Here is a 54,827-nt window from a genome sequence, read left to right as displayed (position 1 = left end):
GGCACGGCCCAGCAATGGCAGGGGCGCGGCGGTGGTGGCGGCTTTGGCGGCCGTGCCGGTGGTTTCCGCGGCGGCGGCTTCCATGGCGGCTTCCGCCGCTGAGCCAGGGCCCTGGCAGCCCGCGCGGGCAACTGCGCGGGTGCGGGCGAAAGCAAGTCGAAAGCAGTAAAGACGCCTACAAAAGAATTGAATTGGCGCCCGCAGGGCCGAGCCTTACCCTGCCGGTAAAGAGGCGAGTGCGGCCACCGGTCCGGCACGACGGAAGGTCGCCGGCGTGCGCGCGCGGCAATCGCGTGCATAACCATGGCGGGAGAGGGATCCGTGAACACTGCTTTCCATTGGCGCGGCGCGCTCTGGCTGGTCTGCGCGATGACGCTGGCCGCCTGCGGCAAGGACAAACCGGCGCCCAGTGCACCGCCCGCGGCCGAGGTTGGCACGATGACGGTGGCGCTGCGCGATGTGCCGATCGTCTATGACTTCGTCGGCCAGACCCAGAGCTCGCAGCAGGTAGAGATCCGCGCGCGCGTCAATGGCTTCCTGGACCGGCGCGTCTATACCGAGGGCGCGGTGGTCAAGGCCGGCGAGACCATGTTCCTGATGGATCCCAAGCCGTTCGCCGCGGCGCTGGATGCGGCCAACGCCGAAATGGCGCAGCAGGTGGCGCGGCTCAAGACCGCCAATGCCGACCTGGCGCGGGTGCGCCCGCTGGCCGAGCGCAATGCGCTGAGCCAGCGCGACCTGGACGACGCCGTTGGCAAGCAGCAGGCCGCCGCGGCCGCGGTGGAGGGGGCCCGGGCCAATGTCACTAATGCCAGGCTGAACCTGGGCTATACCACGATCAAGTCACCGGTCACCGGCGTGTCGAGCTTTGCCAAGAAGCAGGCCGGCAGCTATATCGATCCGTCGAACAGCCTGCTGACCTACGTGGCCAAGCTCGACCCGATGTGGGTCAACTTCAGCCTGTCCGAGAACGAGGTGCTGTTGTCACGCTCGGAGCAGGAATCCGGCGCGCTCAAGTTCCCGCCCAAGGGCGCCTTTGACGTGGTGATCGTGATGGCCGATGGCAGCCAGTTCCCGCATCACGGCAAGATCACCTTTGCCGATGCCTCGTTCAGTGCCGAGACCGGCACCTATATGATCCGCGCCGAGGTTGCCAACCCGGATGGCACGCTGCGCCCCGGCCAGTTCGTGCGCGTGAAGCTGCATGGCGCCGAGCGCACCAAGGCCGTGGCGGTGCCGCAGGAAGCCGTCATCCAGGGCCCGCGCGGGCAGATGGTGTGGGTGGTCGGCGCGGACAACAAGGCCCAGCAGCGCGTGGTCGACGTGGGCCAGTGGACCGGTGACAACTGGGTTATCCGCTCCGGCCTGAAGGCCGGCGAGCGCGTGGTCGTCAGCGGCGGGCTGCGGCTGACGCCCGACGCGCCGGTCAAGGCCGTCGAGGCTGTTCCCGGACAGAAGCCCGCGGCAGGTGCGGCCGCCGCCAGCGCGCCAGGTGCGCCAGGCGCGTCATCGCCCGCCCAGGCCAGGGGCACGGAGAGCGCAGGGAGCAAGCCATGAAGCTTGCCCACTTCTTTATCGACCGGCCCATCTTTGCGTCGGTTCTGTCGATCATCATCGTGGTGGGTGGCCTGGTCGCGCTGACCAAACTGCCGATTGCCCAGTTCCCGGACGTCACGCCGCCGTCGATCACGGTGACGACTCGATACCCCGGAGCCAGCGCGGAAGTGGTCGCGCAGAACGTCGCGGCGCCGATCGAGCAGCAGGTCAACGGCGCGGACCGGATGATGTACATGAACTCGACGAGTTCCTCGACGGGTGACCTGACCTTGACGGTGTATTTCGAGATCGGAACCGATCCGCAACTGGCGCAGGTAGACGTGCAGAACCGCGTCAACCTGGCGCTGCCGACCCTGCCTGAAGCGGTCACGGCCCAGGGCGTTTCCGTGCAGAAGCGCTCGTCCGCGTTCATGATGGTGATCGCCATCTTCTCGCCGGACAACAGCTACGACCAGACCTTTGTCGGCAACTACGCCAACATCTATGTGCTGGATGCGCTCAAGCGCATTCCCGGCGCCAACCAGTCGGCGATCTTCGGCAATCCGGACTACGCCATGCGGATCTGGCTGCGGCCGGACCGGATGGCGTCGCTGGGCATTACCACGGAAGACGTCAAGAACGCTGTCAGCGCGCAGAACCAACAGTTCTCCGCCGGCCGTATCGGGCAGTCGCCGACCACGGGCACAGTCCTGCAGACGTTCCCGATTGCGACCAAGGGCCAGATGACCGAGCCCGCCGAGTTCGAGAACATGATCCTGCGCGCGCAGTCGGGCGACGCCGCGCTGGTGCGGCTCAAGGACATCGGCAGGGCCGAGCTAGGCATCAAGGACTATTCGCTGCGCAGCCGCTACAAGGGCAAGACCGCCACGCTGCTGGCGGTCTACCAGCAGCCGGGCGCCAATGCGCTGGACGTGGCCAAGCAGGTGCGCAGCACGCTGGCGGAACTGAAGAAGTCGTTCCCGCCGGGGCTGGAATATGAGGTCGCGCTCGACACCACCGAGTTTGTGAACGAATCGATCAACGAGGTGGTGCACACGCTGCGCGATGCGGTGATCCTCGTGATTCTGGTCGTCTACCTGTTCCTGCAGAGCCTGCGCGCAACCATCGTGCCGATCCTTGCCGTGCCGGTGTCGATCATCGGCGCCTTCGTCGGCATGAGCATGTTCGGCTTCTCGGTCAACATGCTGACCTTGTTCGGGATGGTGCTGGCCATCGGCATTGTGGTTGACGACGCGATCGTGGTGATCGAGAACGTCGAGCGCAACATGGTGGAGTTCAAGCTGCCGCCAAAGGAGGCGGCCAAGCGTGCCATGGACGAGGTGAGCGGCCCCGTGGTTGCGATCGTGCTGGTGCTGCTGGCGGTATTCATCCCGGTGGCGTTCCTGTCCGGCATTACCGGCCAGCTCTACAAGCAGTTTGCCGTCACCATCGCGGTGTCGGTGGTGCTGTCCGGAGTGGTGGCACTGACACTGTCCCCGGCGCTTGCGGCAATCCTGCTCAAGCCCGGCGAGCACAAGAAGAACCGCTTCTTCCAGTGGTTCAACAATTCGTTCGATCGCATGATCCAGGGGTACGACAAGTCGCTGCAGCTCGTGATCAGGCGGACGGTGATCTCCATCGTCATCATCCTTGTCATGATCGGGGTGAGCGTGCTGATGTTCGTGCGGATACCGTCGTCGTTCCTGCCGGTGGAGGACCAGGGCTATCTGTTCGGTGCCGTGGTGATGCCGGATGCGGCCAGCCTGGACCGCACCGGCAATCTCTCCTCCCGTGCCGAGGCCTGGTACGCCAAGCAGCCCGGCGTCAGCTCGGTGGCGTCCGTGGACGGGTACAGCCTGATCGATTCGCAGAACAAGGCCAATGCTTCCACCTTGTTCATCACGCTGAAGGGCTTCCATGACCGCAAGGAGGGCGAGAGCGCGGCGGATCTGATCGTCAAGGCGAAGAAGGAGTTTGCGAGCTACCAGGACGGTGTGACCATTCCGATCAACCCGCCCTCGATCCCGGGCCTGGGAACGACCGGTGGTTTTGAGTTCTGGCTCCAGAGCACGGCGGACGGCACCTACCAGCAACTGGAGGAGCGGGTGCATGCCTTTATCGCCAAGGCGCGGCAGCGGCCAGAGCTGACCGGGATCAATTCCACCATCAACACGCGCTCGCGCCAGTTGCTGGTGGAGGTGGATCGCGAACGCTCCGAAACCCAGGGCGTGCCCGTCGAGCAGGTCTATTCCGCGCTGCAGACCATGTTCGGTTCGCTCTTCGTCAGCCAGTTCCCGAAGAACAGCCGGCTGTTCCAGGTGATCCTGCAGGCCGAGGCCGACTACCGCTCGCGTCCGGAGGATCTCGACAAGGTCTACGTGCGCAACCGCAACGGCGAAATGGTGCCGATCAAGGCGGTGACGACATCCCGGTATGTCCCGGGCGCCGATATCATGACCCGCTTCAACAATTTCCCGGCCGCCAAGATCATGGGCGATGCCGCGCCAGGCTACAGCTCTGGCCAGGCGCTTGCGGCCATGGAGGACGTGGCGCGGGAAGTGCTTGGCCAGGGCTACAGTTTTGCCTGGAGCGGACAGGCGTACGAGGAGAAGACCGCCGGATCGACGGCAGCGATGGTCTTTGCCTTTGCCTTGCTGATGGTGTTCCTGATCCTCGCGGCGCAGTACGAAAAATGGTCGCTGCCGTTCGGTGTCCTGCTGGCGGTACCGTTCGCGCTGTTCGGTGCACTGGTTGCCATCCTGTTGCGCGGCATGCAGAACGACGTCTACTTCCAGATCGGGCTGACGGTGCTGATTGCGCTGGCGGCGAAGAATGCCATCCTGATCTTCGAGTTCGCGGTGGAAATCCGGCACAAGGAAGGCCTCAGTGCCTACGATGCCGCCTTGCATGCGGCCAAGCTGCGCCTGCGCCCGATCATCATGACCTCGCTCGCCTTTATCCTCGGCTGCGTGCCGCTGGCGATCGCAAGCGGCGCGTCGGCGGCCAGCCGACAGTCGCTGGGCACCGGCGTGATCGGCGGGATGCTCGGCGCCACGGTGATTGCGCTGTTCTTCATCCCGATGTTCTTCTGGGGGCTGGAGGTGATGTCCGAGCGCAAGCCGAAGCCCAAGGCCGGGGCCGCGCCCACCACGCCACCGGCCGGAGAACCGTCATGAGCGCACGCCACCAGCTGGCCGGTGCCTGCCTGGCCGCGGCGCTGGGCGGCTGCGCCATCGGCCCCAACTACGAGCGCCCGGCCACGCCCGAGCCGGCCGAGTACCGCATCGACACCGGCGTGCTGTCCGTTGCCGCGGACAGCGCCTGGTGGGACAGCTTCGACGACCCGGTGCTGAACACGCTGGTCGAGACGGCGCTGCGCAACAGCTACGACGTGCGCATTGCCGCGGCCCGCATCGATGAGTTCCGCGGCCAGCTGATGGTGGTGCGCTCGGGATTCTTCCCCCAGGTGAACCTGTCGGCGGCGGCCACGCGCCAGCGCGCCGGCACCTTCAACGGCACGCCGTTCGCGTCGCTCGATGGCCCGCGCAATTCCTACCAGCTGCTCGCCAATGCCAGCTGGGAGATCGACCTGTGGGGCCGCATCCGGCGCCAGGCGGAGTCCGCCGAGGCCAGCCTGTGGAACGCCGAGTACGCGCGCCGTGGCGTGGTGCTGTCACTGGCGGCATCGGTGGTGCAGGGCTATGCCACGCTGCGCGGGCTGGACGCGCAGCTGGAGATCGCGCAGCAGACGCTGAAGGCGCGCGGGGCTGGGCTGGATATCTTCCGGCAGCGCTATGAGGGCGGGGTCATCTCACAGGTTGAGCTGTCGCAGGCAGAGAACGATTTCTATGTGACCGAGGCGACGATCCCGGTGCTGCGCAGCGGCATCGCGCAGACCGAGAACGCGCTGTCGGTGCTGCTGGGCCGCGAGCCGGGGCCGATCGAGCGCGGCAAGCCGGTCAATGAACTGCAGCCGCCGCCGGTGGGTGCGGACCTGCCAGCCGCGCTGCTGTCGCGCCGGCCGGACGTGCTGCAGGCCGAGCAGTCCGCCATTGCCGCCAACGCGCAGCTGGGCGCGGCACAGGCTCTCTACTTGCCGGCCGTCAACCTGAGTGGCCTGTTCGGCGCCATCGCCAGCTCGCCGGCGGGGCTGTGGCACAGCGCCTCTCAGGTATGGGGCTTCGGCGCGGGGCTGACCCAGCCGATCTTCCAGGGCGGCGCCATCCGCGGCCAGGTGCAGACTGCATCGGCACAGCGCGAGCAGGCCATGCTGGCCTACCAGGGCACCGTGCTGGCGGCGCTGGCCGACGTCAACAGTGCCCTTTCCAACGGCATCGAGACACGCAACCGCCTGGTGAGCCTGCGCCAGCAGGAGAAGAGCCTGGTGGTCTATGCCGACCAGTCGAGCGCGCGCTACGAAGGCGGCTATTCCAGCTACCTGGAGGTGACCACGGCGCAGGAGAAGCTGTTCGCCGCGCAGCTGTCGGCGGTGCAGGGGCAGGTGGACGTGCTGACCGGCACTGCGGCGTTGTACAAGTCGCTCGGCGGCGGCTGGCCGTCGGTGCCGCAGGATGTGCGCGATGCGGGGATGCAGGGGGATGCGAAGGTGTTGAGGCGGTAGCAGGGGCGGCTGGCGCCTGCCAGCCGCATGGCACTTACCGCGCCGACCATTCCCCTTGCCGCACCCCCAGTGCCGTGACCACGCCATAGGCCGTAATCCCCAGCGCCACCCCCAGGAAGTGTCCGTCCAGCCCCATCCCGAACACGTTGGCCAGCAGCCAGCCGCCGCCTACCGCCAGCGCGATCCGGCACAGCCCCGCGGCCACCGGCCAGCGCATGCGGCCTGCGCCCATCGAGGCAAAGTACAGCGCCATCCCCAGGCCGAAGCCGCCGAAGGCCGGCCCTACCCATGACAGGGCGCGCGCGGCGATGGCGATCACTTCGGCGTCATGGGTGAACAGGCTGGCAAAGCGCACCGGCGCCAGGCCCACGGCAATGCCGGCGGTGCCGGCGATGACCAGCGCCAGGAACGCGCCGACCCATGCCGTGCGGCGCGCGGTATGCCAGTCGCCTGCGCCCACGGCGCGGCCGACCAGCGCGGTCAGCGCCGAGCCCACGCCAAAGGCCAGCGGGATCATCAGGAATTCCAGCCGCGCCGAGATGCCATAGGCCGCCACTGCCGCGGTGCCGTGGTGGCGCAGTTGCGCGGTGACCAGGATGGTGGTCAGGTTGGCCACCGAGGCCAGCGCGCATGCCACCAGCCCCACCGACAGGATGCGCGCGAACAACTCCCACGACGGCCGTACCCGCAGCACCGGCACGAAGCCAGCGCCGCCGCGCGCCACCACGATCGCCATGGCCAGCGCCGCGGCCCACGACACCGCCGCCAGCGCGGCGCCGATGCCGGCCAGCCCCATGCCGGCGGGCTCGGCCAGCAGCCACGACAGCACCGGGAAGGCGATCCACATCAGCGCCAGCACGCGTGCGGCCAGCGCATGGCGGCCGCCGCCGCGCAGCACCGAGGCCAGCGTATTGGCCAGCCACGCCGGAATCGCGCCGGCACCGAACAGCCAGATCGCATAGTTGGCAGCGGCCTCCGCCGCCGTGGCGCCGGCCACCGCGCCCAGCACGCCGCGCGGGAAGCCCGCCAGCACCACCGCAAAGGCCAGTCCGGCGGTCACTGCGATCAGCAGCGCGTGCATCACCAGCGATGACGCTTCCTCGCGCTTGTTGGCGCCGAGCGCGCGGGCGATGGCCGCGACCACGCCGCCGCCCATGGCCCCGGTCGACATCTGCTGCAGCAGCAGCGCAAACGGCAGCACCACCGCCCAGCCGGCCAGCGCCGCCGTGCCCTGGCGCGCGGCCAGCCAGGTTTCGATCAGCTGGGCCGAGGCCTGCAGCACGGCGATCAGCGCGGTCGGCCCGGCCAGCTTGCCGATGCGGCGCGCAATTTCAGTGGCCGGCACCGCCTCGGCGGGCAGGGCGCCCGCAGGCAATGCGCGCGTGTCAGTCATGGCGGGCCTCCCCTTGCTCGCCAGCGGTCTCGGCCTCCCCAAAGCGCTGCCGCAGGAAGCGGCCGGCGCCCGGGCCGGGCAAGACGCGCACGTCGTCCAGCGTGATCGCGCTGCCGTCGGCGCGCGCCAGCGCCGGCTCGGCAATCTCGGCGCCGGTGCGGCGGTCCTGCAGCAGCGTCAGCGGACCTTTTTCATCGATCATCCAGCGGTCGGCCCAGGCCTTGAGCGCGACATAGGCCGGGAAGAAGTCGCGACCCTTGTCGGTCAGCTGGTAGACGTGGCGAGCGCCGCCCTCGGGCGTGACGCGGGCCAGCAGCCCGTGCGCCACCAGCGTCTTCAGGCGCGCGCTGAGGATGTTGGGGGCGATGCCAAGGTTGCGTTCGAACTCGTCGAAGCGCGTGCTGCCGTAGAAGGCCTCGCGCAGCACAAGGATGGCCCAACGTTCGCCCAGCACGGCCATGGAGCGGGCCACGGGGCAGGGCATCGAGGTGAAATCGGTAGGGGGCATGGTCTCCGCCGTTCTGGTCCTGTCGGCTTGCTTGCAAAGTGCAAGTTTTCTGGAGAATAGCTTGCAAAACGAAAGTTTGCAGGGCGGGCTGCGACCCTGGGTCCGGAAAGCGTTCGTTTACCGGCCAGTGGTGCCGGCTACGCCACCGCGTCGCGGAACACCTCAAGCTTGTCCAGTTCCTCGCGCAGGAACCCGATCAGCGCGCGGGTGGCCATCGACGGGTGCAGGTTGGGCGTGGTGATGATGAAGAGCTTGTTGCCCAGCCCCTCCGGGCGCCAGTCGGGCAGCACCGGCACCAGCCGGCCGGCGCGCACTTCCTCCCAGCCGATGTAGACCGGCAGCATGCCGATCCCGTGGCCCTCGCGCACGGCGCGCGCCAGGAACAGGAAGTTTTCGGACTGCAGCTTTGGCGTCAGCGCCACGTCCACGCGCTGCCCGTCGCGGTAGAGCGACAGCGGGAACTGCCGCGGCGGGTACGGCGGGCACAGGAAGTTGCAGCCGGTCAGGTCCGGCGGCACTTGTACCGGCGGGATGCCTGCGAGGTATTCCGGCGATGCATACAGTTGCCAGCGGATGTCGCAGATTTCACGCGCCACATGATCCAGCGGTGGCGCCGAGGTGACCTTCAGCGCGACATCGATCTCGGCCGCGATCAGGTCGTTGACGCGGTTGGCGAAGAACACGCGCAGCGTGATGCCGGGGTGCTTCTGCGCAAACTGCAGCAGCAGCGGCGCGATATAGGCATCGCCCAGCCCGGTAGGCACGCTCACGCGCACATGGCCACGCAGGGTCTGTCCCAGGCTGTCGATCTCGGCCTGCGCCGAGGCCACTTCCTGCAGGATGCGCACGCCGTGCTGGTACAGCGCATGGCCGGGCCCGGTCAGTTCCAGCCGGCGCGTGGTCCGGCGCAGCAGCTGGGCGCCGGCCTGGTGCTCCAGCTCACGCAGCTGGCGGCTGACCTGTGAGCGCGTCACGCCGCGGCGCCGGCCGGCTTCGGCCAGGTTGCCCGCATCGACGATGTCGACAAAGGCCTGGATCAGGTTGAGGTCCATCGGGGATTGCCTGCAGGATTGTCGCGTCTGGTGCAACATTGTGATTCCGATGCGCGTGATTGTCGATCCACGGCTACGCCGATACAGTGGTCGGCTGACAGAACGGATCGCATACAGGAGACAACGGATGGCCACGGACCTCTGGTTTGAAGACATGCACCGCAGCGGCGAAGAACTGCTGGCGCGCGGCGCCCGCCTGGCCGGCGGCCTGCGCGCGCTGGGCGTGCAGGAGGGCGACGTGGTCGCCGTGCTGCTGCGCAACGATCCGGCCTATGCCGACGTGGTCCATGCCTGCCGCACCGCCGGCTGCTACTACTGCCCGATCAACTGGCACTTCACCGCCGAGGAAGTGCGCTTCCTGCTGACCGACAGCGGCGCCAGGGTGCTGCTGGTGCAGGCCGACCTGCTGCCCGCCGTGCGCGACGCCGTGCCGGCCGGCATGACGGTGCTGGCGGTGGGCCGCCCCGCGCAAGGCGCCATCGACTATGAAAGCTGGCTGGCGCAGCAGCCGGCCTACGACGGCCCGCGCGTGGCACCGCGCGGTCATATGGCCTACACCTCCGGCACCACCGGCCGGCCCAAGGGCGTGGTGCGCCAGGCGCTGCCGCTGGACCGGCTGGAGGAACAGCTCGCGCGCATGCGCTCGGTGGTGCGGCAGACCTACGGTATCGAGCCGGGCTGCCGCACGCTGATGTCGGCGCCGCTGTACCACAGCGCGCCGGGCTCGTTTATCCAGAACGCGCTGCAGATGGCCGAACGCCTGGTGCTCACGCCGCGCTTTGATGCCGAGCAGGTGCTGGCGCTGGTGGAGAAGCACCGCATCGACGTGCTCTACCTGGTGCCGATCATGTACGTGCGCCTGCTCAAGCTGCCGCCCGAGGTGCGCGCCAAGTACGACCTGTCATCGATCCGCTTCGTTGCCTCCACCGGCTCGCCGTGCTCGCCCGACGTGAAGCGCGCGATGCTGGAATGGCTGGGCCCGGTCATCCATGAGACCTACGCCTCCAGCGAAGCCGGCATGATCACCGTGGCCACGCCGGCCGATGCCGCCGCGCGCCCGGGGACCGCCGGCAAGCCGGTCGATGACGCGCAGCTGCGCATCCTCGACGAGAACGGCCGCCAGTGCGCGCCGGGCGAAGTCGGCCTGGTCTACGTGCGCCAGCCCGCCTATCCCGACTTCAGCTACCGCAACAACGACGCCGCGCGCGCCGCCATCGACCGCGACGGGCTGGTGACGCTGGGCGACATGGGCTATGTCGATGCCGACGGCTACCTGTTTATCTGCGACCGCGCCTCGGACATGGTGATCTCCGGCGGCGTGAACATCTACCCGGCCGAGATCGAGCACGAGCTGGTGCGCTACCCCGGCGTGGCCGACTGCGTAGTGTTCGGCATCCCCGACGACGAATACGGCGAGCGCCTGCTGGGCATGGTGCAGCCGATGCCGGGCGTGGAGATCCGCGAGGCCGAGGTGATCGACTGGCTGCGCCAGCGGCTGTCGGGCTTCAAGGTGCCGCGCAGCATCGTGGTCGAGGCGCAGCTGCCGCGCGATGAAACCGGCAAGCTCGCCAAGCGCCGCCTGCGTGACCGATACTGGGAAGGCCGCCAGCGCCGCGTCTGAGCGCCCGCCCGGCCTGCATGGATCACGACCGATAACAACAGGAGGAGACGCGATGCAGAACCAACCGAGCGGACGGCGCGCCTGGCTCGCCGCGATGGCAGCCGGCGCGGGGTGCGCGCTGGCCATGTGGGGCGGGGCCGCGCAGGCTGCCTATCCCGATCGCCCGATCAAGCTGGTGGTGCCCTACACGCCCGGCGGCTCAACCGACCAGTTCGGCCGCGCGCTGGCCGACGGCATGTCGCGCCAGCTGGGCCAGACCGTGGTGGTGGAAAACCGCCCCGGCGCGGCCACCATGATCGGCACCACCAGCGTGGCGCGTGCGCCCGCAGACGGCTACACCATGGTGCTGGCCACCAACGGCAGCATGGTGCTCAACCCGATGCTGTACAAGAAGATCAACTACGATCCACCCAAGGACTTCAGGATCTTCAGCATTGGCGCCGAGGTGCCGCTGGTGGTGGTGACCAACCCCAAGGTCCCGGCCAGCAATATCCGCGAGTTCGCGGCCTACGCCAAGGCCGCGGGCGGCAAGCTCAACTATGGCTCGGTCGGCCTGGGCAACGCGCTCCAGCTGGCCACCGAAATGCTCAAGACCGAGCTGGGCATCAGCGTCACTCACGTGCCCTACAACGGCAGCGCCCCGGCGCTGTCGGCGCTGCTGGCCAACGACGTGCAGCTGATGGTGGATGTGGTCAGCACCTCGCTGCCGCATATCAAGGCAGGCAAGCTCAAGGCCCTGGCGGTCACCGGCCGCACCCGGCTGGATGTGCTGCCCAACGTGCCGACCGTGGCGGAAAGCGGCTATCCCAACTTCCAGGCCGCCACCTGGTTCGGCCTGGCCGTGCCCGCGCAGACGCCGCCCGATGCGGTGGCCAGGCTGCAGGCCGCTGCTGCCCACGTGCTCAAGGACGCGCAGTTCCGTTCCACCTTCAGCGCGCTGGGACTGGTCGTGCAGGCCCCGCGCACGCAGGCCGAGATCGACCGCTATATCGAAGCCGACCGCGAGCACTGGGGCAAGGTCATCAAGGCCAATAACATTTCGTTGGACTGACTGGAAGTGCCGGAGCCGCCAGGGCCATGGGGTAAGCTACTGCTCGCCCCTGGCCCGGCAGGCCGGCGGTGACTTTCCCGTCACCGCCCGCGCCAATCAGGAACAACCCGGCCGGGGCGGGCTCCAACCCGGAGCCGTTCATCAGGAGTCCGATTTGAAATTCCCCGTTGCCGGGCTGGCGCTTGCCGGCCTGCTGGGCGCCGCTGCCGGCGCCATTGCTGCCCCTGCTTCCGCCCCTGCCGCCAGGCCGGCGGCCCCCGCACCGGCCAAGGCCCAGGCCGAGAACAGCGCGCTGTCGCCGCTGCTGGCCATGCTGGAAATCGGCAACCCGCTGCCGGCCTTGCCGGATTGCGCCGACAAGCGCACGCCCGATGGCCGCGATGTCACCGGATTCTGTGTCGAACTGAAGGGGGATGGCCTGATGCGCCAGGTCGGCGTGCCGCGCGCGCAGCGCCCGTCCTTTATGGACGGCCCCTTTGTGCTGGCCTTTGTCGACCGCAACGCGCTGGTCGGCCTGGTGGTGCCGACCGCCGGCGCCAACTCGCAGCAGGCCGCGGCCGACAGCGTCAGCGCGCTGTACGGCAAGCCGTTCCGGCAGGAGCAGGTCGACATGCCCGACAAGGCTGGCAAGAGCGTCAAGACGCTGCACGCCGGCTGGATGCACAAGCCGCTGACGGTTGAGCTCTACGCCATGCCGGAAGACCCCAACACCGGCACCATCGAAATGCTGCTGCCGCAGGCGCGCGTGCTGATGGCGGACAAGGATGCCGAGGTGGACAAGCAGCTCAATCCGGCCTCGGCGCCCGCGGCCAAGGGCGGCAAGGCAGCCGCCGCCAAGCCCGCACCGAAGCCTGCGCCCAAGCCGGAGAAGCCTGGCAGCTGGTAACACCCGCAGCAGGCGGGCCTCAGAGCCCTTCCATCACCTTGTCCAGCCCCCGCACCACGCCACGCACGGTGTGGACCTTGCGGATCGCCAGCAGCGCGCCGGCGACATAGGGCGTGGAGCCGTCGCCGGCCTCGTGCTTCAGGTGCAGGCGCTGCCCGTCGGCGCCGAAGATCACTTCCACGCCAAGCTGGTAGCCCGGCAGCCGCACCGCGTGCACCTGCGTGCCCGACATGGTGGCGCCGCGGGTTTCCTTCGGGCCGTTGACCTGGTCGACCGGCACCGCCTGCGCGGCGGCCTTGACCTGGCCGAGCCGGTAGGCCAGCTCGCGCACGGTGCCAGAGGGCACATCGATCTTGCCGGCCTTGGCGTAGTCGATGATCTCCCAGTGTTCCAGGTGGCGCGCGGCCATCTCGGCAAACTTCTGCAGCAGCACCACCGTGATGGCGAAATTGCCGCAGGCGAGCACGCCGCGGTCGGCCTGGCGTGCGGCCGCATCGATCTCCGCATAGTCCTCGTCGGTCAGCCCCGAAGTGCCCACCACCACGTGCGCGCCGTGCGCCAGCGCCTGCAGGATGTTGTGCTTGGCGATGCCCGGCTTGGTGTATTCGACATAGACGTCGTAGGGCGTTGCCCCCAGGGTCTCGATGCTGGCGGCCGCCACGCCCGGCGTATCGGCATGGCCGGTCAGCTGCGCCAGAGGCTGCCCGGCGGCGCCGCGCGACAAGCCGGCCACCAGGGTCATGTCGGCCGCATGGGCCACGCCGCGCGCCAGTTCGCCGCCGGCCCAGCCGGTCACGCCGCCCACGGCGACACGGATCGGGTTGTTCATATTGTTGCTCCGCAAACGCTTGATCGGGTTGGCAGCATACCGCGTCAGCCGGCGGCGCGCCGGCGGTCGAGCTTGCGTGCCAGCACGATCGAGGTGGTGGTGTGGTTGACGCCGTCGAGCATGCCGATCTCGTCGAGCAGCCGGTCCAGCCGGTCGTGCGTGTCGCAGCGGATCGCCACCAGGTAGTCGACCGGGCCACTGACGGAATTGACCTCTTCGATCTCGGGCAGGCGCTGCAGCGCGCGCAGGATGGCGGGCGCGGCCTTGGGCTGCACTGACAGGCCGCAGTAGGCCAGGATGGCGTTGTCTTCCATGCGCTGCCCCAGCCGCACGCCGTAGCCGGCAATCACCCCGCTGCGCTCCAGCCGCGCGATGCGCGCGACCACGGTGGTGCGGGCGATACCCAGGTGCCGGGCGAGGTTGGCGGCGCTTTCGCGGGCATTGGCCTGCAGCAGCGACAGCAGGTGCCGGTCGGTGGTGTCGAGCTCGGTCATTGCGTCGAGATGGTTCGTCGTTTCGTTCGATTATGGCGGGTTTTCGTCGTTCTTGTGGCTTCATTGTGTCGCGCGGGCTATCCATACTCCAGTCAACAGGACAACCTTTTCTTGTGGACGGAGACACCATGCAAGCCTCGAACCTGGGCCGGCAGGCCCCGCGCGACCTGCCCAAGGCGACCCGCCCGCTGCACGTGGTGGTGCTGGGTGCGGGCAAGATCGGGCGCACCATTGCCAGCATGCTGCATGACACTGGCGACTACCGCGTCAGCGTGGTCGATCATGACGCACGCCGCCTCGACGGCCTGCCGCGCGGCGTGCTGGCGCGCGCCGGCGACCCCACCGAGCCCGGCACCTGCGCCGCGTTGCTGGCCGGCGCCGATGCCGTGCTCAACGCGCTGCCGTTCCACGCCGCGATCAGCGTGGCTTCGGTGGCGGCGCGCCTGGGCGTGCATTACTTCGACCTGACCGAGGACGTGGCCGCGACCCAGGCCATCCGCCAGCTGGCGCAAAGCGCGCGCTCGGTGCTGATGCCGCAGTGCGGGCTGGCGCCGGGCTTTATCGGCGTAGTCGGGCATGACCTGGCGCAGCGCTTCCTGCGCGGCGGGGGGGAACTGCTGGACCTGCAGATGCGGGTCGGCGCGCTGCCGCGCTACCCCAGCAATGCGCTCAAGTACAACCTGACCTGGAGCACCGAGGGACTGATCAACGAGTACTGCAACCCGTGCGAGGCCATCGTCGACGGCCGCCGCGTGGAACTGACGGCGCTGGAGGGGCTGGAAAGCTTCGCGCTGGACGGCATCGAGTACGAAGCCTTTAATACATCTGGCGGCCTGGGCACGCTGCCCGAGACGCTGGCCGGCCGCGCGCGCCATGTCGACTACAAGTCCATCCGCTATCCGGGCCATTGCGCGCTGATGAAACTGCTGCTCAACGACCTGCGCCTGCGCGAACGCCGCGAATGGCTGCGCGATATCTTCGACCGCGCCATCCCGGTGACCGACCAGGACGTGGTGATCGTGTTCGCCACCGCCACCGGCTACCCCGCGGGGGGCGAACGCGGGCGCGGGCCGCTGACGCAGGCTTCGTTCTCGGCGCGCATCGGCGGAGTGGATGGCAAGGGTGGCCATGTCAACGCGATCCAGCTGACCACCGCCGCGGGAATCTGCACCGCGCTGGACATGGTGGCCACCGGCGCGCTGCCGCAATCCGGCTTCGTGCGGCAGGAGTCGATGCCGCTGGACGCCTTCCTTGCCAATCGCTTCGGCCGCCACTATACGCAGCATCCGCTCCAGGAGACCGTCATATGAAAGCGCAAGAGTTCGCTGCCTGCTGGGATTCGCTGGGCCTGCCGCGGCCGTGGCGGGAGGGCGCGCCGGCCGGTACCGTGACGGTACGCTCGCCGGTCGATGGCGAGGCCATCGGCCATGTCCCGGCCTGCACGCCGGCGCAGGCCGACGCGCTGATCGCCCGCGCCCATGCGGCGCAGACCACCTGGGCGCTGCTGCCCGCGCCCGCGCGCGGCGAGATCGTGCGGCGCTTCGGCGAGGTGCTGCGCGAACACAAGCCGGCGCTGGGCCGGCTGGTCTCGCTGGAGTCCGGCAAGATCCTGCAGGAAGGCCTGGGCGAGGTGCAGGAGATGATCGACATCTGCGACTTCGCGGTCGGGCTGTCGCGCCAGCTGCACGGGCTGACCATCGCCTCCGAGCGCCCGCAGCATGCAATGCGCGAGACCTGGCATCCGTATGGGCTGTGCGGCGTGATCTCGGCCTTCAACTTCCCGGTGGCGGTGTGGGCGTGGAATGCGGCGCTGGCGCTGGTGTGCGGCAACGGCGTGATCTGGAAACCCTCGGAAAGAGTCACCCTGTGCGCGCTGGCCGCGCATGGCCTGCTGGAGCGCGTGCTGGCCGCCGCGGCGCCGCAGCACACCGGCATCTCGGCGGTGCTGCCGGGCGGGCGCATGCTGGGCACCCACCTGGTATCGCACCCGGCGGTGCGGCTGGTCAGCGCCACCGGCTCGACCCGCATGGGCCGCGAGGTCGGCATTGCCTGCGCCGGGCACTTCAAGCGCAGCATCCTGGAGCTGGGCGGCAACAATGCCGCCATCGTCGCGCCCTCGGCCGACATCGAGCTGGCGGTGCGGGCCATCACCTTTGCCGCGGCCGGCACGGCGGGCCAGCGTTGCACCACGCTGCGTCGCTGCTTTATCCACGCCGACCTGATGGACACCATGGCGAGCCGGCTGATCACGGTGTTCGACCGCCTGCCCGTCGGCGACCCGCTCGCCGACGGCACCCTGGTCGGCCCGCTGATCGATACTGCCGCGGGCGATGCCATGGCCAATGCGCTGGCCGCCTGCCGCGCGCAAGGCAATATCGTCACCGGCGGCGAACGGCTGCTCGCCGACCGCTACCCGCATGCCTGTTATGTGCGGCCCGCGCTGGTCATGACCGACGAACAGCACGACACCATGCTGACCGAAACCTTCGCGCCGATCCTGTACATGATGCCGTACACCACGCTGGACGAGGCCATCGCGCTGAACAATGCCGCGGCGCACGGGCTATCGTCGTGCATCTTCACGGAATCGATGCGCGAGGCCGAGCGCTTCCTGTCCTCGGCAGGCAGCGACTGCGGCATCGCCAACGTCAACATCGGCACCAGCGGCGCGGAGATCGGCGGCGCCTTCGGTGGGGAAAAGGCGACCGGCGGGGGCCGCGAGTCGGGATCGGATGCGTGGAAGGGCTATATGCGCCGCGCCACCAACACCATCAACTATGGCGATTCGCTGCCGCTGGCGCAGGGGATACGGTTCGAGATCTGACGGCATCTCTGGATGTGTTACAAGGCGCGTAGGGAACGGTAACAAGCCTTACACGCCTTTGACGCCGTATTACGGTTTCTGCCCGTATAACGTCAGCAGGGCAGGCACATGCCCGTTCCGACCCCAAGGACAAATCATGAGAATGCTGACGATTGGACTGGCTGCCGCAGCGGCATCCGTCACCCTGCTGGGCGGCTGCGCCGTCTATCCCACGCCCGCCGGCCCCGCGGTCGGCCCTGCGCCGGTGTACGTGGCCCCGGCGCCGGTCGTGGTGGCACCGCGGCCGTACTATTACGGTGGCTATGGCTACTACGGCCGGGGATACCGCCACTGGTAAAGGCAGCCGTTGGCAGGATGATGCAGGAGGATGCCGGCGCGTAGAGAGAGGCTGCGCGCCGGTGGCATTTCAGTTGCCGGCGGCGTCGCCAGCCCGGCTATTCAGCCCGCCCCAGCTGGGCGCGAGCGTCTGGCCGATCTCCGGCAAGTCCACCAGGTCGAGCACGCGCCCGACCGTATGGTCGACCAGTTCGGCAATGCTCTGTGGCTTCTGGTAGAAACCCGGCACCGGCGGGAACACGATCCCGCCCATTTCCGTCACCGCCGTCATATTGCGCAGGTGCGCAAGGTTCAGCGGCGTTTCCCGCACCATCAGCACCAGCTTGCGCCGCTCCTTGAGCGTGACGTCGGCGGCGCGCGTGATCAGGTTGTCGGACAGGCCGTGCGCTATCGCCGCCAGCGTGCGCATGGAGCAGGGGGCCACCACCATCGCCTGTGCGCGGAACGAGCCGCTGGCGATGGTCGCACCGATGTCGCGCACGTTGTGCACGACGCTGGCCAGTGCCTCCACCTCGGCACGGCTGATGTCCAGCTCGTGCTGCAGGTTCATCACGCCAGCCGGCGAAATCAGCAGATGGGTTTCCACGGAAGGCGCCGCGCGCAGCACCTGCAGCAGGCGCACGCCGTAGATGGCGCCGGTGGCGCCCGTGATGGCGACGATCAGCCGTTTGGGTGTGCCGCCAGTCACGGACATAAAGGAACTCAGCCCTTCAGCAGGGTTTGCAGTTCGCCGTTCTGGTACATCTCCATCATGATGTCCGAGCCGCCGATGAACTCACCGTTCACGTAGAGCTGCGGGATGGTCGGCCAGTTGGCGTATTCCTTGATGCCCTGGCGCACGCCTTCGTCATCCAGCACGTTGACCGTGGTGGGCGCGTCCACGCCGCAGGCCTTCAGGATCTGGATGGCGCGGCCCGAGAAGCCGCACATCGGGAATTGCGCGGTGCCCTTCATGAACAGGACTACCGGGTTGCCCTTGACGATCTGATCGATCTTTTGCTGCACGTCGCTCATGGTTTGCTTTTCAGTGGGGCGATGCCGTGTCGCGGGCGCCGCCTGGGGGGAATGGGACACCACGCGGCCTGGCCGGTGGCGGGGATCTGACAACTGATTTTACCGGAATCGCCGCCGGGCTTCAGTGAGCGGCAGTGATGCCGCCGGGCTGAGCGCCTGGCCAGCGCCCGCCGGTGCAGCGTTCCAGGCCGGCCAGGTCGCGGGCGGTGAAGACCCCGGTGAAACCGGCGTCCTCCAGCAGCTGGCGGGTGGCCTGCGCCTGGTCGTAGCCATGCTCCATCAGCAGCCAGCCGCCAGGCAGCAGCCGGGCGCCGGCACCGGCGACGATGACCCGCAGGTCGGACAGGCCGTCGTCGTGGTCGGTGAGCGCGTCGATCGGTTCGAAGCGCAGGTCGCCTTCGGCCAGGTGCGGGTCGCCCTCGGCGATATAGGGCGGATTACTGACGATCAGGTGGAAGCGCAGGCCCGCCGGCAGCGCCGCGTACCAGTCAGATACCAGGAAGTGGATGCGGTCGGCGCCGAGCGCGCTGGCGTTGTCCTGCGCCACCATCAGCGCGCCGGGCGAGATGTCGGTGGCCCAGACTTGCGCATCGCGGCGCTCGCGCGCCAGCGTCACGGCCAGGATGCCCGAGCCCGTGCCCAGGTCCAGCACGGTCGGCTGCGGCACCTCGGCCAGCCGCGCCAGCGAGGCTTCGGCGGCGACCTCGGTATCGGGCCGCGGGATCAGCACGTCAGGCGTGACCCGGAACTTGCGGCCGAAGAATTCGCGCTCGCCGATCAGGTAGGCCATCGGCTCGCCCGCCAGCCGCCGCGCCAGCAGCGTGGCAAAGGCGTCGCGCTGGGCGATGGTGAGGGTGTCGGTGTCACGCGTGATCAGCTGGGTGCGGCTCAGGCCGGTAACATGCGTCAGCAGCATGCGCACTTCCAGGGCAGGCAACCCGGCCATGGCGGCGAGGGTCTGGGCTTCGCGCAGCGTGGGGGTCGCCGGCAGCGCGGCAGAGTTTGGGGAAGACATCGAAAGGGAGGGGACGGTTCTTTTGCCGGCTACAAAAAACCCCACCGGCGCAAAGGCCTGGCGGGGCTTTGGGGCGGGACTTCCAGCTTGGCGCCAGTGTACCGCTCATCGACAGCGGGTGGCGCAATGCCCCCGCCCGGACGATTACTTATTGACGGCGTCCTTGGCCTTGTCGGCACCCGTGTTGACGGCATCCTTGGCGGCCTGCTTGGCATTTGCCATGGCGTGACCGGCGTCTTCCTTGGCCTTTTCGGCGGCGGCCGAGACGTCGGCTGCAGCACCGCTGGCGGCGGACTTGGCTGCGTCAGCGGCGTTGCTGGCGGCAGCGGCGGCATCGCTCGCGGCGGCCTTGGCGGATTCAGCGGCGCTTTGCATGGCGCTCTCGGCGTTCGAGGCGGCAGGCGGGGCTTCTTCCTTCTTGCTGCAAGCGGCCATGGCCGCGGTGATCATCAACAGCGCGAGCAGTTTTTTCATGATTTCGTCCTAGGTATGTTCTCGGGAGAGACTACGCCGGCACCATTCTCCGTTTGCCGGTCGAAATCGATTATAGACAGCCGCCTTACCCCTACCAGTGCTGTTTCAAGCATTTACAAGAAATACAAAGATATCGGCGACTTTACGCGGTGTTCGTGGCGGAAGTCTTTTGCGGATGGGTTTAGTGGCGCTTACGCACCTTCGCCAAGCGCTGCCAGCTGATCAGCCTGATGCTCGGAGGCCAGCGCCGACAGCAGTTCATCCATGTCGCCGTCCATGATCATGTCGATCTTGTACAGCGTCAGGTTGATGCGGTGGTCGGTCACCCGCCCCTGCGGGAAGTTGTAGGTGCGGATGCGGTCGCTGCGGTCGCCCGAGCCGATCAGGTTGCGCCGCGTGCTGGCCTCCTTGGCCTGCGCGGCGCGCGTCTGCATGTCCTTGATGCGGGCCGCCAGCACCTTCATCGCCTTGTCCTTGTTGCGGTGCTGGCTGCGGTCGTCCTGGCACTCGACCACGATGCCGGTCGGCAGGTGGGTCAGGCGCACCGCGGAATCGGTCTTGTTGACGTGCTGGCCGCCCGCGCCCGAGGCGCGGAAGGTGTCGATGCGCAGGTCGGCCGGGTTGATCTCGACTTCGCCCACTTCATCGGCTTCGGGCATGACCGCGACCGTGCAGGCCGAGGTATGGATGCGCCCCTGCGCCTCGGTCGCCGGCACGCGCTGCACGCGGTGGCCGCCTGATTCGAACTTCAGCCTGGAGAATGCCGCGTCGCCGGCGATGCGCACGATCACTTCCTTGTAGCCGCCCAGGTCTGATTCCGATTCGCTCATCACTTCGACCTGCCAGCGCTGGCGTTCGGCATAGCGCGTGTACATGCGCAGCAGGTCGCCGGCGAACAGTGCGCTTTCCTCGCCGCCGGTGCCGGCGCGGATTTCCAGCAGCAGGTTGCGGTCGTCGTTGGGGTCCTTGGGCAGCAGCAGGCGCTGCAGGCTCGCTTCCAGGGCTTCCAGCCGCGCGCGCGCGCTGGCGATCTCGTCGGCGGCAAAGTCCTTCATCTCCGGATCGTCCAGCAGCGCCTGCGCGGTGGCCAGGTCGTCCTGCGCCTGGCGGTACTGGCCGTATTGCTCGGCCACCGGCGACAACTCGGCATGTTCGCGGCTGAGCTTGCGGTACTGGTCGATCTTGGCGGTCGCGTCTTCGCGCGCGAGCAGGGCGTTGACTTCATCGAGTCGCTCGGCCAGTTGGTCGAGCTTGGCAAGCATGCTGGCTTTCATCGGATGCGGGGGAAAGAGGTGGGCCAGGGGCCGGGGCTACCCGTGGACGGGCGGCGGCGTGCCGGCGCGGCAGGGCGCGCGGCGCAAGGGCAGAGCGGCTAGCGCTCGGAGTGGCTGCTGTGGCGGAACAGGCCCGGCACCAGGCGCAGCAGCGCCTCGCGGTCTTCGCCCTGGGTATGGTTCAGCGCGTGGGTGGGGCCGTGCAGGAACTTGCGGGTCAGCGCGCCGGAGAGGGCCTCCAACACGGCTTCAGGGTCGTCGCCGCGTGCCAGCATGCGGCGCGCGCGTTCCAGTTCAGCCTGGCGGATGGCTTCGCCGCTGGTCTGCAGTTCGCGGATGACCGGCACCACGCTGCGGGTTTCCAGCCAGTGCATGAAGTTCTGCACCCGGCTTTCGATGATGGCTTCGGCCTGCGCGACCGCGGCCTGGCGCATCGCGTTGCCTTCACGCACGATCGCGCCGAGATCGTCGACGGTGTACAGGAAGACGTCGTCCAGGCGCGCGACTTCGGGCTCCACGTCGCGCGGCACGGCCAGGTCGACCATCATGATGGGGCGGTGCTTGCGGCGCTTGACCGCGCGCTCCACCGCGCCCAGACCGATGATCGGCAGCGAGCTGGCGGTGCAGGACACCACGATATCGAACTCATGCAGGCGCTCGCCCAGGTCCGTCAGGCGGATCGCGTTGGCGGTCAGGCCCTGGCCGGAGAGCTGCTCGGCGAGCTTTTCGCCGCGTTCCACGGTGCGGTTGGCCACCACGATCTGACGCGGCTGCTGCGCGGCGAAGTGCGTGGCGCACAGTTCGATCATCTCGCCCGCGCCGATAAACAGCACGCGCTGGGTCGAGACGCTTTCAAAAATCCGTTGCGCCAGCCGCACCGCGGCCGCTGCCATCGACACCGAGTGCGCGCCGATCTCGGTCTGGCCGCGCACTTCCTTGGCCACCGCGAAGGTGCGCTGGAACAGCTGGTTCAGGTACGTGCCCAGCGAGCCGGCTTCGCCGGCGGTGCGCACGGCGTCCTTGAGCTGGCCCAGGATCTGGGTCTCGCCCAGCACCATCGAATCCAGGCCGCTGGCCACGCGGAAGGCATGGCGCACGGCTTCGGACTGCGGCAGCGCGTACAGGTGCGGCGCCAGTTCGCCCGCGGGCACGTTGTGGTGCTGCGACAGCCAGCGCAGGGTGTGCTCGAAACCATCCGTGCCCGGTGTCAGGACGTCGGTCGCGCAGTAGATCTCGGTGCGGTTGCAGGTGGACAGGATGGCGGCTTCGGTGCCGCTGCGCCCCGACAGGTGGGAGCGCAGCGCACCCAGCGCGGGCTTGATCTGCTCGAGCGGAAACGCTACCCGCTCGCGCAGCGAGACGGGTGCCGTTGTGTGATTGATGCCGATCGCGAGCAGTTGCATTTGTAGGGGACGGGTACGGTCCGGCGCGTGGCCGGACCGGATGCCATTATACCGCCGGGATCGCTAATTGCAGGCGCGGGGCCGGATTGCAGTATCGTTACGCCGCAGCCCTTGCGGCTGTGATGCTGACAACACAGGAGAAGCGGATGCTGGGCACCTTGATCGTGGGTTTGCTGGTGGGGCTGGCGGCGCGCCGGCTGCATCCGGCAGGGCGCGTGGTGACCCTGCCGGCCGCGCTGGTGCTGGGCGCGGCGGGTGCGGCGGGCGCTTTCTATGGCGGCCGCGCCTTGCACCTGTTTATCGACGGGCAGCTCAGCAGCTGGCTGGCGGTGATCGCCGGTTCGGCGCTGCTGGTGGGGGCCTGGGGTGCAGTGCGGCCGCGCGGGCGGTAAGAACAGAACTGATCGCGGCGGCGGGAATCCGCTCGCCGCATGATCGCGATCAGAAGCGGACCGGCGATTGGGCAATGTCGGCCTTGGCTCTTCCCGCCAGCAGCCGGCGCAGCACGCCGCTGGAATAGTGACTGGCCACATCCTTCAGGAATGCCGCGAAGTCCACATGGGCGCTATCGTCGGCCCGGTCCGAAATGGTCCGCATTACGGCATACGGCACGCCGTATTCGTGGCAGACCTGCGCCACCGCGGCGCCTTCCATTTCCACCGCCAGCAATCCGGGCAGCCGCTCACGCAACTCCGTCACCGCCGCCGGTGAGCCGATGAACTGGTCGCCGCTGGCGATCATTCCGTGGTGCAGCGCCGGCGCGGCCACGCCGAATCGTTCCAGCACCTCGCGCGGCACCTCGGCAGGCAGGTCCAGCTGCAGAAATTCGCGCGCGGCGGCTTCCAGCTCGGCGGTCAGCGCCGGGTCGGCCGGGAACTCGGCACGGTCCAGCAGCGGCACTTCATGGCGGCCGAAGAACGGGCGTGCGTCGAGGTCATGCTGGATGGTGCGGTCGGCGATGACGATGTCGCCGACATTGGTGCCGGCGCCGATGCCCCCGGCCAGCCCGGTGAAGACAATCTGCGTCGCGCCGAACTCGCGGATCAGCGTGACGGTGGTCGCCGACGCCGCCACCTTGCCCATGCGCGCCAGCACCAGCACGCACGGCTGCCCGAACAGCTGGCCGGCATAGTAGTCGCGCATGCCGATCGTGCGCACCGTGGCGCGGCTGTCGTCATGGCGCATGGCGGCTACCAGGCCATCGACTTCATCATGGATGGCAGCAAGGATTCCGAGAGTCATGGAACGGGCGAAGGACGAGAAAACCACAGCATACCGGCCCGCGCGGGCCGGGCATAGATTAGAGCGCGACCGCACCACCCCCTCCCACGGAACAGGTGCGGCCCCCGCGCCGCTTTGCTAAAGTCCCCGTCATCTCAGCACGCAAGGGCGAGCATGCAAGGCACACCCACCGTAGCCAACGGCGAACGGCGCGCCATCCGCCGGGCACTGGCCGACTGGCGCGCACTGGGGCGCCTGGACGCGGCTGGCGTCCCTGAGCCGTGGGCGCGCACCGAGCCCGTCGCCAGCGACTGGCGCCGCTGGCTGGACACGGCGCTGATGGCGCTGGGCACCGCGCTGCTGTGCGCGGGCGTGATCGTGTTCTTCGCCTTCAACTGGCAGGACCTCCACAAGTTTTCCAAGTTCGGCCTGCTGGCCGGCGCGCTCACGCTGCTCGCCGCCTTTGCCTGGCTGCGCCCGGCTGGCGACACCGCGGGCCGCGCCGCGCTGGGCGGCGCGCAGGTCGTCGCCGGCGTGCTGCTCGCGGTGATCGGGCAGACCTACCAGACCGGCGCCGACGCCTGGCAGCTGTTTGCGCTATGGGCGTTGCTGGCGGTGCCCTGGGCGCTGGCGGCGCGCGCCGCACCACACTGGTGGCTGGTGATCGTGGTCGGCAACGTGGCGTTGCTGCGCTATTTCAGCATCCGCTTCGGTGTCGAAGGCGTGTTCGCGCTGCTGTTCGATACGCGTCATATGCGCACCGCCACGCTGGCGCTGCTGGGCGCGGTGGTGCTGCAACTGGTGCTGTGGCAGCTGCTGTGCGCCAGGGCGCCCGCGCTGGGCTTGCGCGGGCAGACCGGCAGCCGCATGCTGGCCGCGCTGGCCTGTGTGCACGCCGGCTCGCTGGGGCTGGCCAGCCTGCTGGACAGCCACTTCGACGGCGCCGCATTCGCGCTGGCCTTGGTGGTACTGGCCGCCCTGGTCTGGTGGTTCCGCCAGCGCGCCTTCGACATCGTGGTGCTGAGCCTGGCCTGCCTGACCGGCATCGTGCTGGCGGTGGCCGCGATCGCCAAGGTGCTGTTCGAGGGCAAGGACGATTTCGGCGCCTTCCTGCTGCTCGGGCTGGTGACCGTCGGCCTTGCCGCCGGCGCGGCCGCCTGGCTGATGCGTGCCTGGCGTGGCCAACTGGAGCAGGCATGACGACCGAACTGCAGACCGAGCAACGGCTCTGGCAGGATCTCGCTGCAGGCGGCGAGGTACAGGGCGAGCGGCCCGACCACACCCACACCCCCTGGGCCGTGCGCTGCCTGATGGGCGCGGCGGGCTGGCTCGGCGCCTTGTTCTTCCAGCTCTTCCTGGTCGGCACCGTCTTCGTCGCCGCGCGCGAGAACGGCATCGCCATGGCGGTGACCGGCCTGGCCATGATCGCGCTGGCCGCGCTGCTGTACTGGCGTGGCGGCGGCATTGCCGCGGGGCAGTTCGCGCTGGCCGTGAGCCTGAGCGGGCAGGGCATGGCCGTGTTCGGGCTGGCCGAGGCCCTGGGCTTCACGCGCGTCACCGAGAGCGCAGGCTTCTGGGCCGGACTGGCACTGTTCGAGGCAGCGCTCGCCTTGCTGGTCCCCAACCGGCTGCACCGGCTGCTGTGCGCGGTGGGCGCATGGATCGGGCTGGCAGGCGCCATGCATCTCGTCCTGGCCGGCAGCGAGCCGAAGGACTGGCTGTTGCTGACATGGTCCCTCGGCTGGCTGGTGCCGCTCGGCTGCGCGCTGGTGACGGGTTTCACGCTGGCCGAAGCACGCCTGTGCGCGGCCGGCCGCCACACGCTGCTGGAACCGCTGGCCGACGCGACGCTGCTGTTCACGCTGGCCGTTGCACTGGTCGTCACCGGCATGAGCCATCCGCTGGCCTGGCTGGGCGGCCCGGAAGCCGGACGTATCCCGCTGGCGCACTGGGTCGCTGGCGGGCTGGCCACGCTGGTGCTGGCCGGCTTCGCGCTCGCCGAATGCCGCCGGCTGGCACTCAGCCCCGCCGTACAGGGCGCCGTCCTTGCTGGCGTGGCGGCCTTCGGCGCGCTGATGGCCGCCGCGCCCGCAGTCGTGGCAGGGGTTCTCGCGCTCGGCCTGGCCCTGCGCCGCGCGTCGATGCCGTGGCTGGGCCTGGGCATCGCCAGCATCGCTATCGGCTTTATCTGGTACTACAGCGCGCTGCACTGGACGCTGCTGGCCAAGTCCGCCACGCTTGCCGCGGCTGGCGTACTGCTGCTGGCAGGCCGTTACTGGCTGCTGGGCCGCACCAAGATGGAGGCCGCATGAAACGCTGGATCCTGATCGCCTGGGCCCTGACGCTGGCACTTGCCGCCGCCGGCATCGCCGGCAAGGAGCGCCTGCTGGCGCGCGGTGAAACCGTCTACCTCAAGCTCGCCCCGGTCGACCCGCGCTCGCTGATGCAGGGCGACTATATGGCGCTGAACTTCGAGATCGGCAACATGATCCGCGCCGCTCAGATGCGGAAGCAGGACGACCGGCCTCCACGCGATGGCGTGGCGGTGATCCGCAGTGACGAACAGGGCGTAGCCAGCTTCGTACGCGTGCACGGTGGCGAGCCGCTGGCAGCAGGGGAGCAACTGCTGCGCTACCAGGTCGCCCGCTCGCGCTGGGGCGGCATGCAGGTGCAGGTGTCGACCGATGCGTATTTCTTCCAGGAGGGGCAGGGCGAGCGGTTCGCGCAGGCGCAGTATGGGGAGTTCCGCGTGGGGGCGGACGGGCAGGCGCTGCTGGTGGGGTTGCGGGGGAAGGGGATGGAGAGGTTGTGAGGCGAAAGTGATGTGCCCCGGCCCAAAGAAAATAGCCACCGCATGCGGTGGCTATTTCACGAGGTCTGCCGGTCAGACGTTGAACAGGAAGTTCATCACATCCCCATCCTTCACCACATACTCCTTCCCTTCCGCCCGCATCTTGCCGGCTTCCTTCGCGCCGGTCTCACCCTTGAAGCTGATGAAGTCTTCATAGGCGATGGTCTGCGCGCGGATAAAGCCGCGTTCGAAGTCGGTGTGGATCACGCCGGCTGCCTTGGGGGCGGTGTCGCCGACGTGGATGGTCCAGGCGCGCACTTCCTTGACCCCGGCGGTGAAATAGGTCTGCAGACCGAGCAGCTTGAAGCCGGCGCGGATCACACGGTCCAGGCCGGGTTCTTCCATGCCCAGGTCGGCCAGGAATTCGGCCTTGTCGGCGTCGTCCAGGTCGGCGATCTCGGCTTCGATGGCGGCGCAGACGGACACCACGGGGGAATTGGTCAGCTTGGCGTGCTCGCGCACGGCGTCCAGGTGCGGGTTGTTCTCGAAGCCGTCTTCACGCACGTTAGCGACGTACATGGTCGGCTTGGCGGTGATCAGGCAGAACGGGCGGATGGCTTCCCACTCTTCGGGCGCCAGGTCCAGGGTGCGCACGGCCTTGGCCTGGTCCAGCACGGCTTGCGCCTTTTCCAGCACGGCGACCAGGCGCAGGGCTTCCTTGTCGCCGGCGCGGGCCGGCTTGATGTAGCGGGCCAGGGCCTTCTCGACGGTGGCCAGGTCGGCCAGCGCGAGTTCGGTGTTGATCACTTCGATGTCCGACAGCGGGTCCACCTTGCCGGCCACGTGGATCACGTTGTCGTCCTCGAAGCAGCGCACCACGTGGGTGATGGCGTCACATTCGCGGATATTGGCCAGGAACTGGTTGCCCAGGCCTTCACCCTTGGAGGCGCCCGCCACCAGGCCGGCGATATCGACGAACTCGACCACGGCCGGCAGAACGCGCTCCGGCTTGACGATCTCCGCCAGCTTGGCGAGCCTCGGATCCGGCACTTCGACCACGCCCACATTGGGTTCGATGGTGCAGAACGGGTAATTTTCGGCGGCGATGCCGGCCTTGGTCAGGGCATTGAACAGCGTGGACTTGCCGACGTTGGGCAGGCCGACGATGCCGCATTGGAGGCTCATGGTAGAAGGCGGGAAATTGCAAAACCCGTATTCTAGCGGAAGGGGGCTTCGCCATCGGCCTGCATGGTCGGGGCATGCGGGCGTGGGGCAGGGCCAGGAGTGACGTGGCTATAATCCAGCCATGACCCGATCCCACGCGTCCGCGCGCCCGTCTGCGCGCAACTCTTCCGCTTTCCAGGTTGCTGTCGTCGGCGGCGGCATCGTCGGCAAGTCCTGCGCGCTGCTGCTGGGCCAGCAGGGCATGGACGTGGCGCTGGTCGCGCCCAGGCCGCCCCGCGCCAGCGGCCGCGCGCCGGCCGGGCCGGATGACTGGGACAGCCGTATCTATGCCTTCTCGGCCAGCTCGCACGCGCTGTTGGAGCGCATGCGCGTCTGGGAAGCGCTGGACCCGGCGCGGATCCAGCCGGTGCGTGACATGCGCGTGTTCGGCGATGTCAGCGCGGCCGAGACTTCGCCCAGCCTGGACGGGGACCTGCACTTCTCGGCCTACGCGGCCGCGGTGCCGCAGCTGGCGTGGATCATCGAATCCGGCCACGTCGAGCGCGCACTGGATACGGCGCTGGGCTTTCAGCATCAAGTGACCTGGCACGACGCCACGGCGAGCGCGTTCGAGCGCGATCCGGACGGTGTCACGCTGACCCTGGGCAATGGCGAAAAGCTGCGCACGGCCTGCGTGGTCGGCGCCGACGGCGCGCGCTCCTGGCTGCGCCAGCAATGCCATATCGGCGTCAGCACGCGCAAGTACCGCCAGCTGGGCGTGGTCGCCAATTTTGCCTGCGAGCGGTCGCACCACGAAACCGCGTGGCAGTGGTTCCTGGGCGCGCCCGAAAAGCTGATGGCCGACGAGGAACCCGCCAACGGCGAAGTGCTGGCGATACTGCCGCTGCCGGACAACCATGTGTCGATGGTCTGGTCCGCCGACGAGGCCCACGCGCACGAACTGCTGGCGCTGTCGCCCGAGGCCCTGGCCGCCACCGTGATGCAGGGCGCCAGCGGCGCGATCGGCGCGCAGTTCGGCGCGCTGCGCTGCGTGACCCCGGCGCAAGGCTTCCCGCTGGTGCTGCAGCGTGCCGACCACTTCGTGCAGCCGCACGTGGCGCTGGTGGGCGACGCCGCCCACGTGGTGCATCCGCTGGCCGGGCAGGGCATGAACCTGGGCCTGCGCGACGTGGCGGAACTTGGCCGCGTGATGGCCGACAAAGAACCTTTCCGCAGCGAGGGCGACCTGCGCCTGCTGCGCCGTTACGAGCGCGCCCGCGCCACCGACCTGTTGTCGCTGACCGCGGCCACCGACGGCCTGCACCGGCTGTTCTCGCTGCCGGGCGGCGTGGCGCGCGTGGTGCGCAACACCGGCATGCGCGCGGTCGGCGGACAGTCCTTGCTCAAGCGCTTCCTGATCGCGCGCGCGCTCGGCTGACCGCGGCCGCACCCACGATCCGATCCCTTTACCGAATACTCTGGAGCCCACATGTTCTCATTCCTGCGCCGCCGCCCCGCCATCAGCGCCGCGATCACCGCCATCGCCGGCGGGCTGGCCGCGGCGGGTTTCGCGCTGCATGCCATGGCTGCCAGCGAGCCCGGCACCGACCGCATCAAGGAGTCGCTGCAGAAGGTGCTGGGCGGCCGCGCCGAAGTGAAGAGCGTGAGCAAGACCCCGGTGCCGGGCCTGTTCGAGGCCAATATCGGCGGGCAGGTGGTCTATACCGACGCCTCAGGCCGCTACATCCTGAACGGCGAGATGATCGACACCCGCACCGGCGCCAACCTGACCGAAGAGCGGCTGGCCGAGATCAACCGCATCAAGTGGTCGGACCTGCCGCTGGCGCGCGCGATCAAGTGGACCAAGGGCGATGGCAGCCGCCAGGTGGCGGTGTTCTCCGACCCCAACTGCGGCTACTGCAAGCGCATCGAGCAGACCTTCCAGCAGATGGACAACATCACCGTGTACACCTTCCTGTACCCGGTGCTGTCGCCGGATTCCGAAGCCAAGGCCAAGCAGGTCTGGTGCGCTTCTGACCGCACCAAGGCCTGGCGCGACTGGATGCTCAAGCAGGTGGCGCTGAGCGGCAACGGCAGCTGCAAGACCCCGCTGGAAGAGAACCTGGCATTGGGCCACAGCCTGAACGTGACCGGCACGCCGGCGGTGTTCTTCACCGACGGCACCCGCATCCCCGGCGCGGCGGACGTCGCCACGCTGGAACGCAAGCTCGCCAGCATCAAGAAATAAGCGCGCGCCGGACCTGTCCCGGCCCGATCGACGGCCGGACTTGTCCGGCCGTTCTGCTTTCTGCCTTTTCCCTGATTCCATGCGATCGCCGGCAGGCGACAAAGGAGACACCATGACCTTCCAGGCATTGCTGCTGACCCAGGCCGACGGCGCCACCCAGGCCAGTATCGCCACGCTCGACGACGCGCAGCTGCCCGCCGACGGCGATGTGCTGGTTGCCGTCGATTACTCCACCATCAATTTCAAGGACGGGCTCGCGATCACGGGCCGCTCGCCGGTGGTGCGCAAGTGGCCGATGGTGGCGGGCATCGACGGCGCCGGCACGGTGCTGGAGTCCGCGCACCCGCGCTGGAAGTCTGGCGACAAGGTGGTGCTCAATGGCTATGGCGTGGGCGAGACGCACTGGGGCTGCCTGGCGCAGCGCGCGCGCCTGAAGGGCGACTGGCTGGTGCGCCTGCCCGACGCCTTCACCACGCGCCAGGCCATGGCGATCGGCACCGCGGGCTATACCGCGATGCTGTCGGTGCTGGCGCTGGAGCGCGGCGGCGTCAACGGCCCGGTGCGCCCGGGCGATGGCGAGGTGCTGGTGACCGGCGCCTCGGGCGGGGTGGGGACGGTGGCGATCTCGCTGTTGAGCAAGCTTGGCTACAAGGTGGTGGCCTCGACCGGCAAGACCAGGGAAACGGATTTCCTGAAGGCGCTGGGCGCCGATGACGTGATCGACCGCGCCGAACTGGGCGTGCCCGGCAAGCCGCTGCAGAAAGAGCGCTGGGCCGCGGTGGTCGACTCGGTCGGCTCGCACACGCTGGTCAATGCCTGCGCCCAGGTGTGCTACGGCGGCGTGGTGACGGCGTGCGGGCTGGCGCAGGGCCTGGACTTCCCGGGGTCGGTGGCGCCGTTCATCCTGCGCGGCATCACCTTGCACGGCATCGACAGCGTGATGGCGGCGATGCCGCTGCGCGAGCAGGCCTGGCAGCGCCTGGCCAGCGACCTGGAGCCGGACCGGCTCAATGCGCTGACGCGCGAGATCGGCCTGGGCGATGCGATCGAGGCGGGCCGCAAGATCATGGAAGGCGGCATGCGGGGGCGCGTGGTGGTGGATGTGAATCGCGGCTGATCGGGCACCGTCGCCCTGATGCACCACCGCGTCGGCGCCGCCCGCAGGCGCCGACGTTACAATCCAGCCCATGACGCCGATCCGCTACGCCATTGCCCCGCTTCAGCCTGAAGCGCACCTGTTTGCCGTCACCGTTACCGTGAGCGAGCCCGATCCCGCCGGCCAGTGTTTCTCGCTGCCGGCCTGGATCCCGGGCAGCTACATGATCCGGGACTTCGCGCGCAATATCGTGCGCATCCGCGCCGACGCGGGCGGGCGCGAGGTCAGCCTGACCAAGCTCGACAAGCAGCGCTGGCAGGCCGCGCCGGTCAGCCTGGCCGACGGCCCGCTGACGCTCAGCTACGAGGTCTATGCTTGGGACCTGTCGGTGCGCGCGGCGCACCTGGACACCACCCACGGCTTCTTCAACGGCAGCTCGGTGTTCCTGTGCGTGGACGGGCAGGCCGAGCGGCCATGCACCGTCGATATCCATGCGCCCGCCGGCGAGGCCTATCGCGGCTGGCGCGTGGCCACCGCCATGCGCGAGGCGCCGGGCCGCGCAGGCGCGAAGCGCTACGGCTTCGGCCGCTACCAGGTGGCCGACTACGATGAGCTGGTCGACCATCCGGTCGAGATGGGCACCTTCCAGCTGGCCAGCTTCCGCGCCTGCGGCGCGCAGCACGACGTGGTCTTCACCGGGCGCGTGCCGCAGCTCGACCTCGAGCGCGTGTGCCGCGACCTGAAGCGCATCTGCGAAACGCAGATCCGGCTGTTCGAACCCAAGACCGCGCAGGCGCCGTTCCTGGACAGCAACCGCCGCTACGTCTTCATGACGATGGTCACCACCGACGGCTACGGCGGCCTGGAACACCGCGCCAGCACAGCGCTGATATGCGCGCGCAATGACCTGCCGGTGCGCGGCGACAGCGACACCAGCGAGGGCTACCGCACCTTCCTCGGGCTGTGCAGCCACGAGTATTTCCACACCTGGAACGTCAAGCGCATCAAGCCGGCCGCGTTCGTGCCGTACCGGCTGGCCGAGGAAACCCATACCCCGCTGCTGTGGCTGTTCGAGGGCTTCACCAGCTACTACGACGACCTGGTGCTGGTGCGCTCCGGCTGCATTACCGACGAGCAATACGTCGAGATGCTGGCCAAGACCTGGAACGGCGTGCTGCGCGGCAGCGGCCGCACCAAGCAGAGCGTGGCGGAAAGCTCCTTCGATGCCTGGACCAAGTACTACCGCCAGGACGAGAACGCCGCCAACGCCATCGTCAGCTACTACACCAAGGGTTCGCTGGTGGCGCTGGCGCTGGACCTGACCATCCGCGACAAGACCCGCGGGCGACGCTCGCTGGACGATGTCATGCGAGCGCTGTGGCGCCGCTACGGCCGCGGCTTCTACGCGCCGGGCGCGGTGCAGCGCGGCGTGACCGAGGCCGAGGTCCATGCACTGTTCGATGAAGTCACCGGTCTGCGCATGGGGCCGCTGCTGCGCTCGCTGACCGAAGGCACGGGCGAGCTGCCGCTGCCGGCGCTGTTCAGGACCTTCGGCGTCAAGGCCGAGGCGCAGAAGCCGGCGCGCACCGCGGCGCTGGGCATCAAGGTCAAGAGCGATGAGGGCTGGGTGCGCGTGGCGCAGGTGTTCGACGGCGGCGCGGCGCAGGCCGCGGGCCTGTCCGCCGGCGACCTGCTGGTGGCGATCGACGGGCTGCGCGTGGCGCCGGGCCAGATCGACAAGCTGCTGGCGCGCTACCGTACCGGCGACCGCGTCGAGCTGCACGCCTTCCGCCGCGACGAGCTGCAGGTGCTGCCGGTGACGCTGGCGCGCGAGCCGGCGGCGCAGTTCAAGGTGAAGCTCGAGAGCGGACGGCACGCGGCACGCTCGCGCTGGCTGGGCCAGTGAACTAGTCTTCCGCTGCCACAGCCGCCACCGCACTCCATCGCCCCCGCTGCATGCAATACGCGCACGATCCCCGCACCTTCCTGTATTCGCACTACGTCTACCGGGGGCTGCGCTCGGCCACCGGGGTGATCGGCGCCACGCTGATCGCGCTGCACTTCAGCGACCTGCCCACCGCCATGGTGGTGTCGATGGGGGCGCTGTGCACTAGCCTGATGGACCTGCCCAGCCCCCTGAGCCACAAGTTCAACGAGATGCTGGCCAGCGTGCTGCTGTGCAGCGTGGTCACGCTGGTGGTGGCGCTGGCCACGCCGTTCCCGCGCGTGATGCCGTTCCTGCTGGTGCTGGTGACGTTCCTGGCCGGCATGATGACGGTGTACGGCAACAAGACGCTGCCGCTGCAGTTCGCGGCGCTGTTCGTGATGACGCTGACCATCAACGAAGACTTCCTGGTGCGGCGCGCGCTGGAGCACGCGGCGCTGTTCAGCATCGGCGCGGTCGCTTATCTCGGCTATGCGATGCTGGTGAGCTGGATCACCGAGCGCCGCACCAAGCAGCAGGTGCTGGCCGAATCGTTGTATGAGCTGGCCGGCTATCTTGAGATCAAGGCCGGCTTCTACGACGCCGGCAACGACTATGAGGCCCAGTTCAACCAGTTGGTGCGCCAGCAGATCGTGGTGGCCGAGCGCCAGCAGGCCGCGCGCGACCTGGTGCTGCGCGGCAACCGCACCCCGCATGACGGGCTGCTGGTGCAGGTGCACATGCGCATGCTCGACCTGTACGAGTACATCCTGTCGACCAACACCGACTATCCGCTGCTGCGCCAGACCTTTGCCGGCACGCCGGTGCTGGACCACCTGCGCGGGCTGGTGCTGCAGATGTGCAAGGACGTGGAAGAGATTGCCTACGAGGTCACGCGCGGCCGCGCCTCGTACGCCACGGTGGAATACCGCCCGGGCCTGCGCGCGGTCGAGGCCGAGATCGCGCAGTTGCGCCACCACCATATCAACCCGGCGGCGATGACGGCGCTGGTCGAAACGCTCGACATGATGCGCGGCGCGATCACGCTGGTCGGCCAGCTGCACGAAGCGTCGCGCACGCCGGTGGAGCCGGCCAGGGTGCTGCCCGGCTCGGACATGACGCCGTTCCTGACGCGCCAGAAGTATGAGTTCAGCGTGCTGCGCGACAACCTGAAGTGGAGTTCGCCGGCGTTCCGTTTCTCGCTGCGGATCTCGATGGCGGTGTCGCTGGGGCTGTGGATCGCCGAGCACGTGCCCTATGTGTCGCACAGCTACTGGATCCTGCTGACCATCATCGTCATCCTGAAGCCCAACTTCAGCATGACCAAGCAGCGCTACAACGACCGCGTGATCGGCACGCTGATCGGCTGCGTGGTCTCGGTCGCGATCCTGAAGGTGGTGCACCAGCCGCTGATCCTGCTGGGCGTGCTGTTCCTGTCATTGGTGGCCAGCGCCGCGTTCGTGACCATCAAGTACCGCTATACCGCGATTGCCGCCTGCATCCAGGTGCTGATCCAGATCCACCTGCTGATGCCGGGGAGTCCAACCGTGGCGGGCGAGCGGCTGGTGGATACGGTGATCGGCGGCATCATCGCCTCGCTGTTCAGCTTTGTGCTGCCGAGCTGGGAATACCGCGCCATCCCTAAGCTGGTGGAGGGGGTGCTGCAAGCCAACCGCCGCTATATCGGCGCCACGCGCGACCTGCTGCTGCGCCGGACCAAGGATGACTTTGCCTACCGCGTGCAGCGCAAGCAGTTCATGGACAACCTGTCGGCGCTGATCTCGTCGTTCCAGCGCATGCTGGACGAGCCCAAGAGCCGGCACCGCGCGGTGGACAACCTGAACCGCTTTATCGTGCAGAACTACCTGGTGGCGGCGCACGTGGCGTCGGCGCGCATCCAGGTGCGCCAGCACTATGATGAACTCGATATTCCGGCCGCGGAAGCCGCGATCGAGCAGGCCACCGAGGCCGCCAGCCACAGCCTGCAGGTGGCCAGCGAGCGGCTGCATGCCGATGAGCGCGGCGGCGGTCGTGGCGCGGGCTTTATCCGCAGCGGGAAAACGCCGGTGGAACGCAAGGCGGCAGCGCCTGCGGCCGTGGACAAGCCGGACGAAACCCCCGCTGAAGCTGTCGCCGATGCCGAACCGGTAGCGGCCACCGTCAGCACCGAAGTTGCCGAGGCCGCCGAAGACGCCGTCGCCGAACGCCGCGCCCGCCTGGCCGATTCGGCCGACAAGCGCCGCACCGACGTGCTGGTGCACGCGGCCGCCGCCGGCGAATCCAGCCATGAGGCCGGTCCCACCGCCAGTTCCACCGGCCGTCCGGCCAATGCGGTGCTGGACCGCCGCCTGCGCGCTTTGCGCGAGGATGCGGCCAAGATCGCGCTGCGCACCGGTGCGATCGGCCGCGCCATGCGGGCGCGCGCTTAGCAGCGCGATTGAAGACCGTGGGGTTGCTCCCCTCTCCCGCGTGCGGGAGAGGGGCCGGGGGAGCAAACCATGGTTGTGGCTTAAGCCCCTTGCCCCTGCGGCAGCTCCTCCTCGGGCAGTGTCAGCATGCCGCTGTTGTAGCTGTATTCAAAGATCTCGCCATAGCGTCCCCAGCCGATCGCCACGCTCAGCACGCGTTCGGCCTCGGCCGCCTTCAGGAACTGCTCGAGCTCGTTCAGCACCTGTTCCTCGCGGATCTCGCCGGTTTCGCTGGCCACCAGCTCGCGGCGGATGTGCGCGGCCAGCGCCACGTTGCCGAGCAGTTGCTGGCCAAAGATCGTCTTGCGCTGCTGCGGCTCGGCGGCATAGTAGGTGCGGCCGGCCTCGGTGGCGGTGATATCGCCGCGCTCGATCGCCACCAGCTTCACCAGCTGCAGTGCTTCGCAGGCGGGCAGCAGTTCGTCGTCGGTGAGGCCGGCTTCGTCGGCCAGGTGCGGCAGGTCGGCGCGGCCGTTGAAGGGCGCCTCGCACAGCAGGTCGAGGATGGCTTCCATCTGGCTGATGTCGGCATCCGGCAGGCGGTAGCCGATCTGGCGCGCGGGGGCTTGCGCGGGCAGGCGCGCTTCGGCGGCGGGGGCGGTCATCAGCGCGTAGATCTCGTCGACCAGCGCGCGCACCTGCGCGCTGTCGCGGTTGCGCGGACGCGGCAGCGCCACCGGCACTTCGGCGCGGATGCGGCCCGGGTCGCTCGACAGGATCACGATGCGGTCGGCCATCATCACCGCCTCTTCGATATTGTGCGAGACGATCAGGATGCTCCTGATATTGGCACGGCCGCTTTCCCACAGCGCCAGCATCTCGTCGCGCAGGGTCTCGCCGGTCAGCACGTCCAGGGCCGAGAAGGCTTCGTCCATCAGCAACAGGTCCGGCTCGGTCACCAGCGCGCGCGCAATGCCCACGCGCTGGCGCATGCCGCCCGACAGCTCGCGCGGCAGCGCGCTGTTGAAGCCGGCCAGCCCGATCATGTCGATCGCGGCCTCGGCGCGGCGCTCGCGCTCGGCCCTGGGCACGCCCTGGGCTTCGAGCCCCAGCTCGACGTTCTGCTGCACCGTCAGCCACGGGAACAGCGCGAACGACTGGAACACCATGGCGATGCCCTCGGCGGTGCCGGCCAGCCGTTCGCCGCGAAAGTGCACCTCGCCGCGGTCGGCGCCGACCAGCCCGGCCATGATGCGCAACAGCGTGGACTTGCCCGAGCCGGACTTGCCCAGCATGGCGACGATCTCGCCCTCGCGCAGCGTCAGGTCCACGCCTTCGAGCACGGCGCGGTCGCTCTGGCTGGCGGTGCGGAAGATCTTGCCGACGCCGCGCAGCTCGATCACGGCGGGGGCGGCGGTGGATGCAATGTTCTCGGCCATCGTTGCCTTACAAGCGGGTGCGCTCTTGCGCGAGTTGATACAGGCGGTTCCACAGCAGCCGGTTGAAGCCGACCACAAACAGCGCCATCACGCCGATGCCCAGCGCAATGCGCGGGAAGTCGCCGCGCGCGGTGGTCTCGGCGATATAGCTGCCGAGCCCGGTGGCGACGATGGTGCGGTCGCCCCAGGTCACGTACTCGGACACGATGCTCGCGTTCCATGAGCCGCCGGCGGCCGTCACCAGCCCGGTCAGCAGGCTGGGAAAGACTGCGGGGATCAGGAAGCGCTTCCACAGCAGCCAGCCACGCAGGCCAAAGTTGCGCGCGGCGAGCTTCAGTTCGGTGGGAATGCCGGAAGCCCCAGCGACCACATTGAACAGGATGTACCACTGCGTTCCGAAGATCAGCAGCGGGCTCAGCCAGATCTCCGGGTTCAGTCCGAAGCGCACGATCAGCATCACCGCCAGCGGGAACATCAGGTTGGCCGGGAAGGCGGCCAGGAACTGCGCAATCGGCTGGGCAATGCGCGCCAGCTCCGGGTTCAGGCCGATGCGGATGCCGATCGGCACCCACACCAGCGCCGCCAGCGCGATCAGCACCACCACGCGCACCATCGTAATCGTGCCGAGCCACAGCACATGCCCGACCTCGGCCCAGCCCACTTCGCTGTGCACGAAGTAGCCCACGCGCAGCAATGCGGCCAATGCCACCAGCACGATCACGGCGTCGCGCAGCCGGCCGAGCCACAGCGCGCGCCGCGGATTGTCCGGCTGCGCCGGGGCCTGCCCGCGGCGCGCGCCCCACGCCAGCGTGCGTCCGGCCAGCGCCGCCGTCTGCGCCAGCAGTGCACCCACCCACGCCGAGCGGCGCAGCAGGTCCAGCAGCCACGACTGCGGCAGCTTGTCCTGCGCCAGCGTCTCGAAGCGGAAGCGGTCGGCCCATGCCACCAGCGGGCGGAACAGCAGCTGGTCGTACAGCAGGATGCCCACCAGCATCGCCAGGATCGCCCAGCCGATCGCGGCCAGGTCCTGCTGCTGGATCGCCAGCGCGATATAGGAGCCGATGCCGGGCAGGCGGATATCGTGGCCGGATACCGAGATAGCCTCGGACGCCACCACGAAGAACCAGCCACCGGACATCGACATCATCATGTTCCACAGCAGCCCCGGCATGGCGAACGGCACTTCCAGCCGCCAGAAGCGCTGCCACGGCGACAGCCGGAACATGGCCGCCGCTTCCAGCAAATCGCCCGGGATGGTGCGGAACGACTGGTACAGGCTGAACGCCATGTTCCACGCCTGCGAGGTGAAGATGGCGAAGATCGCCGCACACTCCACCCCTGCGATATTGCCGGGAAAGAGGGCGATAAAGCCGGTCACGGTGATCGACAGGAAGCCCAGCACCGGGATCGACTGCAGGATGTCCAGCGCCGGCACCAGCACCTTCTCGGCCGTGCGGCTCTTGGACGCCAGCGCGGCGAAGGCCAGCGAGAACAGCAGCGACGCCGCCAGCGCCGCCAGCATGCGGATGCTGGTGCGCATCAGGTAGTAGGGCAGGTAGGCCACGTCCAGGTGCACCGCCAGCTGCTGGTCGGGCTGGAACGGGGCGTTCATCTGCTGCGCGGCGAACGCGACCATCACGATCACGGCCAGGATGATCGGCAGCAGCGCGAGGTCGAAGCGGTTGGGCGGCGCGCGCAGCAGCTGGCTGTCAAAGCCAGGGGCGGGTTGGGCCGCGCGGCGGTCGGCGGGTGGCATCATGGGCGCTTCTCGGGCTTGTATCGAGCTTGGATGGCAGGGCTTGTAACCCGGCCCTGGATCGCGGCCCCGGCGGACAATGGCAAAGCCCGCATGCCGCCGGCTTCACGCCGGGCGGCGCGCATCCCTTTGTAACGCCCGGCATGGCGGTCTAGTTTACTTGGTGTGGATGACAGATCGCGCACGCTGCCGACGTGCGCTCAAAGGGAAAAGCCATGAAGAAGGAAACCTGGCGCCTGGTCGCGCATGGGCGCGTGCAGGGCGTGGGCTACCGCGCCGCCTGCGCCGACGCGGCGGACGACCTGGGGCTTGGCGGCTGGGTGCGCAACCGGATCGACGGCACCGTCGAGGTGATGGCGCACGGCACGGTCAAGCAGCTCGAAGCCCTGCAGGCGTGGATGGAACAGGGCCCGCCGGCGGCGCAGGTGACGCTGGTCGAGGTCGGGCCTGGGGAAGGGGAGTTTGGCGGCTTCGAGTTCCGGCCGACGATCTGATGGACTAGGCGGCGGTCCAGTCGACCGGCGTGCGGCCGTTCGCTTCCAGCCAGCGGTTGGCCTCGCGGAAATGCCCGCAGCCCAGGAAGCCCCGGTGCGCCGACAGCGGCGACGGATGCGGCGCTTCCAGCACGCAGTGGCCGGCGCCCAGCAGCGGCTTCTTGGCCTGCGCGTGGCTGCCCCACAGCATGAACACAAGATTCGGGCGGCTGGCGGCGAGGTTCTGGATCAGGCAATCGGTGACGGCTTCCCAGCCGCGCCGCGCGTGGCTGGCGGCCTGGCCCTGTTCCACCGTCAGCACGGTGTTGAGCAGCAGCACGCCCTGGCGCGCCCAGCCTTCCAAGTTGCCGGAGGTGCGCGGCGCGCCGTTGCCGTTGGCGCCGAACTCGGCTGCGATTTCCTTGAAGATGTTGCGCAGGCTGGGGGGCACCTTGATGCCCTCCGGCACCGAGAACGCCAGCCCGTGCGCCTGCGGCAGCTCCACGCCGCCGACCGTACCGGTGCCGTGGTAGGGATCCTGGCCCAGGATCACCACCTTGACCGCGTCGGGCGGGGTCAGGTGCAGCGCGTGGAAGACATGGTGCGGGAACACCGCCTTGCCAGCGGCACGTTCGCCGTCGACAAAGGCGGCCAGTTCCTGCCACGCCGGCACGCGGATGCACGGGTCCATCAATGTGCGCCAGGCGGCGGGCAGGGCGTCGGCCTGGACCTGCAGGCTGGCCGCAGGGGACGGTTCGCCGGGGGCGCGGGGGGCTTCGGCGGCGAAGAGATCAGCTTGCATGCGTGAGGAAAGCTTGGCGGGAAAACCGCGATTATGAGGCCTTGCCTTCGGTGATTCCCGCCAGGCGGTAGCCGCGGGCGGCTTTGCTGAGGTCCGAGGGTGCAAGCGCGCCAACGGTGGTCAGCCGCGCGGCAAAGGCGCGCAGGGCATTGGTCGCGTGCGCGGCGTCGCCGTCGAGCCATTCCAGTTCGAGTTCCTGGATGGGTTCCTGAGCGGTGGCGGCCGGCGCGGTGATGGTGCCGGAGTCGAGCGCGGCCTCGATGCGCGCGCCGTCCTGCGTGACCAGCCAGGTGCGGCGGACGAAGTCGGTGCGGAACACCGGCGCCAGCCGGCCGATCAGTGGCGCGAGCACGGTTTGCGCTTCCGCGGGGAAGGTTTGCAGCTCGATGGTCTCGCCGGCGATCTCTGCCTCCCATTCATGACGCGTGGCCAGGCCGCCCTGGCTGCTGCCGGCGGTCTTCAGTGTCTGCAGCCATTGCTCGCCCTTGCGGCGCAACCGCAGCGCGGCGCGCGCCTGCGCCAGGTCGCGTTCCGGGGTGTCGAGGTAGACGTTGAGCAGCGTGGCTTCGCCCTGCGGGGCGCCGTTGGCGTCGAGCCAGGCGGCCAGCGGGGCCAGCGCGTCGTCGGGGACGGTCAGCTTGAGTTCGATTTCCTGGGCCATGGCTCAGGCAAACAGCCGCGCCAGCTCCACGCCCGGATCCGGCGCCCGCATGAACGCCTCACCCACCAGGAAGGCATGCACGTTGGCATCGCGCATGCGCTTCACATCTGCCGGGCCGAGGATGCCGGACTCGGTCACCACCAGCTTGTCGGCCGGCATGTGCGGCAGCAGGTCCAGGGTGTTGTCCAGCGACACCTCGAAGGTGCGCAGGTTGCGGTTGTTCACGCCGAGCAGCGGAGTCTTCAGGCGCAGCGCCGCATCGAGCTCGTCGTCGCCGTGCACTTCCACCAGCACATCCATGCCGAGCTCGAGCGCACAGGCTTCCAGGTCGGCCATCAGGCCCGGGTCCAGCGCGGCGACGATCAGCAGGATGCAGTCGGCGCCCCAGGTGCGCGCTTCATAGACCTGGTACAGGTCGACCATGAAGTCCTTGCGCAGGGCCGGTAGCGGACAGGCGCCGCGGGCGCGCTTCAGGTAGTCGGCGTGTCCCTGGAAGAAGTTCACGTCGGTCAGCACCGATAAACAGGCAGCGCCATGGCTGGCGTAGCTTTCGGCAATCGCCTCGGGCACGAAGTGCTCGCGCAGCACGCCCTTGGACGGCGATGCCTTCTTGACCTCGGCGATCACGCCGGCCTGGCCGGCGGCGATCTTCTCGCGCAGCGCGCGCTCAAAGCCGCGCGGTGCCAGGCCTGGCTCAGTGCGCAGGCTTTCGGCCTCGGCGCGCAGGCTGGGCAGGTCGCGCTTCTTGCGTGCGGCGGCGACTTCGTCGGCCTTCACGGCCAGGATCTTTTGCAGGATGTCGGACATATTCGCGTCTCTTACTTGAACTGCTGGGTGGCGCGCACGAACTGGTCGAGCTTCTCGCGCGCCGCGCCGCTGGCAATCGCCTCGCGCGCGCGGCGGATGCCGTCTTCGACGGAGTCGGCCACGTTGGCGGCATACAGCGCGGTGCCAGCGTTCAGCGACACGATCTCGCGCGGGGTGCCCGGCACGTTGGTCAGCGCTTCAAGCAGCATTTCCTTCGACTCCATCGCATCGGCCACCTTCAGGCCGCGATTGGAGATCATCTGCAGGCCGAAGTCCTCGGGGTGGATCTCATACTCGCGCACTTCGCCGTCCTTCAGTTCGCCCACCAGCGTGGCGGCGCCCAGCGAGACCTCGTCCATGCCGTCCTTGCCGTACACGACGATGGCGTGCTTCGCGCCCAGGCGCTGCATCACGCGCACCTGGATGCCGACCAGGTCGGGGTGGAACACGCCCATCAGGATGTTGGGCGCGTCGGCCGGATTGGTCAGCGGGCCCAGGATATTGAAGATGGTGCGCACGCCCATCTCCTTGCGGATCGGGGCGACGTTCTTCATCGCCGGGTGGTGCGTGGGCGCGAACATGAAGCCGATGCCGGTCTCTTCGATGCACTGGCCGACCTGCTCGGGCGTCAGCATGATGTTCACGCCCAGCGCTTCCAGCACGTCCGCGCTGCCCGACTTGGAGCTGACGCCACGGTTGCCATGCTTGGCGATCTTGGCGCCGGCGGCGGCCGCGACGAACATCGATGCGGTGGAGATATTGAAGGTATGCGAGCCGTCGCCGCCGGTGCCGACGATATCGACGAAGTTCTCGCGATCTGCCACCAGCACCTTGTTGGCGAACTCGCGCATCACCTGCGCGGCGGCGGAGATCTCGCCGATGGTTTCCTTCTTCACGCGTAGGCCGGTCAGGATCGCGGCGGCCATCACCGGCGAGATCTGCCCCTGCATGATCTGCCGCATCAGGTGCAGCATCTCGTCATGGAAGATTTCGCGGTGCTCGATGCAGCGCGTCAGGGCTTCTTGCGGCGTGATCATGGCGTTCTCGTTGACAGTCTGGATGGCGTGGTGCGGGCTGGAAGGTGCGGAATCGAGCAGTCTCATCGCGGCGCCTTGACGAAGTTGGCCAGCAGCGCATGGCCATGCTCGGACAGGATCGACTCGGGATGGAACTGCACGCCTTCTACGGCGAGCGTCTTGTGGCGCACGCCCATGATCTCGCCGTCCGGGGTCCAGGCGGTGATCTCCAGGCAATCGGGCAGGGTTTCGCGCTCGATTGCCAGTGAATGATAGCGCGTCACGTCGAAGTGCTTGGGCAGCCCGGCGAACACGCCTTGCTGCGTAGTCTCGATGGTGCTGACCTTGCCGTGCATCACCTGCTTGGCGCGGATCACCTTGCCGCCGAAAGCCTCGCCGATGGCCTGGTGGCCCAGGCACACGCCCAGCAGCGGGATCCTGCCGGCAAAGTGCTGCAGCGCTGCCACCGAGATGCCGGCTTCCTTCGGGCTGCACGGCCCGGGCGAGACGCAGATGTGGTCCGGCTTGAGCGCCTCGATCTCCTCGATGGTGATCTCGTCGTTGCGGTAGGTGCGTACGTCTTCGCCCAGTTCGCCGAAATACTGGACCAGGTTATAGGTGAACGAATCGTAGTTGTCGATCATCAGCAGCATGGCGTCTGTCTCCTGTTCTCTCAGATGTCGGAGTCCAGGCCATCCTGGACCTGCTCGGCGGCGCGGATCACGGCGCGCGCCTTGGCTTCGGTTTCCCTCCATTCGGCTTCGGGGTCCGAATCGGCGACGATGCCGGCGGCGGCCTGCACGTAGAGGTTGCCGTCCTTGACGATGCCGGTGCGGATCGCGATCGCCAGGTCCATCTCGCCGCCGAACGACAGGTAGCCCACCGCGCCGCCATAGATGCCGCGCTTGCGCGGTTCCAGCTCGTCGATGATTTCCATCGCGTGGACCTTGGGCGCGCCCGACAGCGTGCCGGCCGGAAAGGTCGCGCGCAGCACGTCCAGGTTGCTGATGCCTTCGCGCAGCGTGCCTTCGACCGAGCTGACGATATGCTGCACGTGCGAGTATTTCTCGATCACCATCTTGTCGGTGACCTTGACCGAACCGGTCTCGGCGATGCGGCCGATATCGTTGCGCGCCAGGTCGATCAGCATCACGTGCTCTGCGATCTCCTTGGGATCCTGCAGCAGCTCGGTGGCGAGCTGGGCGTCCTTCTCCGGCGTATTGCCGCGCGGGCGCGTGCCGGCCAGCGGGCGGATGGTGACGATGTGTTCGCTGCGCATGTCGCCGTTGGTGCCGACCTTGCGCTCCTCCTGGCGCACCAGGATCTCCGGCGACGCGCCCACTACCTGGAAGTCGCCGAAGTTGTAGAAGTACATGTACGGCGACGGGTTCAGCGAGCGCAGCGCGCGGTACAGCGACAGCGGCGCGTCGCGGTAGGGCTTGACCAGGCGCTGGCCGATCTGCACCTGCATCATGTCGCCGGCCATGATGTATTCCTTGGCCTTGTGCACCGCCGCCAGGTAGTCGGGCTTGGCGAATTCGCGGTAGACCTCGGTCTGCACCGACGGGCTGGTGACCGGCACGTCCACCGGCTGGCGCAGCTTCATGCGCAGCTCGCGCAGGCGCTGGCGGGCGCGGGGGTAGGCCTCGGGCGTGGTCGGGTCGGCGTAGACGATCAGGTAGAGCTTGCCCGACAGGTTGTCGATGACGGCCAGTTCCTCGCACAGCAGCAACTGGATGTCCGGCAGGTTCAGGTCGTCGGGCTTCTGCGTGTCGGCGAGCTTCTTCTCGATATAGCGCACCGCGTCGTAGCCGAAGTAGCCGGCCAGGCCGCCGCAGAAGCGCGGCAGTCCGGGGCGCAGCGCCACCTTGAAGCGCTGTTCGAACTCGGCGATGAAATCGAGCGGGTTGCCTTCATGGGTTTCCACCACCTTGCCGTCGGTCACCACCTCGGTGCGGTTGCCGAAGGCGCGCAGCAGCGTGCGGGCATGCAGGCCGATAAACGAGAAGCGCCCGAAGCGCTCGCCGCCCACCACCGATTCCAGCAGGAAGGTGTTGACGCCGCGCGTCTGCGACTGGGCCAGCTTCAGGTACAGCGACAGCGGCGTTTCCAGGTCGGCAAAGGCCTCGGCGATCAGCGGGATGCGGTTGTAGCCCTGGTCGGCCAGCGATTTGAATTCCAGTTCGGTCATGTCGGTCCTCTTGTGCGGCGCGCGCTGCGCGGTGGAGGGGCGCGGCGCCGCTTATCGGCAATCAGGCTGGAGCGAATGGATACCCGCCCCGTTGGCGGACCGTGGTGCAAGCGGCTTGCGGACAAGACTGCACACGGCCGGGGAAGGGCGTGCGGCGCGTTCTTGAGCTAAACGTAGCACACGAATATGGCGGCTACGCTGGCTTGCGGCGGGTTTTGGTGGGAATGCCCGGCAGCTAGGCCGGTGTGGCGAGGCCCTCGGGTCGAGGGCTCGTCAGCAGACTCGCGAACGCACTTTACGCCTGTTGGGAGGCGCGCCAGCGACGCCAGGGCCAAGCCTGCCGATCACTGCCAGAAGAGATGCGTTTGCGGTTGAGAAACATGAAATGTTTGGGATTTGGTCGGGATCGACGAAATTCGGACTATCGATGACCTGCCCAGTGTGCCGCAAACAGCGCTGCGGCGTGGGCAATGGAGTCGACTATACCATCGGCGTCAACGCCTTGTACAGGGTTGCCATGGTTGTAGCCATAGGGCACCAGCAGCACGCCCATGCCGGCCGCGCGGGCCGCCTGCGCGTCGTTTTCCGAGTCGCCCAGCGCCGCCATGGTCGACGGCTCCAGCCCGAAGGCGTCGGCCACTTTCAGCAGCGGGAAGGGGTCGGGCTTGCGCAGCGGGAAGGCGTCGCCGCCGTAGACCAGCTCGAAGTACTGGGCCAGGCCGGTCTTGGCCAGCAGCGGCTCGGTGAAGCTGTAGGGCTTGTTGGTCACGCAGGCCAGCCGCAGCCCGGCCGCCTTCATCGCCGCCAGGCCTTCGCGCACGCCGGGGTAGACCTGCGAGAACTGGCCGTTGATGCGGATGTACTCGCGGTCGTACAGCGCATAGGCGTCGGCGAACAGGCCGTTGGCATGCAGCGGCGAGAAGCGCGCGTCCAGCACGCGCCGGATCAGGTTTTCCGAACCCTTGCCGACATAGCTGACGATCTCCGCCTCGGACATCGGCGCCGCCGGGCCGAGGTTGGGGTGCTGGCGGCCCAGCGCCAGCAGCATGGCGTTGATCGAGGCGTGGAAGTCGCCCGCGGTGTCGACCATGGTGCCGTCGAGGTCGACGATCACGCCTTCGATGCCGCGCCAGTCAGTGCGGCGCAGGAACACGCCCTCGGTCATTGGCCGGCCTTGGCCAGTTCGCCGCGCAGGGCCGAGATGATGCCGCGGTAGCCGCCGTCCGCATCCGGCTTGCCGAACACGGCCGAGCCCGCCACGAAGGTGTCGGCGCCGGCCGCCGCGATCTCGGCGATGTTGTCCACCTTCACACCGCCGTCGACTTCCAGCAGGATGGTGCGGCCGGTGCGGGCGGTGTATTCATCGATGCGCTGGCGCACGACGCGCAGCTTGTTGAGCGTCTCGGGAATGAACGACTGGCCGCCGAAGCCCGGGTTGACCGACATCAGCAGGATCACGTCGAGGCGGTCCATTACGTGGTCCAGGTGGTGCAGCGGCGTGGCCGGATTGAACACCAGGCCGGCCTGGCAGCCGTGGTCGCGGATCAGCGCGAGCGAGCGGTCCACGTGCTCGCTGGCTTCCGGGTGGAAGGTGATGATATTGGCGCCCGCCTTGGCAAAGTCCGGGATGATCCGGTCCACCGGGCGCACCATCAGGTGCACGTCGATCGGCGCGGTCACGTGGGGGCGGATCGCCTCGCACACCAGCGGGCCCACGGTCAGGTTGGGCACGTAATGGTTGTCCATCACGTCGAAGTGGATCCAGTCGGCGCCAGCCTCGGTCACGCGGCGCACTTCCTCGCCCAGGCGGGCAAAGTCGGCGGACAGGATGGACGGGGCGATGCGGTAGGTGGGCGTGCTCATGTCGGCGGCTAGGAGGTGGGGTGCTGGGGAATGCTGTTTGCGTCTCTGGCGTGCCCAGGGGCGGGCGCCAGAGGGGATCAGGCGGGGCGTCCGGCGCGGCCCGGCCCTGAAAGGGCTATATTCTACCGCTGCCCGGCGCGCGGTGATCTTGCCGGTGCTCTTGCCCGTGCCGCGGCCATCCCGCACAATGCGGCTACCCACTTCCCTGCCTGGCGCCTCACACGCCGGCCCTGCCCACGATGAGCGAGTACGCTTTCTCCGTCTCGGTACGCACCCAGTACCTGCCGGACCAGTCAGAACCTGAGCGCGGGCGCCATGCCTTCGCCTACACCATCACCATCCACAATACCGGGGAGGTGGCGGCGCAGCTGATCTCGCGCCACTGGGTCATCACCGACAGCGACAACGGCACGCAGGAAGTGGCGGGCCTGGGCGTGGTCGGCCACCAGCCGCTGCTCAAGCCGGGCGAGCATTTCGAATACACCAGCTGGGCCACCATCTCGACTCCGGTGGGCTCGATGAAGGGCGAATACTTCTGCGTGGCCGAGGACGGCCACCGCTTCGAGGTGCCGATCCCTGAATTTGCGCTGGTGCTGCCGCGCATGCTGCACTGACCCTGCGGGGAACCTATTGGCGCGATGCGCTGTCCTGATCCTGCGGCGGCGCTTCAGCGCTGCCCTGCGCCGGCTGGCGCGACGGATGCTCGGACGGGGCGCGCGTGGGGCGCGGGTTCTTTTTCGCCGTGCCCATGGTCCAGACCACGATAAAGATCAGCAGGAACAGCGCCACGCCGGCTTCCAGGGCGAACAGCAGCATGGGATGGGCTTCGAAGAACTTGCTCATGGCGGATGCAGCGCAGGCCCGCGGGGGCGCAGGCGATGGTTGAAGGATGACGGTGGGATTGTAGGGGCAATCGGCCCGCAAGCTGCGCCGCCCGGACTTTGAACAATAGCAAGATGGCATACGCAGACTCTTTCCCGATTTCCCCAGTTTCTCCCTGGCGCTCGCTGCGCGTTCGCGGCTGGCTGGTGCTGTCCGGCGCGGCCGTGCTGCTGGCCGGCTGCATGAGCGGCCCGCCGCCGCGCATCGAGACCGGCCCGGCCACGCCGCCGACGGCCTCGTCGCAGAAGGGCAGTCTGCAGGCCGCCAGCTGGGCCGAGATCGGCGGCTGGGCCCAGGACGACGTGCGCGCCGCCTGGCCCGCGCTGCAGGCCAGCTGCCAGGCGCTGAAGAAGCGCGCCGAGTGGAGCCGCGCCTGTGCCGCCGGCATGATGGTCGATGCCGGCGACCTCAACGCCATGCGCGCCTATTTCGAAAGCAACTTCCAGCCATACCGCGTGCTCAACGGCGACGGCACCGACAACGGCCTGATCACCGGCTACTACGAACCGATCCTGCACGGCTCGCGCACGCGCCAGGGCAAGTTCCAGGTGCCGCTGTACCGCAAGCCGGCGCAGTTCGGCAACCGCCCGCTGCCGGCCCGCGCCGAGCTGCTGCAGAACCCGGCCATGCGCGGCAGCGAGCTGGTCTGGGTAGATGACGCAGTCGAGGCCGCCTTCCTGCAGATCCAGGGCTCGGGCCGCATCCGCATGGCCGACGGCAGCATCATGCGGGTGGGCTTCGGCGGCACCAACGACCAGCCGTTCCGCTCGTTCGGCAAATGGCTGCTGGACCGCGGCGAGATCACGCCGGCGCAGGCCACCATGCAGGGCATCAAGGCCTGGGCGCGCGCCAACCCGGGCCGCGTCGACGAGATGCTCAACATCAACCCGCGCTTTGTCTTCTTCCGCGAGCTGCCGGCCAACAACGACGGCCCGGTGGGCGCGCTGGGCGTGCCGCTGACGGCGGAGCGCTCGATCGCGGTCGACCCGGCCACCATCCCGCTGGGGGTGCCGGTGTTCCTGTCGACCACGCGCCCGCTGTCGACCGAGCCGATCCAGCGGCTGATGTTCGCGCAGGACACCGGCAGCGCCATCAAGGGCGGGGTACGCGCGGACTTCTTCTGGGGCGCGGGCGACGCCGCCGGCGAGACCGCGGGCCGCATGAAGCAGGGCGGCCGCATGTGGGTGCTGATGCCGCGCAGCTGAGCGCCGCAGCCGGCAATGCAAAAAGGGCGCCATCGCGGCGCCCTTTCTTCATGGTGGACAGCCCTCAGCGCGGGCGCTGGTCGACGATCCGCCGCGCCTTGCCCACCGAGCGCTCGACGCCGCCCTCGGGCAGCACCTCGATGCCGGCGGTGACGCCGATATAGGCCTTGATCTCCTGCGCCAGCCGCTCGCGCGCGCCTTGCGCCAGCGCCGGCTCGCTGCCGTGGGCGCATTCCACGCGCACCGTCAGCGTGTCCATGTGGCCGTCCTTGGTCAGCACGCACTGGTAGTGCGGCGCGAGCTCGGCGTGCTTGAGGATCAGTTCCTCGATCTGCGACGGGAACACGTTGACCCCGCGCACGATCATCATGTCGTCGGTGCGGCCGGTGACCTTCTCCATGCGGCGGAATGCCGCACGCGCCGTGCCCGGCAGCAGCCGGGTCAGGTCGCGGGTGCGGTAGCGCACCACCGGCATTGCCTCCTTGGTCAGCGAGGTGAACACCAGCTCCCCGAACTCCCCGTCGGGCAGCACTGCGCCGGTGTCGGGATCGATGATCTCGGGGTAGAAATGGTCTTCCCAGATGGTCGGGCCGTCCTTGGTCTCGGCGCACTCATTGGCCACGCCCGGGCCCATCACCTCTGACAGGCCGTAGATATCGACTGCCGAGATGCCCATGCGCTTCTCGATCGCCAGCCGCATTTCCGGCGTCCACGGCTCCGCGCCGAAGATGCCCACGCGCAGCGAGCTGCTGGCCGGGTCGATGCCCTGGCGCTCGAACTCGTCGGCGATCGCCAGCATATAGCTGGGGGTCACCATGATCACTTCGGGCTTGAAGTCCTGGATCAGTTGCACCTGGCGCTCGGTCTGGCCGCCACCGAAGGGGATCGCGGTCAGGCCGGCCTTCTCCACGCCGTAGTGCGCGCCCAGGCCGCCGGTGAAGAGGCCGTAGCCGTAGCTGATGTGCACCTTGTCGCCGCGCCGCGCGCCCGAGGCGCGGATCGAGCGCGCCATCACCGTGGCCCAGTTGTCGATGTCCTGGAGCGTGTAGCCGACGACGGTGGGCTTGCCGGTGGTGCCGGACGAGGCGTGGATGCGCGCCACCCGGTCCTGCGGCACGGCGAACATGCCGAACGGGTAGTTGTCGCGCAGGTCCTGCTTGCTGGTGAACGGGAATCGCGCCAGGTCGGCCAGCGAATGCAGCTGGTCGGGGTGGACCCCGGCTTCGTCAAACTTGCGGCGGTACACCGGCGAATTGGCGTAGGCGTGGTTGAGCGACCATCTCAGCCGCTCCAGCTGCAAGGCCTGCAGCTCGGCGCGGCTGGCGGTCTCGATCGCATCCAGGGGCAGATCGGTCAGGCGCGTGCTCATGTCGTCTCCTGCACGGGGGCGTTGGTCTTAAGTATCTTGCCGGATTTGCTCAGGCGCCTTCTGTCCCTTCAGGCGGCGGCACCACGTGTCCCTTGATCTGCGCCGACTTGCCGCGGAACATCGCCACCACCTGGCCCGCGGCGTTGGTCACGCGGATATCGTAGATGCCGTGCCGGCCGGACAGGACCTGCTCGGTGGCCTCGGCGGTCAGCACGTCGCCGCCGTGCACGGGCTTGAGGAATTCGATGCTGCAGCCCGCCGCCACGGTGTTGATGTTATGGCTGTTGCAGGCAAAAGCGAAGGTCGAATCGGCCAGCGTGAACATCAGGCCGCCGTGGCAGATGCCGTGGCCGTTGAGGAATTCCTTGCGCACCGGCATGGTCAGCCGGGCGTAGCCGGGCCGCACGGCCTCGACCGTGATGCCCAGCCAGCGGCTGCAGGTGTCGGCTTCATACATGGCGGCGGCGGCCGCTTCGGCGAGGGCCTGGGGGTCCTGTTTCAAGCTGGTCTCCTATATAGAGGGGCGGGCAGGCCCGCGCGGCTTACTTGCCGGTGAAGTGCGGTGCGCGCTTTTCGAGGAAGGCGTTGACGCCCTCCGCGTAGTCGGCGGACTGGCCGAGCTCGCGCTGCAGGTCGCGTTCCAGGTCCAGCTGGGTGTCCAGCGTGGCGGTGGCGCTGGCATACATGGCGCGCTTGATCGCGGCCAGCGCGCGGGTCGGCTGCCCGGCCAGATGCGTGGCCAGCGCCAGCGCCTGTTCCGGCAGCAGCGGGTCGTCCATGGTCTCCCAGACCAGGCCCCATTTCTCGGCCTCTTCGGCGCTCAGCCGCTCGCCGGTCATGGCCAGGCCCAGCGCGCGCGCCATGCCGACGCGCTGCGGCAGCAGCCAGGTGCCGCCCGAATCCGGCACCAGCCCGATCTTGACGAAGGCCTGGATAAAGCTGGCCGAGCGCGCCGCCAACACCATGTCGCAGGCCAGCGCCAGGTTGGCCCCGGCGCCGGCCGCGGTGCCGTTGACCGCGGCCACCACCGGCAGCGGCAGTGCCTGCAGCCGGCGGATCAGCGGGTTGAACCAGGTATCGATCAGCTCGCCCAGGTCGGTCATGTGCCCGGGCGTGAAATCCAGGTCGGCCAGGTCCTGGCCGGCGCAGAAGCCGCGGCCCGCCCCGGTCAACAGCAGGGCGCGCGCGCCGCCGGCCTCGACATGGTCGAGCGCCTGCTGCAGCGCCTGGTGCATCGCGCGGGTGAAGCTGTTGAGCTTGTCGGGGCGGTTCAGGGTGATCACGGCCACCGGGCCCTGCCATTGCAGCAAGACCGGGCCGGCATCGATGCTGACCGGCTGGCCAGCGGAGGTGGACATCGGGGGCATTGGGTTGTCTCCTGCCGGATATTGTCGCGGTCGGCGCGGGCGGCTGTTGTCGACGGCGCCTCTTAAATAAACCGACCAGTCGGTCGGCAAATGTTAGCACTAATTTTTGGCTGCGGGTTGGCGCGTGCCTTCCAATGCAGGCAGGGTCCGCAATGGCGGTCGCGGGCGTCGCTCTATAATCGCGCTGCCAACAACAATCTGAAACCTGCCGGCCGACATCTGTGTGCGGATACCGGCATGCTCGCCTATTCGCATTGGAAATCCTATGAAGAAGATCGCTGCATTACTCCTGATTTCGTCCGTGGCGCTGTTTGCGGCGTGCGGCAAGAAAGAAGCGGCCCCTGCTGCCGGCGCCGACACGGCCACCAAGATCATTGTCGGCCTGGACGACAACTTCCCGCCCATGGGTTTTCGCGATGACAAGAATGAACTCGTCGGCTTCGATATCGATATGGCCAGGGAGGCCAGCCGCCGTCTCGGCATGACGGTCGAATTCAAGCCGATCGACTGGAGCGCCAAGGAGGCGGAACTCAACGGCAAGCGCGTGGATGTGCTGTGGAACGGGCTGACCATCACCGAAGAGCGCAAGAAGAACATCAGCTTCACCGCTCCCTATATGACCAACCACCAGATCGTCATCGTCGGTGCCAGCTCGCCGGTGAAGGCCAAGGCCGACCTGGCCGGCCGCATCGTCGGCGCGCAGGACGGCAGCAGCGCGGTGGATGCGATCAAGAAGGAAAGCCAGGTCGCCGCCAGCCTGAAGGAACTCAAGACCTTCGGCGATAACGTCACGGCCCTGATGGACCTGTCGACCGGCCGCCTCGATGCAATTGTGGTGGATGAAGTGGTGGGCCGCTACCTGATCAGCAAGCGTGCCGGCGAATACAAGGTGCTGGAGGAAAACTTCGGCACGGAGGAATATGGCGTCGGCGTGCGCAAGGATGACGCCGAGCTGCTCGGCAAGCTCGACAAGACCCTGGCCTCCATGAAGCAGGATGGCACGGCCGCCCGCATCGCCACCCAGTGGTTCGGCACTGACATCACCAAGTAATCCAGACGCTGCGTGACGCCCTGCGCCGTTCCGGCAGGGCGCCGCGCCACATCCGGACTCACGCGCCGGCCCGGCGCCTGGGATCCCACCTCCTTCTGTTTCGCGCGAGCATGGACTACGTCTTATCTCTTCTGGCGCCATTGGCGCAGGGTGCGCAAGTCACGCTCACACTATTCGCCATCACGCTTGCCCTGTCGGTGCCGCTGGGGCTTGCGCTGGCGCTGGCACGCATCTCGTCATGGCCGTGGCTGAGCGGCCTGGTCAATGGCTATATCTGGCTGATGCGTGGCACGCCGCTGATGCTGCAGATGCTGTTTATCTATTTCGCGCTGCCGTTCGTGCCGGTCATCGGCGTGCGCCTGCCTGACTTTCCCGCCGCGGTGGTGGCCTTCGCCCTGAACTACGCTGCCTATTTCGCGGAAGTCTTCCGCGCCGGGATCAAGTCGGTCGATCGCGGCCAGTATGAAGCCAGCAAGGCGCTGGGCATGAACTATTTCCAGACCATGCGGCGGGTCGTGCTGCCGCAGATGGTCAGCCGGGTGTTGCCGCCGGTCAGCAATGAAACCATCACGCTGATCAAGGACACGTCCCTGATCTACGTGCTGGCCCTCAACGATATTCTTCGCACCGCGCGCGGCATCGTGCAGCGTGATTTCACCACCACGCCTTTCCTGGTCGCCGCGCTCTTCTATCTGGTGATGACGCTGATTCTGACCTGGTTCTTCCAGAATCTCGAAAAACGCTATGCCAAACATGATGACTAGCCCGACCGGCGCCAATTCCCACAATGCGCCCGGCATCATGATCGCGGCGCGGGATCTCTTCAAATCGTTCGGGCCACTGGAGGTCTTGCGCGGTGTCTCCCTGACCTTGCGCAAGGGGGATGTCACCGCGGTGATCGGACCCTCGGGCTCGGGCAAGAGTACCTTGCTGCGCTGCCTGAATCATCTTGAGGTGATCGACCGCGGCACCCTTGAAATCGAAGGCGAGGCGCTGGCGGCAGCCGGCCCTGACGGCGCAGCCAGATATGTGGCGGACGCGGAAGTGCGCCGCATCTGCCGGAAGATGGGCATGGTGTTCCAGTCGTTCAACCTGTTTCCGCACATGACGGTGCTGCAGAACATTATCGAAGCCCCCATGACCGTCAAGGGACTGGCGCGCGATGTTGTGGTGCCCAAGGCCGAAGAGCTGCTGCGCAAGGTTGGCCTGCTGGGCAAGCGGGACAGCTACCCGGCTCGCCTGTCAGGCGGCCAGAAGCAACGGGTGGCGATTGCGCGGGCGCTGGCCATGGAGCCCGACATCATGCTGTTCGACGAGCCGACCTCCGCGCTGGACCCGGAGTTGACCGGGGAGGTGCTGCGCACCATGCGGCAACTGGCTGAAGAACATATGACCATGCTGGTTGTCACGCATGAGATGGGGTTTGCGCGGGAAGTGGCAAACCACGTTGTGTTCATGGACGAGGGCAGGATCCTGGAGGAAGGGCCGCCTGAGGAAGTGTTCGGGGCACCAGCTCACGCGCGCACCCGCGAATTCCTGGCGCACATGCTCTAGGCGGCGCCTGCGCCGCCACACCGCAACCGGTGGCAGAATAGCCCGCAGCCGGTGGCGACGGTGCCATCCGCCTGCAAATACATAGGAGAAGACATGCCGTACGAAAACATCCTGGTCGAGACCCGTGGCCGTGTTGGCCTGGTCACGCTGAACCGCCCGAAGGCCCTGAACGCGCTCAATGACGCGCTGATGGACGAGCTTGGCGCCGCGCTGACCGCCTTCGACCAGGATGAGGGCATCGGCGCCATCGTCATTACCGGCAGCGAGCGCGCCTTTGCCGCCGGCGCCGATATCGGCATGATGGCCAAGTATTCCTTCATGGATGTGTACAAGGGCGATTACATCACCCGCAACTGGGAAACCATCCGCAAGATCCGCAAGCCGGTGATCGCCGGCGTGGCCGGCTATGCGTTGGGCGGCGGCTGCGAGCTGGCGATGATGTGCGACATCATCATTGCGGCAGATTCGGCCCGGTTCGGCCAACCCGAGGTGAAGCTGGGCACCATGCCCGGCGCCGGCGGCACCCAGCGCCTGCCACGCGCGGTGTCCAAGGCCAAGGCCATGGACCTGTGCCTGACCTCGCGCATGATGGACGCCGCCGAAGCCGAGCGCTCGGGCCTGGTGTCGCGCGTGGTGCCGGCCGACAAGCTGCTGGACGAAGTGCTGGCGGCCGCCGAGACCATTGCCGGGTTCTCGCTGCCGGTGGTCATGATGATCAAGGAGTCGGTCAACGCCGCCTACGAGACCACGCTGGCCGAAGGCGTGCACTTCGAGCGCCGGCTGTTCCATGCCACCTTCGCCAGCGAAGACCAGAAGGAAGGCATGGCCGCTTTCGTCGAGAAGCGCAGCCCGAATTTCCAGCATCGCTAAGGCCTGGATCAGGGAATACCCGAGGGCAGTGCGGGGGTATTAAGTTTCTCCCGCACTCGTCATTTCGGGGATTTCCTTTGCCACTCAATGGCTTACGACATAATCCCCGGAACCCCTAGCGGATCGTTGTGACAAAGTTGTTGCAAGGTGCGCGAATCCGGCCTACTATTCGCCCCCTCGCAACACACAATGCAGCGCTGCAACGCAGACGCAGCAAGGGTTGCGGGGTCGACCGGATAGGTTGGCGCAGCGAAGTTTGCAGCGCTGACCGCAGCGAAAAAAGTTGCTGAAACGGTTGACGAAACGAAGAAAGCTCTGCATAATCTCGTTTCTCTGCT

At 68.1% G+C, this 54,827-nt stretch carries 53 protein-coding genes (1 of these 53 running past the window's edge); 26 read left to right on the top strand and 27 right to left on the bottom strand.

Annotated features, from left to right (window positions below; all coding sequences use genetic code 11):
• The 4 genes from AC1Q7H_RS15950 to AC1Q7H_RS15935 form a co-directional block, all read left to right on the top strand.
• Positions 1-102: the 3' end of a carbohydrate-binding family V/XII gene (locus AC1Q7H_RS15950; protein WP_492381470.1), read on the top strand. Its footprint begins 2,295 nt before the window's first position; only the last 102 of its 2,397 coding nucleotides appear in the window; its start codon lies off the left edge, out of view; it ends in the stop codon at positions 100-102.
• A 219-nt stretch (positions 103-321) separates the two neighbouring features.
• Positions 322-1,557 (top strand): efflux RND transporter periplasmic adaptor subunit, encoded by a 1,236-nt coding sequence (locus tag AC1Q7H_RS15945; RefSeq protein ID WP_211980350.1) that lies wholly within the window; start codon positions 322-324, stop codon positions 1,555-1,557.
• The gene (locus AC1Q7H_RS15940) at positions 1,554-4,712 is read left to right on the top strand and encodes an efflux RND transporter permease subunit (protein WP_153955451.1); all 3,159 of its coding nucleotides are present in this window, start codon (positions 1,554-1,556) and stop codon (positions 4,710-4,712) included. The genes AC1Q7H_RS15945 and AC1Q7H_RS15940 overlap by 4 nt, the downstream gene beginning before the upstream one ends.
• Positions 4,709-6,157 carry an efflux transporter outer membrane subunit gene (locus AC1Q7H_RS15935; protein ID WP_211980349.1) on the top strand — a complete coding sequence of 483 codons (1,449 nt, stop codon included), beginning with the start codon at positions 4,709-4,711 and terminating at the stop codon, positions 6,155-6,157. Before AC1Q7H_RS15940 ends, AC1Q7H_RS15935 begins: the two co-directional genes overlap by 4 nt.
• 34 nt (positions 6,158-6,191) lie before the next feature.
• Here AC1Q7H_RS15935 and AC1Q7H_RS15930 read toward each other — a convergent pair whose 3' ends face one another.
• The 3 genes from AC1Q7H_RS15930 to AC1Q7H_RS15920 form a co-directional block, all read right to left on the bottom strand.
• Positions 6,192-7,550 (bottom strand): MATE family efflux transporter, encoded by a 1,359-nt coding sequence (locus AC1Q7H_RS15930; protein WP_153955453.1) that lies wholly within the window; start codon positions 7,548-7,550, stop codon positions 6,192-6,194.
• Positions 7,543-8,058 (bottom strand): winged helix-turn-helix transcriptional regulator, encoded by a 516-nt coding sequence (locus AC1Q7H_RS15925; protein WP_013958146.1) that lies wholly within the window; start codon positions 8,056-8,058, stop codon positions 7,543-7,545. The genes AC1Q7H_RS15930 and AC1Q7H_RS15925 overlap by 8 nt, the downstream gene beginning before the upstream one ends.
• A 137-nt stretch (positions 8,059-8,195) precedes the next feature.
• Positions 8,196-9,110, bottom strand: a complete 915-nt coding sequence (locus AC1Q7H_RS15920; RefSeq protein WP_211980348.1) for a LysR family transcriptional regulator — start codon at positions 9,108-9,110, stop codon at positions 8,196-8,198.
• Between the two features lie 127 nt (positions 9,111-9,237).
• On the opposite strand from AC1Q7H_RS15920, the gene AC1Q7H_RS15915 reads away from it, so the two are divergent.
• The 3 genes from AC1Q7H_RS15915 to AC1Q7H_RS15905 all read left to right on the top strand — a co-directional run bounded on the left by AC1Q7H_RS15915 (position 9,238) and on the right by AC1Q7H_RS15905 (position 12,668).
• Entirely contained in the window at positions 9,238-10,731 is a 1,494-nt protein-coding gene (locus AC1Q7H_RS15915; protein WP_013958144.1) for an acyl-CoA synthetase, read from the top strand.
• Positions 10,732-10,783: 52 nt separating this feature from the next.
• Positions 10,784-11,782, top strand: a complete 999-nt coding sequence (locus tag AC1Q7H_RS15910; RefSeq protein WP_013958143.1) for a Bug family tripartite tricarboxylate transporter substrate binding protein — start codon at positions 10,784-10,786, stop codon at positions 11,780-11,782.
• A gap of 154 nt (positions 11,783-11,936) precedes the next feature.
• On the top strand, positions 11,937-12,668 hold the full coding sequence (locus tag AC1Q7H_RS15905) for a hypothetical protein (RefSeq protein WP_153955457.1): 732 nt from the start codon (positions 11,937-11,939) through the stop codon (positions 12,666-12,668).
• A 19-nt stretch (positions 12,669-12,687) separates the two neighbouring features.
• On the opposite strand, the gene dapB is transcribed toward AC1Q7H_RS15905, so the two are convergent.
• Both dapB and AC1Q7H_RS15895 read right to left on the bottom strand, forming a co-directional pair.
• Complete coding sequence (gene dapB / locus AC1Q7H_RS15900; RefSeq protein ID WP_013958141.1) at positions 12,688-13,497, bottom strand: 4-hydroxy-tetrahydrodipicolinate reductase; 810 nt, start codon at positions 13,495-13,497, stop codon at positions 12,688-12,690.
• A gap of 44 nt (positions 13,498-13,541) precedes the next feature.
• Positions 13,542-13,991 carry an Lrp/AsnC family transcriptional regulator gene (locus AC1Q7H_RS15895; protein WP_010809873.1) on the bottom strand — a complete coding sequence of 150 codons (450 nt, stop codon included), beginning with the start codon at positions 13,989-13,991 and terminating at the stop codon, positions 13,542-13,544.
• A gap of 128 nt (positions 13,992-14,119) precedes the next feature.
• On the opposite strand from AC1Q7H_RS15895, the gene AC1Q7H_RS15890 reads away from it, so the two are divergent.
• The 3 genes from AC1Q7H_RS15890 (at position 14,120) to AC1Q7H_RS15880 (ending at position 17,152) form a co-directional block, all read left to right on the top strand.
• Positions 14,120-15,301 (top strand): saccharopine dehydrogenase family protein, encoded by a 1,182-nt coding sequence (locus AC1Q7H_RS15890; protein ID WP_013958140.1) that lies wholly within the window; start codon positions 14,120-14,122, stop codon positions 15,299-15,301.
• A complete protein-coding gene (gene amaB, locus AC1Q7H_RS15885; RefSeq protein WP_013958139.1) occupies positions 15,298-16,815 on the top strand; it encodes an L-piperidine-6-carboxylate dehydrogenase in 1,518 nt (505 codons plus the stop codon). The genes AC1Q7H_RS15890 and amaB overlap by 4 nt, the downstream gene beginning before the upstream one ends.
• Positions 16,816-16,957: 142 nt before the next feature.
• Complete coding sequence (locus AC1Q7H_RS15880; RefSeq protein ID WP_013958138.1) at positions 16,958-17,152, top strand: hypothetical protein; 195 nt, start codon at positions 16,958-16,960, stop codon at positions 17,150-17,152.
• Between the two features lie 69 nt (positions 17,153-17,221).
• On the opposite strand, the gene AC1Q7H_RS15875 is transcribed toward AC1Q7H_RS15880, so the two are convergent.
• The 6 genes from AC1Q7H_RS15875 to hemA form a co-directional block, all read right to left on the bottom strand.
• Positions 17,222-17,845, bottom strand: a complete 624-nt coding sequence (locus tag AC1Q7H_RS15875) for a UbiX family flavin prenyltransferase (RefSeq protein WP_013958137.1) — start codon at positions 17,843-17,845, stop codon at positions 17,222-17,224.
• Between the two features lie 8 nt (positions 17,846-17,853).
• Positions 17,854-18,165, bottom strand: coding sequence for a Grx4 family monothiol glutaredoxin (grxD, locus tag AC1Q7H_RS15870; protein WP_041228169.1), 312 nt, complete (start codon positions 18,163-18,165; stop codon positions 17,854-17,856).
• A gap of 121 nt (positions 18,166-18,286) precedes the next feature.
• Positions 18,287-19,180, bottom strand: a complete 894-nt coding sequence (gene prmC / locus AC1Q7H_RS15865) for a peptide chain release factor N(5)-glutamine methyltransferase (RefSeq protein WP_492378259.1) — start codon at positions 19,178-19,180, stop codon at positions 18,287-18,289.
• Positions 19,181-19,324: 144 nt separating this feature from the next.
• Positions 19,325-19,654, bottom strand: coding sequence for a hypothetical protein (locus tag AC1Q7H_RS15860; RefSeq protein WP_013958134.1), 330 nt, complete (start codon positions 19,652-19,654; stop codon positions 19,325-19,327).
• A 191-nt stretch (positions 19,655-19,845) separates the two neighbouring features.
• Positions 19,846-20,928, bottom strand: a complete 1,083-nt coding sequence (gene prfA, locus AC1Q7H_RS15855) for a peptide chain release factor 1 (RefSeq protein ID WP_013958133.1) — start codon at positions 20,926-20,928, stop codon at positions 19,846-19,848.
• Between the two features lie 98 nt (positions 20,929-21,026).
• On the bottom strand, positions 21,027-22,331 hold the full coding sequence (hemA, locus tag AC1Q7H_RS15850; protein ID WP_010809882.1) for a glutamyl-tRNA reductase: 1,305 nt from the start codon (positions 22,329-22,331) through the stop codon (positions 21,027-21,029).
• A 146-nt stretch (positions 22,332-22,477) separates the two neighbouring features.
• On the opposite strand from hemA, the gene AC1Q7H_RS15845 reads away from it, so the two are divergent.
• Positions 22,478-22,723 (top strand): hypothetical protein, encoded by a 246-nt coding sequence (locus tag AC1Q7H_RS15845; RefSeq protein WP_013958131.1) that lies wholly within the window; start codon positions 22,478-22,480, stop codon positions 22,721-22,723.
• Between the two features lie 49 nt (positions 22,724-22,772).
• Here AC1Q7H_RS15845 and AC1Q7H_RS15840 read toward each other — a convergent pair whose 3' ends face one another.
• Positions 22,773-23,573, bottom strand: coding sequence for a 5'-methylthioadenosine/adenosylhomocysteine nucleosidase (locus AC1Q7H_RS15840; RefSeq protein WP_013958130.1), 801 nt, complete (start codon positions 23,571-23,573; stop codon positions 22,773-22,775).
• Positions 23,574-23,726: 153 nt separating this feature from the next.
• Between AC1Q7H_RS15840 and AC1Q7H_RS15835 the strand changes: the two genes are divergently transcribed.
• The 3 genes from AC1Q7H_RS15835 to AC1Q7H_RS15825 are packed head-to-tail and all read left to right on the top strand — an operon-like array spanning position 23,727 to position 26,364.
• Positions 23,727-24,752 (top strand): DUF2157 domain-containing protein, encoded by a 1,026-nt coding sequence (locus AC1Q7H_RS15835; RefSeq protein ID WP_013958129.1) that lies wholly within the window; start codon positions 23,727-23,729, stop codon positions 24,750-24,752.
• Positions 24,749-25,864 carry a DUF4401 domain-containing protein gene (locus tag AC1Q7H_RS15830; protein ID WP_013958128.1) on the top strand — a complete coding sequence of 372 codons (1,116 nt, stop codon included), beginning with the start codon at positions 24,749-24,751 and terminating at the stop codon, positions 25,862-25,864. The genes AC1Q7H_RS15835 and AC1Q7H_RS15830 overlap by 4 nt, the downstream gene beginning before the upstream one ends.
• Complete coding sequence (locus tag AC1Q7H_RS15825) at positions 25,861-26,364, top strand: GDYXXLXY domain-containing protein (RefSeq protein ID WP_211980346.1); 504 nt, start codon at positions 25,861-25,863, stop codon at positions 26,362-26,364. The genes AC1Q7H_RS15830 and AC1Q7H_RS15825 overlap by 4 nt, the downstream gene beginning before the upstream one ends.
• 72 nt (positions 26,365-26,436) lie before the next feature.
• On the opposite strand, the gene ychF is transcribed toward AC1Q7H_RS15825, so the two are convergent.
• Complete coding sequence (gene ychF / locus AC1Q7H_RS15820) at positions 26,437-27,528, bottom strand: redox-regulated ATPase YchF (protein WP_211980345.1); 1,092 nt, start codon at positions 27,526-27,528, stop codon at positions 26,437-26,439.
• A 121-nt stretch (positions 27,529-27,649) separates the two neighbouring features.
• On the opposite strand from ychF, the gene AC1Q7H_RS15815 reads away from it, so the two are divergent.
• From AC1Q7H_RS15815 to AC1Q7H_RS15795, 5 genes are all read left to right on the top strand, one after another.
• Positions 27,650-28,945 (top strand): UbiH/UbiF family hydroxylase, encoded by a 1,296-nt coding sequence (locus tag AC1Q7H_RS15815; RefSeq protein ID WP_013958125.1) that lies wholly within the window; start codon positions 27,650-27,652, stop codon positions 28,943-28,945.
• 51 nt (positions 28,946-28,996) lie between these two features.
• Complete coding sequence (locus AC1Q7H_RS15810) at positions 28,997-29,755, top strand: DsbC family protein (protein WP_013958124.1); 759 nt, start codon at positions 28,997-28,999, stop codon at positions 29,753-29,755.
• Positions 29,756-29,867: 112 nt separating this feature from the next.
• Positions 29,868-30,872: an acrylyl-CoA reductase (NADPH) gene (gene acuI / locus AC1Q7H_RS15805; protein ID WP_492381469.1), complete on the top strand. Its 1,005-nt coding sequence runs from the start codon at positions 29,868-29,870 to the stop codon at positions 30,870-30,872.
• Between the two features lie 70 nt (positions 30,873-30,942).
• Positions 30,943-32,757: a M61 family metallopeptidase gene (locus tag AC1Q7H_RS15800; RefSeq protein WP_013958122.1), complete on the top strand. Its 1,815-nt coding sequence runs from the start codon at positions 30,943-30,945 to the stop codon at positions 32,755-32,757.
• A 50-nt stretch (positions 32,758-32,807) separates the two neighbouring features.
• A complete protein-coding gene (locus AC1Q7H_RS15795) occupies positions 32,808-35,204 on the top strand; it encodes an FUSC family protein (protein ID WP_211980342.1) in 2,397 nt (798 codons plus the stop codon).
• A gap of 80 nt (positions 35,205-35,284) precedes the next feature.
• Here the strand turns inward: AC1Q7H_RS15795 and AC1Q7H_RS15790 are convergent, their stop codons facing one another.
• Together AC1Q7H_RS15790 and AC1Q7H_RS15785 are read right to left on the bottom strand one after the other, a co-directional pair.
• Positions 35,285-36,622 (bottom strand): ABC transporter ATP-binding protein, encoded by a 1,338-nt coding sequence (locus tag AC1Q7H_RS15790; RefSeq protein ID WP_013958120.1) that lies wholly within the window; start codon positions 36,620-36,622, stop codon positions 35,285-35,287.
• Between the two features lie 7 nt (positions 36,623-36,629).
• Positions 36,630-38,381: an ABC transporter permease gene (locus AC1Q7H_RS15785; protein WP_194946879.1), complete on the bottom strand. Its 1,752-nt coding sequence runs from the start codon at positions 38,379-38,381 to the stop codon at positions 36,630-36,632.
• Between the two features lie 212 nt (positions 38,382-38,593).
• On the opposite strand from AC1Q7H_RS15785, the gene AC1Q7H_RS15780 reads away from it, so the two are divergent.
• Positions 38,594-38,872, top strand: coding sequence for an acylphosphatase (locus tag AC1Q7H_RS15780; RefSeq protein ID WP_013958118.1), 279 nt, complete (start codon positions 38,594-38,596; stop codon positions 38,870-38,872).
• A gap of 4 nt (positions 38,873-38,876) precedes the next feature.
• Here AC1Q7H_RS15780 and AC1Q7H_RS15775 read toward each other — a convergent pair whose 3' ends face one another.
• From AC1Q7H_RS15775 to rpe, 8 genes are all read right to left on the bottom strand, one after another.
• On the bottom strand, positions 38,877-39,653 hold the full coding sequence (locus tag AC1Q7H_RS15775; protein ID WP_013958117.1) for a uracil-DNA glycosylase: 777 nt from the start codon (positions 39,651-39,653) through the stop codon (positions 38,877-38,879).
• Between the two features lie 31 nt (positions 39,654-39,684).
• Positions 39,685-40,314 (bottom strand): CYTH domain-containing protein, encoded by a 630-nt coding sequence (locus AC1Q7H_RS15770; protein ID WP_153955460.1) that lies wholly within the window; start codon positions 40,312-40,314, stop codon positions 39,685-39,687.
• Between the two features lie 3 nt (positions 40,315-40,317).
• Positions 40,318-41,121, bottom strand: coding sequence for an indole-3-glycerol phosphate synthase TrpC (gene trpC / locus AC1Q7H_RS15765; protein ID WP_013958115.1), 804 nt, complete (start codon positions 41,119-41,121; stop codon positions 40,318-40,320).
• An 11-nt stretch (positions 41,122-41,132) separates the two neighbouring features.
• Positions 41,133-42,158: an anthranilate phosphoribosyltransferase gene (trpD, locus tag AC1Q7H_RS15760; protein WP_085959688.1), complete on the bottom strand. Its 1,026-nt coding sequence runs from the start codon at positions 42,156-42,158 to the stop codon at positions 41,133-41,135.
• Between the two features lie 62 nt (positions 42,159-42,220).
• On the bottom strand, positions 42,221-42,790 hold the full coding sequence (locus AC1Q7H_RS15755; RefSeq protein WP_013958113.1) for an aminodeoxychorismate/anthranilate synthase component II: 570 nt from the start codon (positions 42,788-42,790) through the stop codon (positions 42,221-42,223).
• A gap of 20 nt (positions 42,791-42,810) precedes the next feature.
• The gene (gene trpE, locus AC1Q7H_RS15750) at positions 42,811-44,328 is read right to left on the bottom strand and encodes an anthranilate synthase component I (RefSeq protein WP_013958112.1); all 1,518 of its coding nucleotides are present in this window, start codon (positions 44,326-44,328) and stop codon (positions 42,811-42,813) included.
• Between the two features lie 421 nt (positions 44,329-44,749).
• Complete coding sequence (gene gph, locus AC1Q7H_RS15745; protein ID WP_153955462.1) at positions 44,750-45,493, bottom strand: phosphoglycolate phosphatase; 744 nt, start codon at positions 45,491-45,493, stop codon at positions 44,750-44,752.
• Positions 45,490-46,191, bottom strand: a complete 702-nt coding sequence (gene rpe / locus AC1Q7H_RS15740; protein ID WP_041228163.1) for a ribulose-phosphate 3-epimerase — start codon at positions 46,189-46,191, stop codon at positions 45,490-45,492. The genes gph and rpe overlap by 4 nt, the downstream gene beginning before the upstream one ends.
• A gap of 239 nt (positions 46,192-46,430) precedes the next feature.
• Between rpe and apaG the strand changes: the two genes are divergently transcribed.
• On the top strand, positions 46,431-46,805 hold the full coding sequence (gene apaG / locus AC1Q7H_RS15735) for a Co2+/Mg2+ efflux protein ApaG (protein WP_010809905.1): 375 nt from the start codon (positions 46,431-46,433) through the stop codon (positions 46,803-46,805).
• Positions 46,806-46,818: 13 nt separating this feature from the next.
• Here apaG and AC1Q7H_RS15730 read toward each other — a convergent pair whose 3' ends face one another.
• A complete protein-coding gene (locus AC1Q7H_RS15730) occupies positions 46,819-47,034 on the bottom strand; it encodes a hypothetical protein (protein WP_041228161.1) in 216 nt (71 codons plus the stop codon).
• Between the two features lie 113 nt (positions 47,035-47,147).
• Here AC1Q7H_RS15730 and mltA point away from each other — a divergent pair, with 113 nt between their 5' ends.
• On the top strand, positions 47,148-48,278 hold the full coding sequence (gene mltA / locus AC1Q7H_RS15725) for a murein transglycosylase A (protein ID WP_492381468.1): 1,131 nt from the start codon (positions 47,148-47,150) through the stop codon (positions 48,276-48,278).
• A gap of 64 nt (positions 48,279-48,342) precedes the next feature.
• Here the strand turns inward: mltA and paaK are convergent, their stop codons facing one another.
• The 3 genes from paaK to paaG are packed head-to-tail and all read right to left on the bottom strand — an operon-like array spanning position 48,343 to position 51,014.
• A complete protein-coding gene (gene paaK, locus AC1Q7H_RS15720; RefSeq protein ID WP_013958107.1) occupies positions 48,343-49,647 on the bottom strand; it encodes a phenylacetate--CoA ligase PaaK in 1,305 nt (434 codons plus the stop codon).
• A 49-nt stretch (positions 49,648-49,696) separates the two neighbouring features.
• Positions 49,697-50,149: a hydroxyphenylacetyl-CoA thioesterase PaaI gene (gene paaI, locus AC1Q7H_RS15715; RefSeq protein WP_013958106.1), complete on the bottom strand. Its 453-nt coding sequence runs from the start codon at positions 50,147-50,149 to the stop codon at positions 49,697-49,699.
• Positions 50,150-50,189: 40 nt separating this feature from the next.
• Positions 50,190-51,014, bottom strand: a complete 825-nt coding sequence (paaG, locus tag AC1Q7H_RS15710) for a 2-(1,2-epoxy-1,2-dihydrophenyl)acetyl-CoA isomerase PaaG (protein ID WP_013958105.1) — start codon at positions 51,012-51,014, stop codon at positions 50,190-50,192.
• A 265-nt stretch (positions 51,015-51,279) separates the two neighbouring features.
• Between paaG and AC1Q7H_RS15705 the strand changes: the two genes are divergently transcribed.
• From AC1Q7H_RS15705 to AC1Q7H_RS15690, 4 genes are all read left to right on the top strand, one after another.
• Positions 51,280-52,065: an amino acid ABC transporter substrate-binding protein gene (locus tag AC1Q7H_RS15705; protein WP_492381467.1), complete on the top strand. Its 786-nt coding sequence runs from the start codon at positions 51,280-51,282 to the stop codon at positions 52,063-52,065.
• Positions 52,066-52,175: 110 nt separating this feature from the next.
• The gene (locus tag AC1Q7H_RS15700) at positions 52,176-52,829 is read left to right on the top strand and encodes an amino acid ABC transporter permease (protein WP_492381466.1); all 654 of its coding nucleotides are present in this window, start codon (positions 52,176-52,178) and stop codon (positions 52,827-52,829) included.
• Between the two features lie 37 nt (positions 52,830-52,866).
• Positions 52,867-53,619: an amino acid ABC transporter ATP-binding protein gene (locus AC1Q7H_RS15695; RefSeq protein ID WP_211982339.1), complete on the top strand. Its 753-nt coding sequence runs from the start codon at positions 52,867-52,869 to the stop codon at positions 53,617-53,619.
• Between the two features lie 93 nt (positions 53,620-53,712).
• The gene (locus AC1Q7H_RS15690; protein WP_013958101.1) at positions 53,713-54,489 is read left to right on the top strand and encodes an enoyl-CoA hydratase; all 777 of its coding nucleotides are present in this window, start codon (positions 53,713-53,715) and stop codon (positions 54,487-54,489) included.
• The last annotated feature ends 338 nt before the right edge of the window (positions 54,490-54,827 follow it).

This window comes from Cupriavidus sp. GW823-FHT06D04, from assembly GCF_058795055.1.
This window is presented reverse-complemented; position numbering and strand designations above follow the sequence as displayed.

Excerpts from the sequence above, each read along its gene's own strand:
- AC1Q7H_RS15930 (WP_153955453.1), bottom strand. The coding sequence starts at position 7,550 with ATGACTGACACGCGCGCATTGCCTGCGGGCGCCCTGCCCGCCGAGGCG.
- dapB (WP_013958141.1), bottom strand. The coding sequence starts at position 13,497 with ATGAACAACCCGATCCGTGTCGCCGTGGGCGGCGTGACCGGCTGGGCC.
- amaB (WP_013958139.1), top strand. The coding sequence starts at position 15,298 with ATGAAAGCGCAAGAGTTCGCTGCCTGCTGGGATTCGCTGGGCCTGCCG.
- AC1Q7H_RS15775 (WP_013958117.1), bottom strand. The coding sequence starts at position 39,653 with ATGCAAGCTGATCTCTTCGCCGCCGAAGCCCCCCGCGCCCCCGGCGAA.
- AC1Q7H_RS15780 (WP_013958118.1), top strand. The coding sequence starts at position 38,594 with ATGAAGAAGGAAACCTGGCGCCTGGTCGCGCATGGGCGCGTGCAGGGC.
- AC1Q7H_RS15840 (WP_013958130.1), bottom strand. The coding sequence starts at position 23,573 with ATGACTCTCGGAATCCTTGCTGCCATCCATGATGAAGTCGATGGCCTG.
- mltA (WP_492381468.1), top strand. The coding sequence starts at position 47,148 with ATGGCATACGCAGACTCTTTCCCGATTTCCCCAGTTTCTCCCTGGCGC.
- AC1Q7H_RS15695 (WP_211982339.1), top strand. The coding sequence starts at position 52,867 with ATGATCGCGGCGCGGGATCTCTTCAAATCGTTCGGGCCACTGGAGGTC.
- AC1Q7H_RS15935 (WP_211980349.1), top strand. The coding sequence starts at position 4,709 with ATGAGCGCACGCCACCAGCTGGCCGGTGCCTGCCTGGCCGCGGCGCTG.
- AC1Q7H_RS15755 (WP_013958113.1), bottom strand. The coding sequence starts at position 42,790 with ATGCTGCTGATGATCGACAACTACGATTCGTTCACCTATAACCTGGTC.
- AC1Q7H_RS15925 (WP_013958146.1), bottom strand. The coding sequence starts at position 8,058 with ATGCCCCCTACCGATTTCACCTCGATGCCCTGCCCCGTGGCCCGCTCC.
- trpE (WP_013958112.1), bottom strand. The coding sequence starts at position 44,328 with ATGACCGAACTGGAATTCAAATCGCTGGCCGACCAGGGCTACAACCGC.
- trpC (WP_013958115.1), bottom strand. The coding sequence starts at position 41,121 with ATGTCCGACATCCTGCAAAAGATCCTGGCCGTGAAGGCCGACGAAGTC.
- prmC (WP_492378259.1), bottom strand. The coding sequence starts at position 19,180 with ATGTCTTCCCCAAACTCTGCCGCGCTGCCGGCGACCCCCACGCTGCGC.
- ychF (WP_211980345.1), bottom strand. The coding sequence starts at position 27,528 with ATGAGCCTCCAATGCGGCATCGTCGGCCTGCCCAACGTCGGCAAGTCC.
- AC1Q7H_RS15770 (WP_153955460.1), bottom strand. The coding sequence starts at position 40,314 with ATGGCCCAGGAAATCGAACTCAAGCTGACCGTCCCCGACGACGCGCTG.
- rpe (WP_041228163.1), bottom strand. The coding sequence starts at position 46,191 with ATGAGCACGCCCACCTACCGCATCGCCCCGTCCATCCTGTCCGCCGAC.
- paaG (WP_013958105.1), bottom strand. The coding sequence starts at position 51,014 with ATGCCCCCGATGTCCACCTCCGCTGGCCAGCCGGTCAGCATCGATGCC.
- AC1Q7H_RS15910 (WP_013958143.1), top strand. The coding sequence starts at position 10,784 with ATGCAGAACCAACCGAGCGGACGGCGCGCCTGGCTCGCCGCGATGGCA.
- gph (WP_153955462.1), bottom strand. The coding sequence starts at position 45,493 with ATGACCGAGGGCGTGTTCCTGCGCCGCACTGACTGGCGCGGCATCGAA.
- AC1Q7H_RS15940 (WP_153955451.1), top strand. The coding sequence starts at position 1,554 with ATGAAGCTTGCCCACTTCTTTATCGACCGGCCCATCTTTGCGTCGGTT.
- AC1Q7H_RS15690 (WP_013958101.1), top strand. The coding sequence starts at position 53,713 with ATGCCGTACGAAAACATCCTGGTCGAGACCCGTGGCCGTGTTGGCCTG.
- AC1Q7H_RS15795 (WP_211980342.1), top strand. The coding sequence starts at position 32,808 with ATGCAATACGCGCACGATCCCCGCACCTTCCTGTATTCGCACTACGTC.
- AC1Q7H_RS15790 (WP_013958120.1), bottom strand. The coding sequence starts at position 36,622 with ATGGCCGAGAACATTGCATCCACCGCCGCCCCCGCCGTGATCGAGCTG.
- grxD (WP_041228169.1), bottom strand. The coding sequence starts at position 18,165 with ATGAGCGACGTGCAGCAAAAGATCGATCAGATCGTCAAGGGCAACCCG.
- AC1Q7H_RS15845 (WP_013958131.1), top strand. The coding sequence starts at position 22,478 with ATGCTGGGCACCTTGATCGTGGGTTTGCTGGTGGGGCTGGCGGCGCGC.
- prfA (WP_013958133.1), bottom strand. The coding sequence starts at position 20,928 with ATGAAAGCCAGCATGCTTGCCAAGCTCGACCAACTGGCCGAGCGACTC.
- AC1Q7H_RS15860 (WP_013958134.1), bottom strand. The coding sequence starts at position 19,654 with ATGAAAAAACTGCTCGCGCTGTTGATGATCACCGCGGCCATGGCCGCT.
- AC1Q7H_RS15895 (WP_010809873.1), bottom strand. The coding sequence starts at position 13,991 with ATGACCGAGCTCGACACCACCGACCGGCACCTGCTGTCGCTGCTGCAG.
- AC1Q7H_RS15810 (WP_013958124.1), top strand. The coding sequence starts at position 28,997 with ATGTTCTCATTCCTGCGCCGCCGCCCCGCCATCAGCGCCGCGATCACC.
- AC1Q7H_RS15700 (WP_492381466.1), top strand. The coding sequence starts at position 52,176 with ATGGACTACGTCTTATCTCTTCTGGCGCCATTGGCGCAGGGTGCGCAA.
- AC1Q7H_RS15800 (WP_013958122.1), top strand. The coding sequence starts at position 30,943 with ATGACGCCGATCCGCTACGCCATTGCCCCGCTTCAGCCTGAAGCGCAC.
- trpD (WP_085959688.1), bottom strand. The coding sequence starts at position 42,158 with ATGATCACGCCGCAAGAAGCCCTGACGCGCTGCATCGAGCACCGCGAA.
- AC1Q7H_RS15880 (WP_013958138.1), top strand. The coding sequence starts at position 16,958 with ATGCTGACGATTGGACTGGCTGCCGCAGCGGCATCCGTCACCCTGCTG.
- paaK (WP_013958107.1), bottom strand. The coding sequence starts at position 49,647 with ATGAGCACGCGCCTGACCGATCTGCCCCTGGATGCGATCGAGACCGCC.
- AC1Q7H_RS15705 (WP_492381467.1), top strand. The coding sequence starts at position 51,280 with ATGAAGAAGATCGCTGCATTACTCCTGATTTCGTCCGTGGCGCTGTTT.
- hemA (WP_010809882.1), bottom strand. The coding sequence starts at position 22,331 with ATGCAACTGCTCGCGATCGGCATCAATCACACAACGGCACCCGTCTCG.
- apaG (WP_010809905.1), top strand. The coding sequence starts at position 46,431 with ATGAGCGAGTACGCTTTCTCCGTCTCGGTACGCACCCAGTACCTGCCG.
- AC1Q7H_RS15890 (WP_013958140.1), top strand. The coding sequence starts at position 14,120 with ATGCAAGCCTCGAACCTGGGCCGGCAGGCCCCGCGCGACCTGCCCAAG.
- AC1Q7H_RS15835 (WP_013958129.1), top strand. The coding sequence starts at position 23,727 with ATGCAAGGCACACCCACCGTAGCCAACGGCGAACGGCGCGCCATCCGC.
- AC1Q7H_RS15815 (WP_013958125.1), top strand. The coding sequence starts at position 27,650 with ATGACCCGATCCCACGCGTCCGCGCGCCCGTCTGCGCGCAACTCTTCC.
- AC1Q7H_RS15730 (WP_041228161.1), bottom strand. The coding sequence starts at position 47,034 with ATGAGCAAGTTCTTCGAAGCCCATCCCATGCTGCTGTTCGCCCTGGAA.
- AC1Q7H_RS15825 (WP_211980346.1), top strand. The coding sequence starts at position 25,861 with ATGAAACGCTGGATCCTGATCGCCTGGGCCCTGACGCTGGCACTTGCC.
- AC1Q7H_RS15785 (WP_194946879.1), bottom strand. The coding sequence starts at position 38,381 with ATGATGCCACCCGCCGACCGCCGCGCGGCCCAACCCGCCCCTGGCTTT.
- AC1Q7H_RS15830 (WP_013958128.1), top strand. The coding sequence starts at position 24,749 with ATGACGACCGAACTGCAGACCGAGCAACGGCTCTGGCAGGATCTCGCT.
- AC1Q7H_RS15920 (WP_211980348.1), bottom strand. The coding sequence starts at position 9,110 with ATGGACCTCAACCTGATCCAGGCCTTTGTCGACATCGTCGATGCGGGC.
- acuI (WP_492381469.1), top strand. The coding sequence starts at position 29,868 with ATGACCTTCCAGGCATTGCTGCTGACCCAGGCCGACGGCGCCACCCAG.
- AC1Q7H_RS15915 (WP_013958144.1), top strand. The coding sequence starts at position 9,238 with ATGGCCACGGACCTCTGGTTTGAAGACATGCACCGCAGCGGCGAAGAA.
- AC1Q7H_RS15875 (WP_013958137.1), bottom strand. The coding sequence starts at position 17,845 with ATGTCCGTGACTGGCGGCACACCCAAACGGCTGATCGTCGCCATCACG.